A 56,039-nucleotide genomic window follows, 5' to 3' on the forward strand; every position below is an offset into this window, starting at 1 on the left:
CGTACCGGCCGCGTCGGCGAGCGCGTCGAAACCGACGGTCATCCCCACGCCCAGCCCACGCCCGCCCGGGGTACGCGGGTCGTGCCCGATCATCGTGGACTCGGTGATGATGGTCTCGGTGATGGTCTCCATGGCCATCCCGCTGATCACCGGGGTCGCCTCGTTGAGCAGCACGATGTCGAGATCGACGATCGCGACACCGGCCGTGCGCAGCGCGCGTTCGACCACGTCGGCCACGCCGTCGACATTGCGCGGGGTGCCCTTGACACCGGTGGTGGGAGCCAGGGCGGCCCCCAGGAACTGCACGGACCCGTCGGGTCCGATCGTCGCAGCGCTGGCCTCCGTCGTCGAGTTGCCGATGTCGACCCCGACCACGGTCACCATGGGACAGCCAGCGCCATCAGTTCGCCAAGGCTTGCGCGAACTGCGGCACCACCTCGACCGGCTTTGCCCCCTTGACGATCTGCTCGGTCTCCTTCAGGTGCAACAGCGCCGCCTTGGCCTGCCAACGCGGTCGGGCCATCTGGTCGTTGAGCGTCGGAACCGGCTCCGGCGATTCACCTTTGGCGTACTGTGCCGCATTTGATCCGACCTGACGGTAGGTCTCCAGCGTCATCAGCGGGCACTGCGGGAACAGCTCCAGGCTGGACAGCCGCGGCAGGTCCCGTTGATGGATCATCGTGGTGCCGCGCGACAGCAGGCCGATCGCGATCCCCGAACCGGACAGTTTCGCCGCGGTGTGCGCGACGACGGCGAGGTCACTGCTGTGCCGGATCCGCACCACGCGTGCCGACACTTCCTGCTCCTCGATACCGGCCAGGATCTGGCGGATCACGTCGGCATGCGACATGCCGGTGATGGTCTGGCTGAAGAAGTCGGCGAACGCCGGTGACACACCGATGAGCACCTCGTCGGTCCGGCTGCCTGGTGCGGCCGGCTTCTCATCGGCGAAAGTGAGTACTCTGTCCGCCATTTCAGTCCACCTCTACTTCCGGGTTCTCCGCGCTCGTGACGTGCCTGAGTCGTTTCATCTCTTCCCAGCGTGCCCCCGACGGTCGGTATCCGGTGCCGGGCCCGGCGTAGTCGTTGCGGTCGTTGACCGCGGACAGCGGCTGCAGCTCACGGGTCATGATGGCCGAGGTCTGCAGCAGATCGCCCGAGACACGTTGGCGCAGCACGGTCAGCAGGTTCTCGGCGATATCGCTGAAGCCGGTCGACTCCAGCGCCTTGACCAGGTCCAGGCCGGTCACGTTGCGGTCCATCACCTGCTGGGCGCCCTTGAGGTCTTCCAGCACGTCCCGCGGGATCAACTCGCGGCTGCCGTGTGCGTACACCGCCGCCTCGATCTCGGCATCGCTGATGGCCGGCAACTCCAGATAACGGAACACCGCCTGCAGCGCCTTGCCCGCCCGGTGGCGCGCGGCGAGGATGTCGGCCTCCTTCACGTGCTGCAGGCCACCGTCGATCTGCAGGTCGCGCTGGATGGTGTTGAAATCGTCGAAATCCTCGGCGTCCACGTTGGATCCGGCGAACATGTTGTCGTAGTTGGGTGTTGCCGAGTACCCCGAGGTGATGAAGTCGGTGCCGGGCATCAGCTGCGGCAGCAGGCGCGCGACACGGCGCATCGGCGAGTGCGAGAACGACTGGTCGTTTCCGGACGCGCACTCCAGGTCCACCGCCGAGGCGATCAGGTTCTCCGCCGCCACCGCGCGGATACCGGCCGGCACCGCGCCGGGCACGCCGATGCAGGAGATCGAACCGTTCTGCAGGCCCTGCACGCCGGCACCCTTGGTGACCAGGATGCACCGGATCTCCAGGTACAGCATGGAGCGGCCCTCGGCGTTGCCCATCTGCACCTCCGAGCCGGTGCCCGAGGTGAATCGCATCTTGATCCCGCGCGACGCGTAGGCCGCGGCCAGGAAGGCCTTCGAGTACGGGGTGTCATCACCGTCGACGAACACCGACTCGGTGCCGTAGACCGAGATGGTCTCGGCATAGGCGGTGATCCCGCGCATCCCCAGTTCGAGTTCGGTGGCCTCTTCCAGCGCGCACTGGGTCAGCCGCCCGCCGGTGCCCACCTGGCTGCCGATCTGCAGCGCCATGGCCACCAGCGGCGCATACCGCACCACGCCCAGGGTGGTCTCGACCTCGGAGAAGCCGCGCAGGGATGCCTCGGCGGCCTCGCAGGCCACCTGCAGTGGATTGTCCCGGGCGCTGGTGCAGTGCGCCTGGTTGGCCGGGGTGCGGCGGGCGCGCATCTTCTGCATGCCCATCATGATCTCGACGATGTTCATCGTCTTGACGACCTCGAGGAGCTTGGCCGGGGTCAGGCCCTTGGTCACGGCGATCACCTCATCGCGGGTGACCCGCGGATCCACCAGCATTGCCGCGATCTCCCCCGCGGGGATGGCCATGGACGCCTCGGTGCTCGCCACGTCGATGGCATGGTCGGCGATGAACTGGTCGAGGAAGTCGAAGTCCGCGCGCGCCCGTCCGTCCATCTCGACGATCACGCCGTCGCGCACCCGCACGCTGGGTTCGGGGTCGAAAGCACTGTCCATGGCGACCATGCCGACCTCGGGCCATTCCTGCACGAAGCCGTCGAGATTGACCGGACGCTCCTCGAGGACCCTGGTCCGCTCGGACTGCCGCTTTTCCGGGATCGAGGCCGGCTGCGGTGTTACTGCGGTCACCGAATCACTCCTATTCGTTGGTCGCGAGGATCTCGCGACGCTCGTAGACGTCAGCTGCTTCACGGACCAGGCCGGCGAGCAGGCCGGCGCCGTACTGGCCTTCCAGCTCCTCGGCGATCGCTTCGAGCTCGGCCTTCGTCGAGGCATTGGGGCGCAACGCGTTATAGATCTGCAAGACGCGCTCATCGCTGATGGCGGTCATCTCCGCCGCGCGGCGCAGGTTGCCACCGAGCTGGTTGCGGCCGACCTTCTCGGCGATCTGTGCCTGCAGCCGCAGCGTCTGCGGGGTGATCCGCAGGTCCGAGGCAGCCACCTCCCCCGCCATCACCGCCGCCATCGTGATCTCCGCGATCGGCTTGCCATTCGGGGTGAACAGCAGGTCCTGCCGATGGAGACTCAGCGGGTAGTCCACCGTTGGATCGAGGGTCGGTTCCGTCATGCACTGCTCCCGGGTGAGAGGTGGCCACACGTGCGGGCCATCCGACTTTTCGCTGGTGTGACGCGGGCGGACCGCGACCCGGCCATTGCGTCTCGCGTCACGTTGCATCAAGGTTGCAGAGGCAAACAACCTGCCCGTTCGGCGAGGATCCGCGGCATCGGCGCGTCCGCCTCGGGGCGGGCGGTTACGGTGCAACCACCATGACCGATACGCCCGCACCCGTGCACCGTGGCGAGTGCGCCCGGTATCTGGACGAGTTGAGCACGCTGGGCGGATACTTCGCGCTGCCCGCCCACCCGGACGCCCAATCACAGAGTCTTGCAGGACTTTTCGCCGACGATGTGGTCACCGACCACGTCGAGCGCACCCGCGACGCGATCGCCGCCTCGGTGGGCTGCCCTCCGGAGCGGATCTCGCTGCGGATGGCGGCATCGTCGTTGCAGCTCGGTGTGGCCGCCCGGTTGCTCTCCCCGGCCATCGGCGGGGCGCTCTGCTTGGGAGCCGTTCCGGTGCTGGACCAGCGGTCGCTGCGCTGGGTCCCCGGCGCGGGCCACGCACCGCAGTTCACCGTCCCCGCCCCGGTGTGGCAGGCCGTCGATGCGCAGACATCCGCGCAGGTCATCGCCGAGTCGGTGGTCCCGGTCCTCACCGAGTTGGGCGCCAGACTGAACGCCCTGCTGTCACTGTCGCCACGAATCACGTCGGGCAATCTGACGTCGGCCGCCAACGGCGCGGTGACGGTGCTCGCGTTGTCACGCCCGGAGCAGGAGGCTCCCGGCCGGGCGCTGGTGCGCGCCCTGGCGAGCACCGAGCCGCTGCGCGGCACGGGCGAATTCGTCGACGGGCGATTCCGCCGGCGCAGTTGCTGCCTGTACTACCAGGCCCCGCGGGCCGGGCTGTGCGGTGACTGTGTGCTGATTCCGGACGCCACACCCTGAACGTTGCAACGTCGTTGCAACGCTACGGGCGCTAACATTCGCCGCTCAGCAGCAGGACGGAGTTCGACCATGGGCTGGACACAGACCCGCGACGCACCGACCCGGCGTGAGCACGACGTTGACGGCGTCGACAATTCCCTCGAAAGCCTGGACATCACAGCATCTTTCACCGCCACCGCGCCGATGCGCACGGTGTTCGTGCTGAACGACGAGCTGCTCCGGCACGGCCTCATCCACGTCGTCACCCAAGGCGGCGGCATCAGGTTGGTGGGTGATCTTGCGCACGGGCCCGGCCTCGCCGAACGGCTGCGGGTCTGGCAACCCGAGCTGTTGTTCGTCGGCGCCGAGGCGGTGGCCCAGCTGGCGACGCTGCTGGCCGAGCTGGACCCGGCGCCGAAGATCCTGGCTGTCATAGACGGTGACGACCCGCGCGAGCGTGCCATGCCGCTGATCCGCGCCGGCGCCGACGCGGTCATCGACCGGCGGTCATCGGCGGCGGACCTGCAGGACACGGTCGCGCGGGTGATCGAGGGCCACCGGGCGCTCGACGCCCGCAGCGCCGAAACCCTGATCGCCGAACTTCGCGAGCAGGACCGGCCCGCGCAATCCGGCACGCTGACCCGGCGTGAGCGCGAGGTGCTCGGGCTGCTCATCGAGGGACTCGACAATCGCGGGATCGCCGGCGCCCTGTTCATTTCGCAGGCCACCGTGAAATTTCACGTGCACAACATCAAGAGCAAGTTCGGCGTCCACACAGTCGCGCGGCCCTGGTCGCCGCCGTGTTGGGTGGGCGCCGGAATGCCTGACGACGTGGCGGTGCGGCTGCCGGTGCGGGGCCGTGCGGTGACGGTCGTGGGCGCATCCGACCGGTCGCTGTCCATCGTGGGTGCGCTGATGACCGCCGGAGCGGCCGTCACGGTAATAGCACCCCGACCGGCCGCCTATCTGCAGGACCTCGCCGAGCGGACGCTGATAACCCTGCGGCAGCGCGAGTTTCGCACCTCCGACCTCGATGCCAGCGATCTGCTGTGGGCGTCCAGCGGCGATCCGGAGACCGACCGGGCCGTCGCCGCACAGGCGGCCGCGCGTGGCTTGTTCTGCATCGGCCCGGGCGAGGATTCCGATGTCGCGGTGTCGGACCGCTCTGCGCGGGCCGGCCGGGTCGTGCTCGTCGGGGGCGGCCCCGGTGATCCCGGCCTGCTCACCGTGGCCGGCCATGCGGCACTGCGCCGGGCCGATGTCATCGTCACCGACCGGCTCGCACCGGTCGGTGCGCTGAACGAGATCGCCCCCACCGCACAGATCGTCGACGTGTCCAAGATCCCGGGAGGACGGCGCACCGAGCAGAGTGCGATCAACGCCATGCTGATCGACTATGCCCGCGCCGGCCGCACCGTGGTGCGCCTCAAGGGCGGTGACGGTTTCGTCTTCGGCCGCGGCGGTGAGGAACTCGACGAATGCGTGCGGGCCGGTGTCGCGGTGGACGTGATCCCCGGGGTGAGTTCGGCGATCGCGGCGCCCGCCGCGGCGCGCATCCCGGTCACCCACCGTGGCCTCACCCAGGGCTTCACCGTGGTGTCGGGGCACGTCGCGCCCGAGGATCCCGAATGCACGGTGAACTACGCCGCGTTGGCCCGGGCGAACACCACCATCGTGCTCATGATGGCGGTCGCCAACCTCGATGCGATCACCCGTGCGCTGCTCGACGCGGGAATGAGCCCCGAGACGCCGGCCGCGGTCATCGCCGACGGCACCCTGCGCGGTCAACACGAGATTCGGGCGACCCTCGAGACGATCGGGGCCGCCGCCCGGGCCGCCGGGGTCAGACCGCCGGCCACCACCGTCATCGGCGCGGTGGCCGGCTTCGTCGCCGGTCTGATGTCCACACCCGTCGCAGCACAATTCGCCGGCTGATCCAGCCGGCGAATTGTGCGGCCGCGCTCAGACCGGGAGTGCCATGGCCACGCCCGCCGCGATCGCGGCACCGAGCAGCGGCGCCACCACGGGCACCCACGAGTAGCCCCAATCCGCATCGGCCTTGCCCCGAATCGGCAGCAGCGCATAGGCGATGCGCGGGCCCAGGTCGCGGGCCGGGTTGATGGCGTAGCCCGTCGGGCCGCCCAGCCCGAAGCCGATGGTGATGATGACGAAGGACACCGCCGCATAGCCGAGCGTGGTGTTGACCTCGGGATTGGTCAGGATCCAGAAGATCAGCACGAAGGTGGCGACGGTCTCGGTGACCACGTTCCACGGGAACGAACGCACAGCCGGTGAGGTGCAGAAGATTCCGCGGGTGCCGGAGTTGTCGTCATTGTTGTCGAATTGCAGCTTGAACGCCGCCCAGGCCAGCGAGGCGCCGACGAAGGCGCCCAGTATCTGGGCTGCCCAGTAGACCGGCACACTCGACCACGGCACGCCGCCCGACAGAGCGACCGCGAGGGTGACCGCCGGGTTGATATGCGCGCCGGATGGCGCGGCGATACTGGCGCCGGTGAACACCGCGAAGCCCCAGCCCAGCACGATGACGATCCAATCCCCGCCCCCGCCATGGGAGAACGAGTTCTTGAGCACCACGGCGCAGACCGAACCGCTGCCGAGCAGACACAGCACAGCAGTCCCGAGGAACTCCCATACGAAGATGTCGATGTTCGCCACGAAACCACCTATCTCATCGGCAAAAGACGTCGTGCACAATGCTTGTCGCGACGCTCAGCACAATCAGAGGTTCCGGTCGAACCTGTGCGACTTACTCGCCCAAGGCGATAGCGCCACCGATCGATAGTCGAGTCTTTGGCTAGGGTCTGCCGCGTGTCGGCGCGGGCGATCCAAACGCCCGCAGCACCGGGGTGCTTCAGATTATGATCGAGGAGCGGCGGTACGCGCCCACAAACGCCAAATTGGTTGTCAGAAATCCGATTCGAAAGGTCTCCCCATGAGTGCCATCAGCCTGAGCAGCGCCACCAAAGTGGTGGACGCCGCCATCGAGAAGGCCGGCCAGATCGGCCAGCCGATGAACATCGCGGTCGTCGACGACGGCGGCCACCTGGTGGCGTTCGCCCGAATGGACGGTGCCATCAAGGCGAGCATCGACATCTCGATTCGCAAGGCGCGCACGTCAATTCTGATGAATGCTCCTACCGCCGCGCTGATGTCACTCGCCCAACCGGGTGCCGAACTCTACGGCCTGGAGCAGACCAGCGGCGGTCTGGTCATCTTCGGCGGCGGTATCCCGTTGACCGTCGACGGGGTGGTGGTCGGTGCGATCGGTGTGAGCGCGGGCAGCGTCGACCAGGACGTCAGCGTCGCCGAAGCCGGTGTCGCGGCGCTCTGAGGTACCGCAAGCACGATTTCGGCCCCGCAGATCCCACTCTGCGGGGCCGAAATCGTCTCACCGGCAACGTGTCTGTCAGGACACGTCGACCCAGTCCAGGGTGCGCTGCACCGCTTTCTGCCAGCCCGCGTATCCGTCGCTGCGCTGCTCCGGAGACCAGTCCGGACTCCAGCGCTGCCCCTCCTGCCAGTTGGCGCGCAGGTCATCGGGGTTGGCCCAGAAGCCCACCGCCAACCCGGCCGCATACGCTGCACCCAGCGCGGTCGTCTCGGCGACAACCGGCTTGACCACGTCCACACCGAGCACATCGGCCTGGATCTGCATGCACAGACTGTTGGCGGTGATACCGCCATCGACCTTCAGAACCTCAAGGTGCACACCGGAATCGGCCTCCATCGCGTCCACCACATCACGGCTCTGGTAGCAGATCGCCTCCAGCGTCGCCCGTGCCACGTGGGCGTTGGTGTTGAACCGGCTCAGCCCGACGATCGCACCCCGGGCATCGGAACGCCAGTACGGCGCGAACAGCCCGGAGAACGCCGGCACGAAGTACACCCCGCCGTTGTCGGCAACCTGCCTGGCCAGCGACTCGCTCTGAGCCGCACCGCTGATGATGCCCAGCTGATCGCGCAGCCACTGTACGGCCGAACCGGTGACCGCGATCGAACCTTCCAGGGCGTAAACCGGTTTCGCATCCCCGAACTGGTAGCACACGGTGGTCAGCAGCCCGTTGGTCGATCGCACGATCTTCTCACCGGTGTTGAGAAGAAGGAAATTACCTGTGCCATAGGTGTTCTTGGCCTCGCCGGCCTTCAAGCACACCTGGCCCACCATCGCGGCCTGCTGATCACCGAGGATGCCCGTGACGGGCACCTCGCCGCCCATCGGACCGGTGCTCTGCGTCGTCCCATAGGGCTCGGGTGAGGACGAGGGCCGGATCTGCGGCAACATCCGGCGCGGAATCCCGAAGAACGACAACAGCTCATCGTCCCAGTCCAGGGTCTCCAGATCCATCAGCATGGTACGGCTGGCGTTGGTCACATCGGTGACGTGCACGCCGCCACGCGGGCCGCCGGTCAGATTCCAGACCACCCAGCTGTCGCTGTTGCCGAAGATCGCGTCGCCGTTCTCGGCGGCTTCGCGCACACCGTCGACGTTCTCCAGGATCCACTGGATCTTTCCACCGGAGAAGTAGGTGGCCGGCGGCAGACCGGCCTTGCGCCGGATCACATCACCGCGACCGTCACGGTCCAGCGCGGTGGCGATCCGGTCGGTGCGGGTGTCCTGCCAGACGATGGCGTTGTAGTACGGCCGGCCGGTGTGGCGGTTCCACACCAGGGTGGTCTCGCGCTGATTGGTGATCCCCAGCGCGGCAATGTCTTCGGGCTGGAGGTTGGTGTTGTTGAGCACCGAGGTCAGCACCGAGGCGGTGCGCTCCCAGATCTCCACCGGGTTGTGCTCGACCCAGCCTGGCTGCGGCATGATCTGTTCGTGCTCAAGCTGGTGGCGGCCCACCTCGGCACCGGCATGATCGAAGATCATGGCTCGGGTGCTGGTGGTGCCCTGATCGATCGCCGCGACGAAATCGGGCAACGCTGCTCCTAACGTCGAAAGGGGTAATACCGGGCCGGTCCTACGGTAGCTGGGCGGACCGCATCGATGTCGCGTGCGCCGGGACCACCCGGGCCAGCGAGATGAACCGCATACCTTCTGATTCCTCGAGGCTGAACCCGGTCCCGCGGCCGGGTTCCACGTCGATGACGAGTTGACTGTGTTCCCATGCCGGCATCTGCGGTCCCGACACCCACACCGGAACGCCGTAGCGCTGGCGCCCCGAGACGACGTCGAGCATGCCCAGCAGGACATCACTGTCCTCGATCGAGAATTCGCCGACGGGATGACACATGAGCATGGGGCTCACACCAAAGCCGCCGGACTGGCGAAACATCAACGCGCCGTTCCGGTTTTGAAGATGCACTACCAGCCCAGCGGCAGCCCGGGTGATCAACACCCGGGCTGCCGGGGAGTCCATCAGCTAGGCAATCTCTTCCTCGCCCAAGCGCTCATCAGAAGAACCCTTGTGCGTTGTTGCTGTAGCTGACCAGCAGGTTCTTGGTCTGCTGGTAGTGGTCGAGCATCATCTTGTGGTTCTCCCGGCCGATGCCGGACTGCTTGTAGCCACCGAACGCGGCGTGCGCCGGGTACTGGTGGTAGCAGTTCGTCCACACCCGGCCGGCCTTGATGTCACGGCCGGCACGGTATGCGGTGTTGCCGTTGCGCGACCACACCCCGGCGCCGAGGCCGTACAGGGTGTCGTTGGCGATCTTGATCGCGTCGTCGTAGTCGGTGAAGGAGGTCACCGCCACGACCGGGCCGAAGATCTCCTCCTGGAAGATCCGCATGGCGTTGTGCCCGGTGAAGATCGTCGGGGCCACGTAGAAGCCACCGTTCAGATCGCCGCCGAGCTGCGCACGCTCGCCGCCGGTGACCACCTGGGCGCCTTCGTTCTTGCCGATTTCGATGTAGGACAGGATCTTCTCCAGCTGATCGTTGGAGGCCTGCGCACCGATCATCGTCTCGGTGTCCAGCGGGTCACCCTGGCGCACGGCCTTGGTGCGGATCGCCGCCATCGCCAGGAACTCGTCGTAGATGTCGGCGTGGACCAGGCTGCGTGACGGGCAGGTGCACACCTCACCCTGGTTGAGGGCGAACATGGTGAACCCCTCCAATGCCTTGTCCTGGTAGGCGTCGTTGGCGGCCAACACGTCACTGAAGAAGATGTTGGGGCTCTTACCGCCGAGCTCCAGGGTCACCGGGATGAGGTTCTGTGACGCGTACTGCATGATCAACCGCCCGGTGGTGGTCTCCCCGGTGAAGGCGATCTTGGCGATCCGGTTGCTCGACGCCAGCGGCTTACCGGCCTCCACACCGAAGCCGTTGACCACGTTGAGCACACCGGCGGGCAGCAGGTCGCCGATCAGCGAGACCAGATACAGGATCGAGGCGGGTGTCTGCTCGGCGGGCTTGAGCACCACCGCGTTACCGGCCGCCAGCGCCGGTGCCAGCTTCCACACCGCCATCAGGATCGGGAAGTTCCACGGGATGATCTGTCCGACCACACCGAGCGGCTCGTGGAAGTGGTAGGCGACGGTGTCTTCGTCGACCTCCGACAGCGAGCCCTCCTGCGCACGGATGCAACCGGCGAAGTACCGGAAGTGGTCGACCGCGAGCGGGATGTCGGCGTTGAGCGTCTCGCGGATCGGTTTGCCGTTGTCCCACGATTCCGCCAGCGCGATGGATTCGAGGTTCTCCTCGATCCGGTCGGCGATCTTGTTCAGGATGACCGCGCGTTCGGCGGCCGAGGTCTTGCCCCAGGCCGGCGCGGCGGCGTGCGCGGCATCGAGTGCCTTCTCGATATCGGACTCATCGGACCGGGCGATCTCGCAGAACACCTGGCCGGTGACCGGGGTGGGGTTCTCGAAGTAGCGGCCGGCGCTCGGCGCCACCCACTGCCCGCCGATGAAGTTGTCGTAACGGGGTTGGAACGACATCAGGGCGCCTTCGGCGCCCGGACGTGCATAAACAGTCATGGCTTCTCCTGCGTTGTGACACCGTGGTGTGTCGGTCGTCACTAAATCTAGGTGCGCAGAGGTTGCATCACGGTTGCAACGCGACAATCCGATATGCCCCGCCGGCAGACCGGCTACCGCGGTCAGCCGAGTTCGGAATCGAGCCCGGCCAGGTGTCCGCGCGCGCCGGCCCGAGCCACCGGATCGGCCTCGGCGTGATCGTGCAGCAGGGTCCAACCCCGCCGGTCGTCACGGCCGTCGGGCAGTTCCAGCCAACGCCGCAGCAGACCGAGATCCGCACCGGCCAGGACCGCGCCGCGCAGGCTGGTCATCAGCTCGGTGCGCAGCCGCCCGATCGCCGGCGACACCGACTGCGGTAACAGCGCACCGGCGTACGCGGTGAGCGCCGCAGAGACATCTCCGGCCTGCAACGCGTCGAGGACATCGCCCATATCGCTGGCCACCGGGGTCAGCAGCCGGTAGGGCCGGGACGCGATGTAGCTGCCTCCGATCACCCGTCGTAGCCGGGACATCTCGGCCCGGATGGTCACCACGTCGAGATCCTTGTCATCGAGCAACATCGCCAGATGGTCGGCGCTGAGCCCCTCGGGATGACGGATCAACAGCACGAGGATGTCGGCGTGCCTGCCGGTCAGCGTGGTGGAACCGGAGTCCGTATGCCAGCGCGGGCGGTCGGCGCCCAGGACCGACAGCCGGGGGGCCGCGGCGGTCTTGGTGGCCACGGGGTCCTGCGCGGGCCCGGTCAGACGGAGCAGCGCGAGTTGGTTCTCCACGGCGACCGCGGTGGCGCGCACCAACGCCAGGGTCTCCGGCGCGGCCACTCTGGATCCGCCGGTGAGATCGATGGCCCCGAGCAGCACCCCGGTGGCGGGGTCGTGCACCGGGACCGCGGTGCAGTTCCACGGATGCACGATGCGCGAATAGTGCTCGGACCCGCGGATCTGCACCTCCCGGTCCAGGGCGAGCGCGGTCCCGGGTGCGTTGGTCCCGGCGATGTTCTCGCTCCAGTCGGTGCCCGGCACGAAGTTCATCGCCTCGGCCTTGCGGATGGCCAGCCGGTCTCCCTCGACCCAGAGCAGGGTGCCGTCGGCGGCGGTGATGGCGACGACGACGCCCGCGTCGGTGGCATCTTCGACGAGCAGACGGCGGATCAGCGGCAGCGTCGGCGCCAGCGGGTGGGACTTGCGCAGCTCGTCGAGGGCGTTGATGGCCTCCGCCGTGCGACCCATGCTGTCCGGGTCCACGCCGGTGGCCAGACTGCGCTGCCAGCTCTCGGCGACGACCCGGCGCAGCGGCACACTATCGAGATAGGACGCGTCGACCTCACCTGCGACGAAGAGGTCATGGACGGCGCGCACCTGCGCCGGCGGTACGCGGCCGCCGGTCGTCTTCGATATCGCCACCAAGTTCACACTCCCCGCGCACAGCCGACGAGCCGGCACCGGCGCATGGGACCAGGGTAGTTGACGGTGGACACTGTGAATCGAGTTCGTCCTTCTCCGATGCACGCCATGACTGTGCGGTCCCGCCGGTCTCTCCCCCGACACGGGACCGCACAGGGTCATCGGCGCCCGACCCGGGTCAGCGGCCCCAGGCGCTCGCGGCGCGCCGGTCGGTCGCCGAGACATCGTCGGCGCCGTCGCGGACGGCGTTGCCCAATCGGAACAGGATGTCGTTGAGCGCGGCCGCCGACTGGTCCCAGCGCAGCTGTTCGGCACGGTAGGCCTCGGCCGCCTCCGCCGTCCAGGTCTGGTCCAGCGGGGCGATCTGGGCCCGCAGCTCCTGGAGCGCGGCGTTGAAACGGGCCGACGTGGTGTGGATCTCCTGACGCACCGTGTATTCGATCTCGTCGAAGTTGTAGGTCAGCATCATGTCCATGGGACGGGGTCCTTATCTCTACAGTTGGTGGGTCACCGCGGCGATGCGGTGGGAGTGAGCGTCGGCGGCCTCGCGCAGCGTGTGCTCGTTGAACCGGATGGTCTCGGCGATGCGGTCCAGGGCGTTGTGCAATGCCAGCGATTCGGCGTTCCAGCGGTCGACGACCTCACGGAAACGCACCGCCGCCGCGCCGCCCCACACCGAAGCGGGCACGCTGCACATCCGCCCGATGAAGGTCCCGAGCATGGCCCGGACCTCGGCGTTGCGGGCATCGATCTGGCCGGCGACGGAGCCCATCAGCTCCAGGTCGGTGTTCAGTGCGGTCATCATCGTCCTCCCCGTGGAATGGCTGTTGTGAATAGGACGCAGCGGGCCCGGAAACGGTTCCGTTTGTGGCGGATTCGGGTCACAACGCCGCATGCGCCGACCGGATCGCCTCATCGCAGTGCGGCCGGATCACCACACCGGTGGCGGGTTGACGGCAGCCGATGGCGATGCGTACCCGCCCGTCGAGGAATACCGCCCAGACGATCTCGCGGTCCGTGCGCGTCTCGGTGTAGCCGAGCACGCTGCGTCCACCGCGGTTCTCGTCGGTGCGCAACTCGGTGAACACCCCCGGCGGCTGCACCTCCAGCGCGGCCGCCAGCATCTCGGCGGTGCGGGTCAGGTCCGGCCCGCCGACCGACTGTGTCAGCAGGATCGCGGCGGCATCCTGTCCCGGCGCGAACACCTCCACCCGTGGCGAACCCAGGCCGTCGGTGATCCGTCGCGCCACCCAGCCGGCGGGTACCCGCACCGTGACCCGGCCCTCGGTCAGCAGTGTCGTGGGGTGTGCTGCGGGCGGGGCGCCCCACGGCACCGCGACCAGCACGGCGAGCACGGCGAGGGCCAACGCGGTGCCCGCCGCCCACGCCCACATCTTCGTGCGCGGCGGTGCCGGCGGCGCTCGCCGCCTGCCGGCGAGCGCGGACGCCAGCGCGGCATCGTCGACGATCTGCACGTCCCGTCCGCGAAGCCGGCCCGCCAGGGCGGCGGCCACCTCGGCCGCCCCGGGAACCCCCGCCGGCGCGTCGATCAGCACCGGCCCGGTACCGAGGACACCGCGCGTGACGGCGCCGGCCACCTCGGCGGTGGCACCCAGCCTGGGTGTCGCCGACACCGGCGAGCCTGCCAACCGGCAGAGCACGAACTCGGGCGCGATCTCGATGATGCACCGGGCCGACGATGCCCACACCTCGTGTCGTCGCAGGATCACGAGGTGAGCGCAGTGCGGGGCCGCCGCGCGGCGCAGGCATTCCAAGCGGGCGTCGCTCCACCAGCCCGGGCACACCAGCAGCAGCCGGTGTGGCGGGTCGCCGGTGGCCGCGGCGATGATCTGTGTCCACAGTCCAGACACCGTGACCGGGCGCTCCTCGACGAGCACATGCCGGTCATCGATGGCATCGATGGCCGCACCGACCAACGCGTCGGGGACCGGGTGCGGGCCACGCACCGCACCGGGCCCGATGATCAGTACCGTCGCGTTCACGGCTCGGCGGTCCACGCGATCTGCACACGCTCGCCGCCGCGGCCCCCGGTGGTGAGGACGGCCCGCCCGGGTGGCAACCGAGTGGGCCGGGCGACGCCCAGCAGGGCACCCTCGTCCGGCGCTGCGCTCATCAGCAGCCCCGCACACCCGAGTTCGCGCATGGTGGTCGGCACCGAGTTGAACAATGCCCGCGCCGCTCCCCCGGCGCGCCGGGCGATCACCACGTGCAGACCGATATCGCGGGCGTGCGGCAGGAATTCCAGCAGCGGCGCGAGCGGGTCCGGGCCTGCTCCGCAGACCAGCTCGTAGTCGTCGACCATGACGTAGATCTCCGGTCCGGACCACCACGAACGGTCGCGCAACTGCTGCTGGGTGACGGAGGCTCCCGGCAATCTGGCGCGCAGCTGCTCGGCGACACCGGGCAGGTGTGCCTGCACCATCGCCGTCGACATCAGGTACCCGCCGAGGTGGTCGGCGTCGACCACGCCCAACAAGGTCCGCCGCAGGTCGACCAGATGGATCTGCACGCGGTCCGGTGTAGCGGCCCGGATCAGTTGGGTGCACAACGTCCGCAGCGCCGACGTCTTCCCACAACCGCTGTCCCCCAACACGATCAGATGTTGACTCTCGGTGAAATCCAGCACCGCCGGCCGCAGTTCGGACTCGCCGATACCGATGGTGACGTGCGTCGGCCCGGCGCCCGTGGCCGGCACCGTGGTGCGCTCCACCAGGGCAGGTAACAGCCGGACCGGGATCGCGCCGCGGCCCGAGTGGCGCGTGCGCAGGTCTGCGGCGATGGCATCGATGGCGTCCAGCGGTGGTGGCGCGATCGCCGAGACACGGCCGTCGCGGGTGACCCCGGCGCCGGGCGGACCGCCGATCAGATGGCGGGCCGCCTTGCGGTCCATCTCGGATTCCGCGGGTTCACCGAGCCGCAGCTCGATCCGGGTACCGAGCTGGTCCTTGACGGCGGGACGCAGTTCGGCCCAGCGCGACGCGGTGAGCACGATGTGGATTCCCAGGGCGAGGCCGTGCGCGGTCATCGCGGTGATCGCGTGTTCCACCTCGTCGTCGACCTGTCGGAGCTCACCCCACCCGTCCACCACCAGGAACACCTCGCCGTAACCGTCGGGTGCCCCGTTGCGCCCGCCGGCTTCCCGGCGGCGCGCGAGCGCTTCCAGCTGCGCCACGGTCCGCCGTATCAGCTCGATGTCCCCGCGCCCCGCGACCACCCCGGTGTGCGGGAGGTGCTGCAGCGCGGCCAGCATGCCGCCGCCGAAGTCCAGGCAGTAGAACTGGATATCGGTGGGGCTGTGCGTGGCGGCCAGCCCCAGCAGCAAGGTGCACAGTGTGCTGGACTTGCCCGACCGTGTCGCACCGACCACGGCGACGTGACCACCGGCGCCGTTCAGGTCGACGGTGAGCGGGTCACGACGCTGGGCGAAGGCGTTGTCCACCAGCCCGATCGGCGCGGTCAGTCGGGCGTCATCGTGCCGGGACAACAGGTCTGACCAGTCCGGGGCGGCCGGCAGCGGGGGTAGCCACAGCCGGTGCGCGGGTGTGCCGTGGCCGGCAATCCGGTCCAGCACGGTGTCCAGCACCGTGGCGGTGGCCTCGGCACCCGAAGGTGCTTGTGCGGCAACGCCGTCCGGTGTCGAGGTGAATCGGTGGGGGCGCAGGTCCACGCTGTTCGCGCGGACGTCCGGCCCGCAGACGTAGCTCGTGCGCAGCCGCACCAGCCGTCCATCGGCGGTCTTGAGGTACGCGGCCCCCGGCGCGGCAGGCAGTTCGTAGGCGTCCGACACTCCGAGCACGGATCGGGATTCGCTGGCCGAGAACGTCTTCAGGCATACCCGGTAGGACAGATGAGTCTCCAGACCCCGCAACCTACCCTCGTCCAGACGCTGGCTGGCCAGCAGCAGGTGCATTCCCAGCGACCTGCCGAGGCGCCCGATCGTCACGAAGAGTTCCGCGAACTCCGGACGCTGGCTGAGCAGCTCGGAGAACTCGTCGACGACGATGAACAGCACCGGCAGCGCGGCCAGATCGGCGCCCGCCGAGCGGGCCCGACGGTACTGCGCGACGCTCCCGAAATTTCCTGCCGTCCGCAGGATCTGCTGCCGGCGGTTCATTTCGCCGGAGAGCGCCTCGTGCATCCGGTTGACCAGGTAGGCCTCATCGTCGAGGTTGGTGATGACCGCCGACACGTGGGCGAGCCGCTCGAAGCCCAGAAACGTGGCGCCACCCTTGAAATCGATGAGGGCCAGATTGAGATCGTCGGGCGCATGCGTGGCCACCAGGCCGAGAATCAGCGTCCGCAGGACCTCCGATTTGCCCGATCCGGTGGCCCCGATGCACAGCCCGTGCGGACCCATACCGTGTTCGGCGGCCTCCTTGAGGTCCAGTTCCACCGGGTCGCCCCGATTGTCCGGACCGTCGCCGACGCCGATCGGAACCCGCAGCCGCTGCGAGTCCGCGCGCCGCTGCCATCCCCGCACCGGGTCCCACTCGCGGGTGTCCGCGATACCGATCAGATCCGTCCAGCTGGTACCGCCGGTGTCGGGGCCGCTACCGGCGCGCCACCGGGACAGCCGGCGTGCGCACATCCGTGCCTGCGCAGCCGACAGGCCGTCCACCCGGTCGAGGTCGGCGAGGTCGACCATGGTGTCTGCGTGACCGGTGAGGTCGAGCACGGCGATGCCGGGGCCCTTCGGCCGGGGCCCAACCCCGTCGGCGATCACCACCGTGTACGCGGACCCGCCGGCGCCGGGTCGCGGTACATGATGCGGCAGCCATTTCAGCCAGTCCCATTGCGGGCCGGCAGGACCCGTCACACACACCGCACCGGGGCCGTGCCACATCGCCAGCTGGCACACGATGGCGCGAACCAGTGCGGCCACGGCGGCCGGTTCGCCGGCGAAGCCGATATGCCCGGCGATGTCGACCGTGACGGGCAGGCCTGCCACCACCGCGCGGGACGCGACCAACCCGTCCAGCGCCGCGGTGGTCACCGGGTCGGCCTCGGGCACCGGGTCGGCGACCGCGACCACCAACTCGGCCGCCGGCGGCACCGGGCCCAGGCCCAGCCGGACATGGCAGAAGTCGGGATCCGACGGTGTGCGCTCCCACATCCGTCCGCCGCCGGCCAGAGTCCACAGCAGCACCGGATCCGGGTGCCTGCAGTGCTGCCGAACATGTTGCGTGCGTGCGGCTTCCTCGGTTTGGGCGGCGACACCGTCCAGGTAGCGCAGGTAGTCGCGGCGGCCGGCGTTCAGCTCGGCGGTCCGCCCACGGCTGGTGTGGGCGAGCGTGCCGAGCACCGACGCCGCCATCAGCACCGGGAAGACCAGGTACATCGGGTTGCGTGCCGCCGTGACCCCCGGCCCCGATGTCAGGTACAGCACCGCCATACCGCCGACCGCGACGAGCGTCAGCACCGGCAGCAGGCGCGTCAGCGGCCCGGGCGGCTCGGCCACCGGCACGGGCGGTGGCCGCCGTACATGTATCTGCGCGCCCGGCACGGCCGAGAGCCGCGGACGTCTGTCGCTCGGTGATTCCATTGTTGTTTCGACGCAGCGGGCGCCCGCCAGGTTCCCCCGAATTTTGGTGCGGGGCAGATCCCCGCCACCCGGCTACCCTGATCTCAGGACGCTGTCAGGGGGTCGGCGATGGATGATCCGTTGTGCCGTATATCGATTCAGAATGCCGTGCGACCGGAGGTGGTCGATGTCGCGCTGCCCCGGCACGCCGAAGTGGGTCTGCTGCTGCCCGATATCGTCGATCTCGTCATCGGTAACGGGGCACCGGCACCGGCACCGGCGCCGGCGCCGGCGGGCTGGCGGTTGGACCGCCTGCTCGGCGGCCCCTGCGATGAGTCGATGACGCTGCACGAGAGCGGGATATCCGACGGTGACGTCATGGTGCTGTCCCCGGTGGGCACCCCGGCACCGGGCCCGTTGCACGACGATCCGTTCCGCACCGTCCGTGACGCCGAGGGGCCCGATCCGGCCGGCGACACCTCGGCCGCGCGGTGGGCATGCACCGGCCTGATCGCGGTGGCCGCTCTCGGCTACTCGGGTGCCCACGGCGGCCTGCCATGGCTGGCGGCGGGCACCGCGGTGCTCAGTGCGGCGATCTGCATCCTGGTGGCGTGGCGCCGGCCCGAGGTAGGTGTGACAGTGGACGGGTTGTGCGTCGGATTCGTCAGCGTGGCAGGCTTTCTCGCGGTGCCCGGGGATGCTTGGGCTCCGGGGGTGGCACTCGGGGCGGCCGCGGGCTGCGCGGCCTCGGTCTGGCTGCTGCGCGCGGCGGGCGGTGATGTGTGGCTGCTCACCGCCACGGCGACCGCCGCCGCGCTGGTCACCGCGGCCACCGCGGTCGCGCTGGTGCTGCCGGTGGATCTGGCCGCGGCCGGCGCGCTCCTCGGCGTGCTGGCCCTGGCCGTGCTTGGAGCTGCCGGTCGGCTCGCCGTCGCCCTCACCGGCCTGCGGCCCCCGCTACCGGGCGAGGGGTCCGCGGAGGGTGCCGCGCCGATATCCGCGGCGGCCGCGGTCGACGGTCGGACGCTGTGCACCGGCCTGGTCACCGGGGCCGGCGCCGCCGTCACGGTGGGGGTCGCAGCGTTGGTCTTCGATGGCGCGGACGGCCCGTCCTGGCCGCGCCGACTCATGCTGGCTGCGGTACTTGCGGCACTTCTGCTGCTGCGCATCCGGTTCTACGCCGATCCTCGGTGTCGCACGGCGCTGGGCTGGTGTGGCCTCGTTGCGGCCTCGGCGGCACTCGCACTGGCGACCGTGTCGGCCCCGCGGTATGCCGGGCCGGTGGTCGTGCTGACCGTTGCCCTGGCTGCCTGGTCCGGCGCTCGCCGCGGCGAGCGGGTGCTGTGGGTTCGCGGCGCCGACACCGCGGAGTGTGTGCTGCTGGCTGCCGTGGTGCCACTGGCGGGTTGGGTGTGCGGTCTCTACGAACTGGTGCGATCGTCGAGTATCGGATGATCGCCGGCCGGGCGGTGCCGGTGCTCGCGGCCGTGGTGCTGGGCGCGGCGCCGGTGGCCGCGGCGGCACCGGCGCTGGCGATCGGCCCGCCACCGGTCGACAGCCGGATGCTGCCGCCGGCAGGGCCGGCCGCGCCTGGTCAGGCCACCGAGCAGATCGCGTCCTGTGTCGCCGCCCCGCCTGCGGACGCCGGCACCCAGGTGGCGCGGCCCGACCTGGGTGCCGCGTGGATCCGGTCGCGCGGCGCGGGTCAGACCGTGGCGGTCATCGATACCGGCGTGGCCCGGCACCGGCTGCTACCGCGCCTGGTTCCGGGTGGTGATTTTGTCGCCGACGGGGACGGCACCGCCGACTGCGACGGCCACGGCACGATCGTCGCCGGGATCATCGGTGCGGCTCCCGACCCGGGCAGCGGGTTCAGCGGTATCGCCCCCGACGCCGCCGTTCTCGCGATCCGCCAGTCCAGCATGAAGTTCCGCGTCTCCGCCGCGGCCGGCGGAGACGGCGTCGGCGATGTCGATTCGCTTGCGGCGGCGATCCGGACGGCCGCCGACCAGGGCGCCACCGTCATCAACATCTCGTCGGTGGCCTGCCTCGCGGTCACCGATCGCCTCGATGACCGGGCGCTGGGCGCCGCGGTGGCCTACGCGGTGGACGACCGCAATGTCGTGGTGGTGGCCGCGGCGGGCAACGTCGGTGGACAGGGCACCTGCCCGAAACAGAACACGTTTCCCGGCGCGGCGGCCGAACCCGACTGGGACGGGGTCGAGGTGGTGGCGAGCCCGAGTTGGTATGACGATTACGTGCTGACCGTGGGGTCGGTGGATGCCGACGGCGCACCGTCGGCGTTCAGCTTGGCGGGACCGTGGGTGGACGTCGCCGCACCCGGCGAATCGGTGGTGTCGCTGAGCACCATCGGCGAGGGCCTGGTGGATGTCATGCCGGGAGCCGCTGCAGCACAGCCGATTTCCGGGACGAGCTACGCGGCTCCGGTGGTGTCGGGTGTTGCGGCGCTGATTCGCGCCGCGGCGCCGCAGTTGACGGCTCGGCAGGTGATGCACCGTATCGAGAGCACCGCGCAGCATCCGCCGTCGGGCTGGAACCCGTCGGTGGGACACGGTGTGGTCGACGTGCTTGCCGCCATCCGCGGCATCGCCGGCCCCGCGGAGCCCTCCCCGCCGCACCCGTTGCCACCGGCCGCTGTCGCGGTGCCGGATTCCGGTGCACGGCGGTTCGCGTTGCTCGGCGTGGCGGCATGCACCGCCCTGGCGGTCGGGTCGGCGCTGGTGCCGGGCCACCGGTCACCCCGGCGCGTCGATGCTGTCCCGCACGAGGGTGGCACGGGCGGCGCTGAGTTCGGGGCCGCGCGGTAGCAGTGCGATCAGCGGCCACGGCGCGACTCCCGGTGTCTGCGGTAATCCCAGCGCGCGTGCGGCCTCCGGGCCGGCGATACCGAACGCCACCCCGGACCCGGTGATCAGGTGTCGCGGTCCGGTCGACACACCCTGGCCGGCGACGCCTGCCGCCCGGACGTAGAGACTGTGCCCGTCCGGGACCGCCACGGCATCGATCGCCGGGCCGGCGCCGTCGCCCTGGGCCAGCTCGAGCACCCGCCCCGACACCGGCGTGGCCTCCGGTGCCAGCACGGCGGTGTGGGGTGCCGCTCCGGTCCGCTGCCATTGCCAGCGCGTGCACAGCACACCGTCGAAATCCGCTCCGGCGACGGCCGCATCGGTCAGGTCGGTCACCGGCACCGTGTCCAGCACCGGCACCGAGGCGATCCGGTCCGCGGGCACCTCGGGGATCTCCCTGCCGCCGTGTGTATCGGCGAAGCGGATCAGATCCGCCGCGATCTGGCCGACCCGTTGCACGCCGTCGGCGAGCACCAGATAGTGGTCGGCCTCGCCGGCCCGCGGCACCCGCAGCACCTCCCCCACCCGCAAGTCCGTCAACCCGGGCGGCCCCGGGTCTCCGGCACCGGGCACCTGGGGTGCGACTATCGGCGTCGACTCTGGGAGCGGATCCAGCAGCGCCGCAGAGACTTTCAGTGGAACCATGCCGTCCAGGTGCAGTGCCCGGACGGCCGCGCGGTCCCGCAGATCCACTGCCGCCCGGCGCCCGGCGTGCACCAGGTAGACACCCGGTGTCCGTTCCTGCCCGGCGGTGACGAGCACCGGCGGAGCGTCGGGCAGCCGCACGGGTGGACCGATGATCATCGTCGTGGTGGCATCCCCACCCGCACCGCTGTCATCGCACACCGTCCAGGCGTGCTGGTCGGGTGCCAGCGGTGCCGCGATATCGCCCGGTGCGCCGGCAATGCCCATCAGCGGGCCGTGGTCGGCATCGGCGACCGCGTCGGCGCTGACCAACCGGGGCACCGCCGGCGTTCCGGCGATCAGCCGTGCCGACGCCAGGTTCGGCACCGGGTGCAAGGTGTCACCGACCCGCACGTACATCGCGCCGGAGTCGCGCACCATGACCACCGGGTCGGCGCCCAGGCTGCCGTGCGGTCGCAACAGCGCCAGCACCGCGCACACCGCCACCGCGATCGCGGCCAGCACCACACCGGCGGCCATGGCCGTCGTGTGGTTGCGGATCGGGTCGTCGAGCATGCGGGTGTCCCGGCACGCCAACGCGTATTCCATTCTGCGCATCAGGAAGCGGTGGCCGCTGACCTGAAGGCGTGTCACCGAACGCCGAACCATGTGTCCCCCGGTTTCGACCCTAACCGGCGCACACCGTGGGCGAGAGCACCAGTTTCGGGCGTTACCCCTCCTTGCCGCGGCGTTCCCGATAGGCCGCCACGTGTTGTCGGTTTCCACAGTTGCCGGTGTCGCAGAAGATCTTCGAGCGGTTACGCGACACATCGAAGAGCACGGCGTCACAATCCGGCGCGGCACACACCTTGAGCCGGCGCAGCTCGCCGCCGCGGATCAGATCGGCCAGCGCCATGGCCATCTCGGCGCCCATCCTGCGCGCCAGCGGGTCGTGGATCGAGGCCAGGTGCAGATGCCACTCGGGCATCTCGGCGTGCCGGGTCAACCAGGGCGAGGCCTTGGTGTCCGACAGCAGGGCGTTCACCTGGCCGACCGCGCGCTCCTCGTCGTCGGCGGCCGCCCAGAGCCGGCCGATCCGCTCCCGCAGCCGGTGCACCTCGGCGAGTTCGGCGAAGTCCCGGTCGCGGCGGCCGGTCCAGCCGAATTCGGCCAGGTAGTCGTCGAGCCCCGCGATATCGCCCAGATCGTCGCGGTCCGCGGCACGTCTGTCGCTGTTGACCAACACGCAGGCGGCCCGCAGTGTGAGCTCCGTGTCATGAGTGAAAATCATTTGACGCGTGACTCCCGTCGGCGATAGTGTCATGAGCAACATTCATTTTACTCATTACACCTTGGGGAGCGTCATGACGGTGACCGACGCGCGGTCGACGAATCGGTTCCGGCTGGGACTGGCGTTCGCGATCGCGTCCGCCCTCGCGTTCGGCCTGTCCGGCCCGCTGGCCAAATCACTCATGGAGGCGGGCTGGACTCCCACCGCAGCGGTCACCGCGCGGCTGGCCGGCGGAGCGCTCGCCATGGCGGTGTTCGCCACCCTCGCCAGACCCGGTTGGAGCGGCGAAGCGTGGGCACACCGCCGCACGATCCTCGCCTACGGCGTGATCCCGGTCGCCGGCGCACAGTTCTGCTACTACAACGCCGTCTCACACCTCTCGGTCGGCGTGGCGTTGCTGCTCGAGTACACCGCCCCCATCCTGGTGGTGGGCTGGCTGTGGGCACAGACCCGGCGCCGGCCGAGCACACTCACGCTGGTCGGCGTCGCGACCGCGATCACCGGGATCACCCTGGTGCTCGACGTGTTCGCCGGTGCGCACATCAACTCGGCCGGGGTGCTGTGGGGACTGGCCGCCGCGGTCTGCGCGGCGTGCTATTTCATGATGTCGGAGAAGGCGAGCTCCGACGGCACCGGACTGAGTCCCATCACGCTGGCCGCGGCCGGTCTGATCGTCGGCGCCGTCACCGTCGCGGCACTCGGCGCCTCCGGTCTCATGCCGATGCGGTTCGGCACCGAGAACGCCGTCCTGGCCGGACTCACGGTGCCCTGGTTCGTCCCCGTCATCGGACTCGCGCTCATCCCGACCGCCCTCGCCTACACCCTGGGCATCATGGGCGTTTCGCGGCTGCGCCCGCGGTTCGCCTCGCTGGTCGGCCTGTCCGAGGTGCTGTTCGCGGTGCTCGCCGCGTGGGCGCTGCTCGGTGAATCCATCACCGTCACCCAGACCGTCGGCGGTGCAGTGGTGCTGCTCGGTCTGGCCCTGGCGCGCCAGGGCGACCGCACCGAGCAGGTGGCCCGGGCCGAGTGGCCCGATGTCCCGCCCGTGACCGCGCAGCCCGAACAACCGATTAGCCGTAGCTAACCATCGAATGTGAAGATGGTGATCGTGAAGCTGCGCACGATGGCGGCCCGGTCGGCCGCCCTGGGATCCGCACTGGTATCCGCACTCGTCGTTCTGGCCGGCCCCGCGCCGGTCGCGAGCGCCGAACCGTGCTCGGACGTCGAACTCGTCTTCGCCCGCGGCACCAGCGAGCCGCCCGGCATCGGCCGTGTCGGCCAGGCCCTGGCCGACACGCTGCGCCCGCAGCTCGGGGGGCGCACGCTGAGCACCTACGGGGTGAACTACCCCGCCACCTACGACTTCTTCACCGCAGCGGACGGCGCGTACGACGCCGCCGGTCGCATCGCCTACCTGGCGCAGAATTGCCCGGCGACGCGGGTGGTGCTCGGCGGGTACTCCCAGGGCGCGGCGATCGTGAGCATGCTCGTCGGGCTGCCGCCGGTCGGCGAACGGATCGGCGAGTTCGGCTCGGCGCCCCCACTGCCGAGTAATCTGGCCGGGAACGTCGCGGCCATGGCGGTGTTCGGCAACCCCGGCGCCAAGTTCAGCAATCCGGTGTCGGTGGCGCCGCCGCCGTACAGCGGACGCGGTATCGATCTGTGCGCCGACGGTGATCCGATCTGTTCGCGCGGACGCAACCCGTTCGCGCACACCCGCTACGAATCGTCGGGATTCATCCCCCAGGCGGCCGGCTTCATCGCAGGGCGTGTCTGACTCGGGACTTGTTTAGCCCCGCTCCGCGTTATGCTGTGGCGTGCGCATCGATCTTGTTCGAGGTTGCTCCGTCCTTGCCGCCACCGTTGCCGCGGTCGGCGCGTCGATCCTGGCCCCGGCATCGCCCGCGCGGGCCGAAGGATGCCCCGATATCGAAGTCGTCTTCGCCCGCGGGACGAATGAGGATCCCGGCCTGGGCCGCATCGGCAACGCTTTCATCAACGCGCTGCGCGGCAAGGTGGGCGGACGTTCGGTGGGTACCTACGCGGTGAACTATCCGGCGAGCTTCGACTTCCTCGCGGCCGCCGGCGGCGCCAATGACGCGAGTGGCCACGTCCAGTGGATGATGGCCAACTGCCCGGACACCCGACTGGTGCTGGGCGGCTACTCCCAGGGCGCCGCGGTCATCGACGTCATCGCCGCGGTGCCGGTACCCGGCATCGGCTTCAACGCCCCGCTGCCGCCCAATACGCCCGAGCACGTCGCCGCGCTGGCGGTGTTCGGCAACCCCTCGGCAAAGGTCGGTCTGCCGCTGACCGTCAGCCCGGTGTGGGGTGCCCGGTCCATCGATCTGTGCAACTTCGGTGACCCGGTGTGCAGCGGTGGCGATGACGTGGCCGCCCACCGGGCCTACAACGGCGGACCTGCCGAACAAGCCGCCGGATTCGTGGCGGGTCTGCTGTAGAGCGCGTCCCGGTACACTGCATCAGGTGTCCATCCGAACGCTCCCAGCAAAGCGCCGCGCGCGTAAGTTCGTCGCCTCCGTCGCCTCGGTAGCGGCCATCGCCGCCGGGTTGCTGGCCGGCACGACGACGGGCCCGGCGGCGCAGCAACCCACCGCGTCGGCCGAGCCATGCGCACCGGTGGAGTTGATCTTCGCCCGCGGCCGCAACGAACAGCCCGGCGTCGGCCGGATCGGCAACGCGTTGGTGGGTGCCCTCAACGCGCGGCTTCCGCAGCCCGTCGGGGTGTACGCCGTGAACTACCCGGCGAACACCGAGATCGCCGCGGGCGCCAACGACATCAGCAACCGGATCCAGTACATGGCGGGCGCCTGCCCGGACACCCGCCTGATCGTCGGGGGTTATTCGCTGGGCTCGGTGGCGGCCGCGCTGGCATTGTCGGCCAACCAGACGGGCCTCGGCTTCAACCGCCCGCTACCGCCGGGCATGGACAGCCACATCGCCGCGGTCGTATTGGTCGGCAACTTCTCCAAGCAGGTGCCCGGCCACCAGATCGCCGGCCAGTACCTGGACCGCACCATCGACATCTGCAACGCCGAGGATCCGGTCTGTTCGGGCGGGCTGCCCAACGACCTCAACGATCTGCAGCGCGTCTGGGGTGACCACCTGCAGGACGGCTACATCAGCTCCGGGCTCATCGAGCAGGCCGCCGATTTCGCCGCGGCCCGGGTGCGGTAGACGGCTCACTTCGCAACGCAGACGTCAATTCCGGCCGCTACACTCGGTGCGGTGATCTTGACGTCGAGAGGTCCGGTCCGTCGCTTCACCGTTCTGGCGGCGGCACTGATCGTGGTGCTGGCCACCCTCGGTGTGCCGACGCTCAGCACGCCAGGCATGCTGCCGGTGGCCGGCGCAGTCTCGTGCCCCGACGCCGAGCTCATCTTCGCGCGTGGCCGGATGGAATCACCCGGGGCCGGCCAGATCGGGAACGCGCTCGCCAGCGCGCTGCGTTCCAAGTCGGGCAAGAACGTGGCGCTGTACGCGGTGAAATACCCCGCGGACACCCAGATCGACATCGGCGCCAACGATATGAGCGCACGCGTGCAGTACATGGCGGCCAATTGCCCGAACACCCGGTTGGTGCTGGGCGGCTACTCGCTCGGGGCGGCCGTCAGCGATGTGGTGCTGGCGGTGCCGTTCGCCGCGTTCGGCTTCAAGAACCCGCTCCCGCCCGGCGCCGACCAGAAGATCGCCGCGGTGGCGTTGTTCGGCAACGGGATTGCCTGGGTCGGCCCCATCGCGAACTTCAATCCGCTCTATCAGGAGCGCACCATCGAGCTGTGCCACGGCGATGACCCGATCTGCAACCCCACCGATCCGGAGAACTGGGAATCCTATTGGGCCGACCACCTGGCGCCGGCGTATATCAAGGCGGGCATGGTGAATCAGGCCGCCGACTTCGTCGCGCCACGGATCTGAGGCCCGCCGGCCGGTGAGTGTCAGAGGGTGCGCATGTCGCGGGTGACGGTGATGCGCGCGGCCAGCTGATCATCGGCCGGATAGTCCACCCCGACCAGCGTCAGCCCCCGCGCCGGTGCGGCCGCGAAATCGCTGGAGCGCTTCGCCGCACCGAGCAGCGACGCACACCAGGACGGATCCCGCCGTCCCTCCCCCACGGCCAGCAGTGCCCCCACCACCGAGCGCACCATCGACCAGCAGAACGCGTCGGCGCTGACGTGGGCGGTGACCAGGTCGCCGTCGCGCGTCCAGTCCAGGCGCTGCATCTCGCGGATCGTGGTGGCGCCGTCGCGGTGCTTGCAGAAGGCGGCGAAGTCGTGCAGGCCGATCAGGTGCCGCGAGGCATCGACCATGGCGTCCAGGTCGAGCGGGCGTGCCCACGGGGTGACGAATCGGGCTTGCTGCGGGGTGGCGCCGTACGGCGCTGTGGCGAGCCGGTATTCGTAATGCCTGCGCAGCGCGGAGAAACGCGCGTCGAAACCGGCCGGAGCGCGCACGATGCCGAGCACCCGGACATCTTCGGGTACGAATCGCGCGAGTCGCCTTGTCAGCGGCAGGAATTCGGGCTCTCCCGCCGGCCGCGCGCTGCGCGGGTAGGCGTGCCCGAGCGCGTCAGCGGGCACGTCGAGGTGCGCCACCTGGCCGGTGGCGTGCACACCGGCATCGGTGCGGCCGGCGGCTCGCAGGATCACCGGGGTGCGAAAGACCGTCGACAGGGCATCCTCGAGGACACCGGCGACGGTGCGCTGCCCTTCCTGGGCGGCCCAGCCCGCGAACTCGGTGCCGTCGTAGGCGATGTCGAGGCGCAGACGAACCGGGGCGAGCGGAGCGACGGGAGAACGAACAAGCCCGCCACCGGCGTCGGTGGCGGGCTCGTTCACAGCGTCACTACTTGGCGTCGTCGGCCTTGTCCTCAGCCTCGGTGGCCTCCTCGGTGACGGCCTCTTCGGCCGGAACCTCGGTGGTCTCCTCGGTCACAGCCTCGTCGGCCGTCGGGCCTGCGGCGGCCTCGGGCTCGACAGCGGCCTGCGGAGCGGCGGCAGCCGCGACCTTCTGCGAGGCGTCCGCACGACGTGCGCGGTTGGCCTCGGAGGTCACGGTCTTCTCCCGGACCAGTTCGATGACGGCCATCGGGGCGTTGTCGCCCTTACGTGCCTCCACCTTGATGATCCGGGTGTAGCCACCCTCACGATCGGCGAAGAAGGGACCGATCTCGGCGAACAGGGTGTGCACCACATCCTTGTCGCGGATCTTCTTCATCACCTCACGCCGGTTGTGCAGCGAGCCCTTCTTGGCATGGGTGATCAGCTTCTCCGCGTACGGACGCAACGCCCGTGCTTTCGGCTCGGTCGTCTTGATGCGGCCGTGCTCGAAGAGCGAGGTGGCCAGGTTGGCCAGCAGCGCGGCCTGGTGCGAGGACGACCCGCCGAGGCGAGGACCCTTGGTGGGCTTGGGCATTGCGACTATCTCCTAATGTGGCCGATCCCCGTATCAGGTAGGACCGGGACGGTTTCTGCTGGGTTTAGAGCTGTTCGGTTTCGCGCCTAGAGCTGTTCGGTTTCGCGCCTAGAGCTGTTCGGTTTCGGCGAAGTCCTGGTCGGTGTCCAGGTCATAGCCGGCGTCACCGGTCCAGGTGCCGGTGGCGACGTCGTAGCCGGCAACCTCGGACGGATCGAAGGTGGCGGGTGAGTCCTTGAGCGAGAGACCCAGCTGGTGCAGCTTGATCTTCACCTCGTCGATGGACTTCTGGCCGAAGTTACGGATGTCGAGCAGATCGGACTCGGTGCGCGACACCAGTTCGCCGACGGTGTGCACGCCCTCGCGCTTGAGGCAGTTGTACGAGCGCACCGTCAGGTCCAGGTCGTCGATCGGCAGCGCGAAGCTGGCGATGTGGTCGGCCTCGGCCGGCGACGGCCCGATCTCGATGCCCTCGGCCTCCACGTTGAGTTCCCGTGCCAGACCGAAGAGTTCGACCAGGGTCTTACCCGCCGACGCCAGGGCGTCGCGCGGGGTGATCGAGTTCTTGGTCTCGACGTCGAGGATCAGCTTGTCGAAGTCGGTGCGCTGCTCGACGCGGGTGGCCTCCACCTTGTAGGTCACCTTCAGCACGGGGCTGTAGATGGAATCGACCGGGATACGGCCGATCTCGGCACCGGAGGCCTTGTTCTGCACGGCGGGCACATAGCCGCGGCCACGCTCGACGACGAGCTCGACCTCGAGCTTGCCCTTGTCGTTCAGGGCCGCGATGTGCAGATCCGGGTTGTGCACCGTCACACCGGCCGGCGGCACGATGTCACCGGCGGTGACCGCACCCGGGCCCTGCTTACGCAGGTACATGGTGACCGGCTCGTCCTCTTCCGAGGACACGACCAGACCCTTGAGGTTCAGGATGATGTCGGTGACGTCTTCCTTCACCCCGGGGACGGTGGTGAATTCGTGCAGCACACCGTCGATGCGGATGCTGGTGACCGCCGCGCCCGGGATGGACGACAGCAGCGTGCGCCGCAGCGAGTTGCCGAGGGTGTAACCGAAGCCGGGCTCCAGCGGTTCGATGGTGAACCGGGACCGGTTCTCGGCCAACGTCTCTTCGGACAGGGTGGGGCGCTGTGAAATCAGCATGTTTTTCTATCTCCTTCTCGACACCCGCTATTTGATGCCGTCTGGGTGTCCCAGGCCGCCTGACAGTGGGCGGCCCGGGACGTCTAACCGTTTACTTCGAGTAGAACTCGACGATGAGCTGCTCGGTGAGCGGCACCTGGATCTGTGCCCGCTCGGGCAGCTGGTGAACCAGGATGCGCTGACGCTCGCCGACGACCTGCAGCCAACCCGGGATCGGGCGCTCGCCCGCGGCCTGCCGCGCGGCTTCGAACGGCAGGGTGTTGATCGACTTGTCCTTGACATCGATGATGTCGTACTGCGAGACGCGGTAGCTGGGGATGTCGACCTTCACACCGTTGACGGTGAAGTGGCCGTGGCTGACCAGCTGGCGAGCCATCCGGCGGGTACGCGCCAGGCCGGCGCGGTACACGACGTTGTCCAGGCGGCTTTCCAGGATGCGCAGCAGGTTCTCGCCGGTCTTACCCGCCTGGCGATTGGCCTCTTCGTAGTACTTGCGGAACTGCTTCTCCATGACGCCGTAGGTGAAGCGAGCCTTCTGCTTCTCCTGCAGCTGGGTGCGGTATTCGCTTTCCTTGATCCGCGCGCGACCGTGCTGGCCGGGCGGGTAGGGGCGCTTTTCGAACGACTGATCGCCGCCGACGAGGTCGACGCCGAGGCGACGCGACTTGCGGGTCGCGGGGCCGGTATAACGAGCCATTTTCTAGATCCTCCCTAGACCCGGCGCCGCTTGGGCGGACGGCAGCCGTTGTGCGGCTGCGGAGTGACATCGGAGATCGCACCGACCTCGAGGCCTGCGGCCTGAAGCGAGCGGATCGCGGTCTCGCGGCCCGAACCCGGGCCCTTCACGAAGACATCGACCTTCTTGACACCGTGCTCCTGCGCCTTGCGGGCAGCGTTCTCGGCGGCGAGCTGCGCGGCGAACGGGGTCGACTTGCGCGAACCCTTGAAGCCGACGTGACCCGACGAGGCCCAGGCGATGACGTTGCCCTGGGGATCGGTGATCGAGACGATGGTGTTGTTGAAGGTGCTCTTGATGTGAGCAGCGCCGTGCGGGACGTTCTTCTTTTCCCTGCGGCGGGTCTTCTGACCCTTCTTGGCGGCGGTGCCGCCCTTCTTTGCCTGTGCCATCCGGGGTTACCTGGCCTTCTTCTTGCCGGCGATGGTGCGCTTCGGGCCCTTGCGGGTGCGCGCGTTGGTCTTGGTGCGCTGTCCACGCACGGGCAGGCCACGACGGTGGCGCAGTCCCTGGTAGCAACCGATCTCGATCTTGCGACGGATGTCGGCCTGAACCTCGCGGCGCAGGTCGCCCTCGACCTTGAGGTTGCCTTCGATGTAGTCACGCAGCTGGCTCACCTGATCGTCGGTGAGGTCCTTGGTGCGCAGGTCCCGGCTGATGCCGGTGCCTTCCAGGATTTCCTGGGAGCGGGTACGGCCGATGCCGTAGATGTAGGTCAGCGCGATCTCCATGCGCTTGTCACGCGGGAGATCGACGCCCATGAGACGTGCCATCAGGCAGTGATTCTTTCTCTATGCGGAGGTCTGTTCCCAGTCCGTTCCCCGTCTTGGCGGGGCCCGGCCTCCGTGCCGGGCGTGTAGTGAGCAGCGAATCCGCTCACTGGTACTGGGAGGTCTGCATTCAGTTGTGGGTGGTGCTGCGTGCTTGGACGCTGCGTGCTTGGACTGGGACTAACCCTGCCGCTGCTTGTGCCGCGGATCCGAGCAGATCACCATGACCCGCCCATGCCGGCGGATCACCCTGCACTTGTCGCAGATCGGCTTGACGCTCGGGTTCACCTTCACGGCTTCGCGATCCTTCTAGGTCAGTTGCGGCGGACACATCGATGCCCGCCACAGGTAGTGGTTGTTGCAGTTGAGGGGCGTTTTACTTGTACCGGTACACGATGCGGCCCCGGGACAGGTCGTAGGGCGAAAGCTCCACCACGACGCGGTCCTCGGGCAGGATGCGGATGTAGTGCTGCCGCATCTTGCCGCTGATGTGGGCCAGAACCTTGTGTCCGTTCTCCAGCTCAATGCGGAACATCGCATTGGGCAGAGGTTCGACGACACGGCCCTCGACCTCGATGGCACCGTCTTTCTTGGCCATACTGTGTTAGCGATCCTTGCCTTCGTTTTCGTATCTTGTGCGCCCTCGGCTTGGCGCAGTCCGGGCCACCGACTGAGAACGTGGGCCGGATCACCGAAATCGTCACGATTCCAAGACAGGCACGCAAAGAGTCGGCGCGCAAGCCGCGCCGTTGGTCCATGCTACCCGCTGGAACGTCGTCCCCAAAATCAGCGAACGCCCAGCTCCACCGCTCGACGCCGGGCAGGCCGGCGAGCAAGACCGCAGGTCCCCGCCAACCAGGGACTTCCGACTCTGACGGTGGCACGCGAATGCGGCGATAGTGCAGGGATGGAGCGCCTGACCGCACTGGATGCCGGATTCCTCGACGCCGAAGACGCTGACCGTCACGTCAGTCTGGCCGTCGGCGCCGTGGCCATCATCGACGGGCCTGCCCCCGCTCACGATGAGGTGCTCGCCGTGATCGGAGAACGCATCCTGGCCACCCCGCGGCTGCGTCAGGTGGTGCGCAGGCATCCGCTGGACCTGTCCGCACCGAGGTGGGCGGATGACCCGGCACTGGATCTGGCCCATCACATCCGTCGGGCGGCGCTGCCCCACCCGGGGACCGACGCGGAGTTGTTCCGGTTCACCGCGGAGGCGATGGAATCGCGCCTGGACCGGGAACGCCCGCTGTGGCAGTGCTGGGTCATCGAGGGACTCGCCGACGACCGATGGGCGCTTCTGATGAAGATGCACCACTGCATCGCCGACGGTATCTCGACGATGCACATGCTCACCGGTCTCTGCGATGCGGGCGTGGGCGCGACCTACGTCGAAGCGATCCGCGCGACCGCGGACGAGGGCGGCGGCGCGCAGGCCGCCGCGACCCGCACGCTCAACCCCGTCGACTGGGTGCGCTCGGCGTGGAACACGGCTTCGGCGCTCACCACGGGCACGGTGAAGACGATCACCGGCGCGATCGAGATCGTGGACAGCCTGCTGCGCACCGGACCGGCATCCCCACTGAACGGACCGGTGACGACTATGCGCCGCTACAGCGCGGTGCGGGTTCCGCTGGCCGGTGCGCTCTCGGTCTGCGAGGCATTCGGGGTGACCCTCAACGACGTGGCGCTGGCGGCGATCACCGACAGTTTCCGGGCTGCCCTGCTGCGGCGCGGGGAACAGCCGCGACACGACTCGTTGAGGACGCTGGTGCCGGTCTCGGTGCGAGCGGATGACGCCGCCGATCAGACCGGCAACCGGGTCTCGGTCATGCTCCCCTACCTGCCCGTGGACGAGCCCGACCGGGTCGAGCAGCTCCGGTCGGTGCACCGACGGATGGCCCGGGTGAAATCCGGCGGCCAGTCCCAGGCGGGCAGCACCGTGGTCTCGGCACTCAAGCTGGTGCCGTTCGCGCTGGCGTCGCGGACCATTCGCGCCCTGACCGCGCTGCCGCAGCGCGGCGTCGTCACGCTCGCGACGAACATCCCCGGACCGCGGGACCGCCTGAGCATGATGGGACGAGAGGTGGTCGGGATGCTCCCGGTCCCCCCGGTGGCGCTGCGGCTTCGGGCCGGCGTGGCCATCCTGACCTATGCCGACGACCTGGTTTTCGGTGTCACCGCCGACTTCGACGCCCTGCCCGATGTCGACGAACTGGCCGCCGGCATCGGCAAGGCGATGACATGCCTGGCCGCAGCCGCGCGTCACCCGCACCCCGGCCGGCCCGGCCTGGTGTTGATCCCCCCGACCGATGACGCTGACACCCCGACGCCCCACCTCGATCGCGTGCAGGGTTGATACTGCGCTGGCAGGATCGAAGCGAACCGCCGATGCCGAAATGAGGACGACACGATGACCGATGCCCCCGCCTTCGGGAAAATTGTTGTCGGAGTGGATGATTCGACATCGTGCCAACGCGCCCTGGAGTGGGCGGCCGCCGAAGCGGTGCGACGCCACGCGCCACTGCACATCCTGTACGCCTCCACGCTGCCGGTCGCGGCCTGGCCCGTGCCGCCGATACCGGCGGGATACATGGAATATCAGGCGGAACTCGCATCGGACGTCCTCGACAAGGCCACCGCGACCGCCGAAGCGATCATCGGCAACGCCGTCGGTGTGTCAACCGACTTTCTCGTCGCGACCCCGACGGCCGCCCTCGTCGAGGCCTCCGGGTCGGCGGGCATGGTCGTCGTCGGATCGCGGGGGCGCGGAGCGCTGGCGCGCACCATCCTCGGCAGTGTGAGCACGGGTGTGGTGCACCGCGCCGAATGCCCGGTCGCGGTGATTCACGACGAGGACCCACCGCCTGACCCGGCTGCGCCGGTCCTGTTGGGGTTCGACGGATCCGCCGCCTCGGATGCGGCCGTCGCGCTGGCCTTCGAGGAAGCCTCGTCACGGAAGGTCAAACTGGTCGCCCTGCACGCGTGGTGGTCCCCCGGCGCCTTCGAGATGCCGGGATTCGACTGGGAGACCATCCGCCCCGAAGTCGACCGCGAGGTCGCCCAACAACTGTCCGGCTGGCAGCAGCGCTATCACGACGTGCCGGTCGAACGCCTGGTGGTGCCGGACAGGCCCGCGCAGCGACTGGTCGAGCAATCACGATCGGCCCAGCTCGTCGTCATGGGCCGACGCGGGTTCGGCGCGGTGGCAAGCACCTTGCTCGGGTCCGTGAGCGGTGCGGTGGTGCAGGCCGCACGGGTACCGCTGATCGTCGCCGGCCCACGTTGACGGGGTCGCGCGGCGTCCGGAAGCCGATCTGAATCACGCCATGGACCTTCACCCGTTTCCCACCATCGCCCTGATTCTCGCCCTCGCCACCGCCTCCGGCCTGGTGGCCAACAAGCTGCGACAGCCGCTGATCGTCGCGTTCATCCTGGTGGGCGTCGCGGTCGGGCCGGTCGGCGCCGGCTGGGTTTCGGCCGACACCACGATGGAACTGCTGGCCCGGCTGGGGCTCGCGATCCTGCTGTTCCTGGTCGGTTTGCGCCTCGATCTGCACATGATCCGCAGCACCGGACCGGTGGCAGTGGTGACCGGTCTGGGCCAGGTCGCCTGCACCGCCGTGCTGGGTTATCTGATCGCGCTCGCCCTGAATCTGAGCGGGATCTCCGCGCTGTATGTCGCGGCGGCGCTGACCTTCTCGTCGACGATCATCATCGTCAAGCTGCTCTCCGACAAGCGTGAACTGGACCAGCTGCACGGACGGATCACGCTCGGCATCCTCATCGTGCAGGACATCGTGGTCGTGCTGGTGATGATCGCGTTGACGGCGTACGGCCAGGGTTCCTCCGGGGGCCTGGGCGCCGGCATCGCGGTGGTGGCGCTCAAAGGCGTTGGCCTGCTGGCAGGGATCTGGGCGCTGACCCGCTGGGTGATGCCCTGGCTGATGCCGCACGTCGCCCGCTCCCAGGAATTGCTGGTCCTTTTCGGCGTCGCGTACGCGGTGTCGGTGGCCGCGTTCAGCGAATGGCTGGGGTTCAGCTCCGAAGTCGGCGCGTTCCTTGCCGGCGTATCGCTGGCCAGCACCCAGTTCCGGGACGCCCTGGGCGCACGGTTGGTCAGTCTGCGTGACTTCCTGCTGCTGTTCTTCTTCCTCAATCTGGGTGCTGGACTGGACTTCAGCGAGGCAGCGGGCCAGCTCGTCGCCGCGTTGATCCTGTCGGTATTCGTCCTGATCGCCAAGCCGATGATCGTGATCGCGATCATGACACTCATGCGGTACCCGGTCCGGGTCGGCTTTGCGGTCGGTCTACCGCTGGCGCAGATCTCGGAGTTCTCCCTGATCCTTGCGTCACTGGGGGTGACCCTGGGGCACATCAGCGGAGCGACCCTCAGCCTGATCACCGTGGTCGGCCTCGTCACCATCGCGGCGTCGACCTACCTGACCACATACTCCGATCCGATCTTCGAGCGATGCAGCCGGTGGCTGGCCGTACTGGAGCGCACGCACCCACGGGAATCGGAGGCGGCCGAGAACACCGATGACTTCGATGTGGTCCTGTTCGGTCTCGGACGGTTCGGAAGTCATCTCGCCGAACGCCTGTCCGGCGCGGGCCACCGCGTGTTGGGCGTCGACTTCGACATCCACGGGGTCCGGACGCATCGCCGTAAGGGTGTGGCGATGGCCTTCGGCAGCGCGGAGGATCTCGATCTTCTCCAGGCCCTCCCACTGGAGCGCGCCAAATACGTCGTCAGTGCCATCCCGGTACTCCAGACGAACCTCGCTCTGTTGCACGGGCTTCGACAGCACGGCTTCGACGGCATCATCGCCTTGACCGCCCACACCCGCCACGATGCCGAGCAGCTTCGTGCCGCCGGGGTCGACGTCGTCCTGGAGCCGTTCGCCTCGGCGGCGCACACGACGTCAGAGACCCTGCATGATCAGCTCGCCGCCGAGCAGCAAAAGCACCACGACGACGCCGACGGTTGAGCGGGCCCGTCCGCTCAGTGCGGACGGACCACGGTCACCGGCACGTCGACCGACTGCGCCACGGTGGAACTGACCGAACCCAGCAGCATCCCGGAGAACCCGCCCCGGCCGTGGCTACCCACGACCACGAGCTGCGCGGAGCGCGATCGCTCGACCAGCCGTCGGCTGGGCTCGTCGAACTCGATGTGACGCCGCACCGGTACATCCGGGAACTGCTCTTGCCAGCCCGCGAGACGCTCGGCGAGGATCTCCGCCGCCTGTTGTTCGATGTCCGACCAGCTTCCGCCGCGCGGCTCCCGTCCGGCGCGGTCGTGCCAGACGTGCAGTGCTTCCAGTTCCACACCCCGCCGGGACGCCTCCTCGAAGGCGAAGGCGGTGGCCGCCTCCGACGCCGGGGAGCCGTCGACTCCCACCAACACCGGCGCGGCGACATCCGGCAGGACACCCATCTGGCTGTGCACAACGGTGACGGGGCAGTGTGCGTGGCGGATCAGCCCCGCACTGACCGAACCGAGTTTCAACCGGGGAAAACCGCCCGTCCCCCGACTGCCGACCACCACCATCCGGGCGGTTTCGGACGCCTCGATCAGGGCACCGAGTGCGCTGTCTCGAATCACCTCGGTGCGCACGTCGGGGGGATTCGCCGCCCCGTCGCCCGCCAGCGCCGCCGCCCGCGCGTGATTCAGGGTGTCTTCGGCATTCTGCCGTTCGCATTCCGCGGCGAGTTCGTCGGTGGGAGCCAGCGGCCAGGTCACGATCGGCGGCCGGACGGCATAGACCAGATCGACGGGTACGCCGGACATCTGGGCCTCGGCCGCGGCCCACCGCACCGCCACGCCGGCCTGTTGGGAACCGTCGACGCCGACGACGATCGCACCGCCGGTCTGCTGATCGTTCATCAGGTTCTCCTGTCCGACAACGACTGCGACTGTGGCTGTGCGGATCAACCCAACACGGGATCTTCGACCGCCGCCGGCTGCGCCGGTGCGCCGACGAACGGGAACCGTCTGCCGGTCACGCCGCGCGGGCGGATCCGGACGAAATGCTCCTTGTCCGAACCCGTCCACGGCACCAACGCGGCACGCTCGGCCTCGGAGATCTCTTCGTCGCTGCGCAGCAGGCGCGCCACCCCCGCGACGATCACGCTCCAACCATGCTCCCGGTCGTACCCGTCGGCCTCGAAGAGCACGCTGTTGTTGATCGCCGAACTCACCAGTTTCGTCCCCGACGCGGTCCTGAACAGGATCGTGCGTTCCTGCACCGCGAAATTCACCGGGAAGATCCCCGGGTTACCGTCGACGCTGGTCACCAACCGTCCGAGCGAGGTGCCGGACAACAGATCCCAACACTGCGGGACGGACAGGATCGACATCTGGCGGGTCTCATCGGTCATGCGTCGACGGTATGCGGCCCGTACCGTCCCGGGCTGTGGCACAAAGTCCTCGAATGCAGGTACCAAGGGCACCGGAGACACTCCCGTCGGATCACCGGTGGGTCCCTAACCGGCGGGGGTGAGTACCGCAAGGTTGCCGTCATAGCGCCGGTACAACACGCTGGCACGTCCTTCGGCCGCGTCGATGTAGAACAAGAACGGCAGCCTCATCAAGCCCATGCGTTCGACAGCGGCCTCCTGCCGCAAGCAGGGCACCCGGTGCGGGCTCACCGTGACGTCCCGTTCACACGGCGCCAGCGTGTCGGCCAGCGCCGGGTCCACCAGGGCCAGCCGGAGACCGGTCGGGCCACTTCGGTATACCACTGCGGCTGCGCCCGTGGTGATTTCGTTGAAAAGATGGAAATCGTAGTCGAGCAGCTCCATCTCGCTGATCGCCTCGTCGACGGTGCACGGCGCCATCGCGAAGGTCTTGCGACGGCTGATCGACGGAGTCCCATCAGCGCCCAGCTCCCGGACCTGCCGGGCCGGCACTGTCCCGCTGCGCCAGGGCGGCGCCGCATCCGGGCCACGGTGCGGCTCCCCGAGTTCGACGGCCCGTTGGATCCCGCGGCTGAGCCGGGATTCCAGTTGGTCGATCGCTTCGTGCACGCTCTCGGCCTCGACCTGGGCCCGTACCGGGCGACCCCGGACCGTCAGATTGGCCTGCGCGATCACGCTGTCGGTGACGGCGGGATCGTGCCGGCGAGTCAGTCGCACCCGTACCTGCGACAGCGGATGCCGCGTGACACGGGTGAGCGCGCCGATCTTGGTGCGCGCGTAGTCGTCGGCGCCGTGGAACCCACCGCGCATCGTGACAGCGACATCGGCGGGAGATCCGGCCGGATCGGCGGTGCTGTTGTGGGCGTTGCGCATCTCGGCGTTGCTCATATCTCTGGGTACCCCGTCGGGGCCCCCACCGGTTAGAGCCGAAAGTCATCGGTGAACCGGGCTGTCGGGCGGATGCAATCTTGCTGTCCAACGGCCCGGGTCGACGGGACTTCGGCCACTAGGAGTGAGCCACTCACCGCTGCTGAGATTGCGCTGGGAACAGCATCGCCGTTGGGGCCGGAAGGGAAGCGATCATGCACAGCAGGGTGATCATGCACGACAGCGTGGTAGTGGATCCTCCCGGCCATCGCGGCGCGAGGTTTCGGGCCCTCGCCATGACCATCGGCAAACAACGGCCCGTCCTGGCCGACGTCCTGGCCGCGTTCGGCATCGGTGCCGTCTACCTGGCCCATGTGCGGCCGTGGATGTACACCTGGGGAGCGCGCACCGACGAGATACACGCCGCGCTGCCCGGCGACGAGATGGTCGCCGACGGAGCCGCGCGCACCACCCGGGCGGTGACGATCAACGCTGCCCCGCAGGACATCTGGCCCTGGTTGGTGCAGATCGGCGAGGACCGGGGCGGGTTCTACAGCTACTACCTGCTGGAGCGGGCGGTCGGAGCCGACGTGCACAACGCCGACGTCATCCATCCCGAGTGGCAGCAGCTGGCGGTCGGAGACACCATCTGGCTGGCCCGCAGGTACGGTCCCGCCGCCCGGCAGCTGGTTGCCGCGGTGCAGCCGTTCTCGCACCTGGTGCTGGTGTCCGCACCCGACTTCGAGCGGCTGCAGCGCGGGCAGCGGGCCGCCGGCGCCTGGTCGTTCGTCCTCCTGCGCGACGGCGCAGGGTCACGCCTGCTGGCCCGCGGCAGTGGCGGTGCGGTCGGTCATGTCTGGTTCGATCTACCGCACTTCGTGATGGAACAGAAGATGCTGCGCGGTATTGCCCGCCGGGTCCACCGGCAGCGGCGACGGCCGGTGGCGCCACCGGTGGACCAACGGAACGTGATCCCCGCGCGCGAACGTCGGCGGACCGGGCAACCAGGGCAGACCCCGGCAACCGCGGGCTGACCCTGATATCCGCTGGACCAGCGGCGCATACTTGTATGCGATGCCCGGATCCGAGAACCAACCCCGTTTACCCGCAATCCTGACGGTCGATGACGACCCGGCCGTCTCCCGTGCGGTCGCCCGCGATCTGCGCCGCCACTACGGCGAGCGCTACCGCATCATCCGCGCCGAATCCGGCGCGGATGCCATCAATGCACTCAAGGAACTGAAGCTGCGCGGCGACACCGTCGCCGTCTTCGTCGCCGACTACCGGATGCCCGGGATGAGCGGTATCGAGTTCCTCGAACGCGCGATGGACTTCTTCCCGCTGGCGCGCCGGGTGCTGTTGACGGCGTACGCCGACACCCACGCCGCCATCGACGCCATCAACGTCGTCGACCTGGACCACTACCTGCTCAAGCCCTGGGACCCCCCGCAGGAGAAGTTGTACCCGGTGATCGACGGGCTGCTGGAGGAATGGCGGGCCGTCGGTGACCGCGCCATGCCGTACACGAAGGTGATCGGGCACCGCTACAGCGACCGGTCCTGGGAGGTCCGGCAGTTTCTGGCGCGCAACGAGTACTCGTTCCGCTCGGTCAACGCCGAGGAACCCAAGGGGCAACAACTGCTGGAGGCCGCCGGCCTGGACGGCACCCGGCTGCCGGTGGTGATCACCGAAAAGGGCGAGACGCTCGTCGAGCCGACCGATGGCGAACTGGCCACCCTGCTCGGCCTGTCGACCAGTCCGTCTCTTCAGATGTATGACCTCGCCGTGATCGGCGGCGGGCCGGCCGGGCTGGCTGCCGCCGTGTACGGCGCCTCCGAGGGCCTCAAGACGGTGCTGATCGAGAAGTCCTCGACCGGCGGGCAGGCCGGGCGCAGTTCGAAGATCGAGAACTACCTCGGGTTCCCGACCGGCATCTCGGGTGCGGAGCTGACCACCTCGGCACGCCGTCAGGCCGAGAAGTTCGGCGCGGAGGTCATCACCACGCAGGAGGCGGGACGGCTCGAGGTCAACGGCATCGGGGCGGCCCACTCGCTGCGCCTCAACGAGGAGCAGACCATCGGTGCCCGCGCGGTGATCCTGGCGACCGGCGTCGAGTACCGCCAGCTGGAGATCACCGGGTGCTGGGAGAACCCCGCCGATCCGGGATGCAACTACATCGGCCGCGGCGTCTACTACGGGGCCTCGGTGTCCGACAACACCGAATGCGCCGGCGAACAGGTCTACATCGTCGGCGGCGCCAACTCGGCGGGCCAGGCCGCGATGTACATGTCGGAGACGGCCAAGACGGTGACCATGCTGATCCGCGGCCCGTCGCTGGAGGCCGGCATGTCGCAGTACCTGGTGGACCGGATCACCAAGACGGCCAACATCCACGTCCGGACCTGCACCGAGGTCGTCGACACCGTGGCGACCGACGACAGGCTGTCCGGGCTGGTGCTGCTCGACAAGCGCACCGGCGAACGGGAAACCGTCGTCAGCGACCGGATGTGTTGTTTCATCGGCGCCACCCCGCGCACGGATTGGCTGGAGGAAGCGGGAATAGCCCGCGACGATCACGGCTTCATCCTGTCGGGGCCTGATCTCCGCGACAAGGTCGGCTGGACGCTGGACCGTCCACCGCACCACCTGGAAACCAGTGTCCCCGGCGTGTTCGTCGCCGGTGACGTGCGATCGGAATCCGCCAAACGGGTGGCCGCCGCGGTCGGTGAGGGCTCGATGGCAGTGATGTTGGTGCACAGGTATCTGGCGGAAGCCTGAGAGGACGACAGCGATGGGCTCCCAGCACGGTGAAGAGTGTGTGCGCGATGAGCTGCGCACCCTGTTCCTCTTCGAGCACCTCTCCGACGAACAGCTGGACATCCTCTGCGAGGCCGGCCATATCGAGACGTTCCCGGCGGGACCGATCGTCGTCGAGGGTGAACGAGCGACCTGTTTCTACGTCTTGATCGACGGCGAGCTGGTCATGTCGAAGCGCTCCGGCGGCGTCGACATCCAGACCAACCGCACCTCCCAGCGCGGCGTGTACTTCGGTGCGTGGTCGGCCTACATCCCCGGCGAGGAGCAGCTCTACCAGGCGTCGGTGCGGCTGGTCGCCGACTCGCGGATCTTCGTGCTGCAGGCCGACACCTTCGCCGAGTTCATGCGCACACAGTTCCCGATGGCGGTGCATCTGATGGAGGGACAGCTGGTCGGCGGACGCCGGCAGAGCCAGATCATCGGTCAGCGCGAAAAGCTGCTGGCCTTGGGCACCATCACCGCCGGACTCACCCACCAACTCAACAACCCGGCCGCGGCCACCGCGCGCGCCGTCGCCGATCTGCGCGAGGGCGTCGGGCACATGCGCCACAAGCTGGCCATGGTGGCCGAGGCGAAGTTCACTCCCGAAGCGCTGCGCGTCCTGGTGAACATGCAGGATCAGGTCGCCGAGCAGGTGGCCAAGAACAAGGGCGTGGAGCTGTCCGCGCTGGAGACCTCCGACCGCGAGGACGAACTCGGTGACTGGCTGGAGGATCACAACATCATCGGGGCCTGGGATTACGCGCCGACGTTCGTGGAGGCCGGCCTGGACACCGACTGGCTGGAACGTGTCGCGGCGGTCATCGAGGATTCCGATTCCACCGCCTCGCTGCAGGGCGCGATCGGCTGGCTGAAGTACACCATCGACAACGAACTGCGGATGAACGAGATCGCCGAGGCCAGCAAGCGGATCTCCGCCCTGCTCGCGGGCGCCAAACAGTATTCGCAGATGGACCGCGGCAGCTACGGCAGTGCCGATGTGCACGAGTTGCTGCGCAGCACCATCATGATGTTCGGCGACAAGATCGGCGGGCCCGGCAAGGGTAAGCCGGTGTCGATCGTCAAGGATCTGGACAAGACGCTACCCGAATTGCAGTGCTACCCCGGTGATCTCAACCAGGTGTGGACCAATATCATCGACAATGCGATCCAGGCGATGGACGGGCACGGCACGCTGACCATCCGGACCGCTCGGGAGAACGAGCAGATGATCCGGGTGGAGATCTGTGATGACGGCCCGGGCATCCCCGAAGACGTCATCGAGCGCATCTTCACCCCGTTCTTCACCACCAAGCCGTTCGGGGAGGGCACCGGTCTGGGCCTGGACCTGGCCTGGCGCATCGTGGTCGAAAAGCACGGCGGCAACATCTCGGTGCAGAGCAGGCCCGGCGATACCCGGTTCGCCGTCTGCCTCCCCCTGGTGGCGCCGGCTCCGCTGACGCCGACACCGGGTCAACTCTCGGCGGCCGGCACCGAATGATCCGAATCGGTCTGCGCGGATCGGAATAGCCACCTTCGCCGCAGCGGTTGACCCGACCATGGGTAAACCAGACTTGGGCAGGTTCGGCGTTTTCGGTCACTACAGCCAGTGGCAGCAGCTCTCGGGTGCGCAACTGCGCGATATCGAGGGTCTCGGGTACGGCGCGATCTGGGCGGGTGGTTCGCCGCCGGCCGAGCTCGAGTGGGTCGATCCGATCCTGGCCGCCACGGATTCCTTGCAGCTCGCGACCGGCATCGTCAACATCTGGACCGCCGCCGCCGGACCGACCGCGGACTCCTTCCACCGCATCGACAAGGAGTACCCCGGCCGGTTCCTGCTCGGCATCGGCGTGGGCCACCCGGAGGCGCACACCGAGTACCGCAAGCCCTACGACGCGCTCAACGATTACCTCGACGAACTCGATCGGCACGGGGTGCCCAAGGACCGCATCGTGGTGGCCGCGCTCGGGCCGCAGGTGCTCAAGCTCTCGGCCCGCCGCAGCGCGGGAGCGCACCCGTACCTCACCACCCCCGAACACACCCGGGCCGCCCGCGAGCTCATCGGCGCCGACGCCTTCCTCGCCCCGGAACACAAGGTGGTGCCGACCACCGATGCCGCCAAGGCCCGTGAGGTCGGCCGCAAGGCCCTGGAGATCTACCTCAACCTCGCCAACTACCTCAACAACTGGCGCCGGCTGGGCTTCACCGACGCCGATCTCGTCAAGCCCGGCGGCGATGCGCTGGTCGACGCCGTGGTCGCCTACGGCAGCACCGATGCGATCGCCGCGCGACTGCAACAACATCTCACCGCAGGCGCCGACCACGTTCCGGTTCAGGTGTTGACGGGTACTGACAAGCTGGTGCCTGCGCTCGCAGAACTTGCCGGCCCGCTCGGCCTGCAGTAACGAGACTCGGAATTAAGGACGATTCATGACCGACGCTGTCACGCTCAAACCCGACCTCGGCCGCTTCGGCGTCTGGACCTTCGGCGTCCCCCAACCCGACCAAGTCGCCGAGATCGAGAAGCTCGGCTACGGCGCGGTGTGGATCGGCGGATCGCCGAAGGGCAATCTGGAATACGTCGAACCGCTGCTGGAGGCCACCGAGAACCTTCAGCTGGCCACCGGCATCGTCAACGTGTGGACCGCCGAGGCCGACGAGGTCGCGCAGGCCTACCACCGGGTGGAGAAGGCCTTTCCGGGCCGGTTCCTGCTCGGGATCGGCATCGGGCACCCTGAACACACCGAGGAGTACCGCAAGCCCTACGACGTGTTGGTCGAATACCTGGATGCGCTCGACGCGCAGAAGGTGCCGACCAGCCGCCGGGTCGTCGCCGCGCTCGGGCCCAAGGTGCTCGAGCTGGCGGCCGCCCGCAGCGCCGGCGCGCATCCGTACCTGACCACCCCCGAGCACACCGGCCAGGCGCGCAACCTCATCGGTAACACCGTCTTCCTGGCACCCGAGCACAAGGTGGTGCTCGGTACCGATGCGGAGGAGGCCCGCGAGGTCGGCCGCGGCGCCGTGGACTTCTACCTGAATCTGAGCAACTACCTGAACAACTGGCGCCGGCTCGGTTTCACCGAGGACGATATCGCCAAGCCGGGCAGCGACCGGCTGATCGATGCGGTGGTGGCGCACGGCGACGCCACCGCGATTGCGGCGCGGCTGCACCAGCATCTGGAGGCCGGCGCCGATCACGTGGCCATCCAGGTGCTCGGCGGCTGGGACAAGCTCATCCCCACCCTCGCCGAACTGGCGGGTCCGCTGGGCCTGCAGCGGTAGCCCGATAGGGTTCACCCATGCGCTTGCTGGTCACCGGTGGCGCCGGGTTCATCGGCGCGAACTTCGTGCATCTGACGCTGCGTGAATTCCCGGACACCGAGGTGACGGTGCTCGATGCGCTCACCTACGCCGGGAGCCGCGAATCGCTGTCCGAAGTGGCCGACCGGATCCGGCTCGTCGAGGGTGATATCACCGACGGCGCACTCGTCGACGAGCTGATCGCCGGCACGGACGCGGTCGTGCACTTCGCCGCCGAGACCCACGTCGACAACGGCCTCGCCGACCCGGCACCGTTCGTGCACACCAATGTGGTCGGCACCTTCACGGTGCTGGAGGCGGTGCGCCGGCACGGGGTGCGGTTGCATCACGTGTCGACCGACGAGGTGTACGGCGACCTCGAACTCGGTGACCCGGCACGGTTCACCGAGTCCACGCCGTACAACCCGTCGAGCCCGTACTCGTCGACGAAGGCATCGGCCGATCTGCTGGTGCGTGCCTGGGTGCGCTCCTACGGCGTGCGCGCCACGATCTCGAACTGCTCCAACAATTACGGGCCGTACCAACACGTGGAGAAGTTCATCCCGCGCCAGATCACCAACCTGCTGACCGGGCGACGGGCCAAGCTGTACGGCAGCGGGGCCAACGTGCGGGACTGGATCCACGTCGACGATCACAACGCGGCGGTCTGGCGGATCCTGCGCGACGGTGCGATCGGAGCCACCTACCTGATCGGTGCCGACGGTGAACGCGACAACCTGTCGGTGCTGCGCACGCTGCTCACCCTGCTCGACCGCGACCCCGACGATTTCGACCATGTCCCCGACCGCGCCGGCCATGATCTGCGCTATGCGATCGACGCGTCGAGGCTGCGCGACGAACTGGGCTGGAGACCGCAGCACACCGATTTCGAGGCGGGCCTGCGGGCCACCGTGGACTGGTACCGATCCAATGAATCATGGTGGGGCCCTCTGAAAGCCGACGTCGAGGCGCGCTACGCGGAGCGCGGTCGGTGAGCGCCAGGGAGCTGGCGGTCCCCGGCGCCTGGGAGATCACGCCGAGGGTGCACGCCGATGCGCGGGGGGTGTTCTTCGAGTGGTTCACCGACCCGGGGTTCACCGCGATGACCGGACACCACTTCGACATGGCCCAGGCCAACTGCTCGGTGTCGGCGGCCGGGGTGCTGCGCGGCGTGCACTTCTCGGAATTGCCGCCAAGTCAGGCCAAATACGTGACGTGTCCGCGCGGGGCGGTGTACGACGTGGTGCTCGACATCCGGGTGGGTTCCCCCACGTTCGGGCGTTGGGATGCGGTGCGCCTCGACGATCGCAACCACAAGTCGGTCTACCTGTCCGAGGGGCTGGGCCATGCCTTCCTTGCCCTGGAAGACGATTCGACGGTGATGTACCTGTGCTCGGCCGGTTACGCGCCGCAGCGCGAGCACACCATCCGGGCCACCACCCTGGGCATCGACTGGCCCACCGAGCATCCGCTGATCCTGTCCGAGCGGGACACCGCCGCACCCACGCTGGACGAGGTGGCCGCCGCCGGGTTGTTGCCGACGTGGGCGGACACCCGTGCGTTCGTCGAGCGGTTGCGCACCCGACTGCGGTGACCGTCACGTGTGCTTGGCCATGAAACGGCGCAACAGCGGCACGGCGACCGCCACGTTGTAGATCCCGCCGACAAGCAGATAGGGCCACCACGTGCCGTGCGCGCAGGCGACCCAGAACGCCTTGGCCGCCCAGTACGGCGGCAGCACACCGAAGGCGAGGTTCCACGCCGAGTCGATGAACCACGGCAGGCACGGTAACCCGGCGATCAGCATGCCCAACGCCCGCACCATCGCAATGCCCTGAATCTTGTTGCCCGCGAACGAAACGATCAGCAGCAGCGTCACCACCGCCGACAGTCCGGCGACGAGCCCGATCGGCAGCAACACCGGGATCACACCGGGTTCGGCGAGGCCGCTCAGCGAAATAGTCGCCACGACATAGACCACCGTCACCAGCAGGACCGTCGCCGCGCGGTACAGCAGGAACGTCCACAACCGCACCGGTGTCACCCGCAGTGCGGTCAGGGTGCCGGCGTCCACTTCGTCGAGCACCAGGAAGGCCGCCAGTCCCCCGGCGATGATGATGCTGGTGAGCAGCAGAAAAGCGGTGAGCACCAACGGGTAGTAGGGCACCAGGTCGAAGGCGTACCGCTCGGCCAGCATCTCGGTGGCCATCGGGGTCAGCACCGCGACGGCGGTGGTCCAGATCACCGGCGCAACCACCAGCATCACCAGCAGCGGGTCCCGGTAGGTACCGCGAATGTCGTTGCGGGCGAATGCGGCAAGAGCACGAGCGGAAGACGCCGTCACGGCGCACCCGACTTCGAGGTGACGTAGCGGTCGAAGAGCACCCGGGCGGCCTTGCCCAACACCGCCAGACACAGCACGGGATAGGCGACCGCATAGACCCACTGCCACCCGGCCGGATCCACCTGGTCAAACGCAACCCCGGACAACAGCATCGGCCCTTGGACCGGAAACAGGTACAGCACGGGGTGGGGCCACAGACCCGAGTAGTGGATCACCGGCGGCACCAGCATGATCGACAGCGGGATGGTGGCGGCCAGAAACCAGTCGGTGACCGACGCGAACGGCAGCGAGGTGATGAAGCCGACAAGGAGCATCAGCAACGTGCCGAGCACCACCGCGAGTACCAACGGGACCGGCCGGTAGTCCAACCCGTGCGCGACCGTCACGACTATCACGGCCACCAACAGCGAGATAGCGGTCAAGACAGCAAGTTTCGCCGTCAGATACTCCCAGAACCGCAGCGGCGTCGACAGCAGCGCCCCCAGTGTGCGTTCCTGCTTGTCGAAGAAGACCGACCCGCCGATGAAGAAGAACCCGATGATGGCGATATCGCCGGCCAGCACATAGGGCTCGGCGACCGGACGCACGTGGTGTGGCATCGGCAGCAGCACCGCCAGCCAGATGAGCCCGGAGAAGACGGCGGCGTGCAGAAACTTCTGCCGCCATTGCAGCAACAGTTCCAGTCGGGTCGCCGACACCAGTCGGTTCATGACAGCCGCCGACCGGTCACCTCGACGAACACGTCGTCCAGGCTGGCTTCCCGACTGTGGATGGTCTCGATGTGGCAGTCCCGCAATACGGCGTGGAACTTCGGGTCGTCGGCCAAACCGTCCAACTCGAAGTCGGCTGTTTCGCGCATTCCGCCCGACCGGTACTGCACCCGGACCCGGCGCTGGCTGCGTGCGATCTTGAGCTCCGCCGGCGCGTCGAGCGCCGCGATCCTGCCGTCGACGACGAACGCCACCCGGTCGCAGAGCTCGTCGGCCGTCGCCATGTCGTGGGTGGTGAGAAAGACCGTCCGTCCGCGCAGCTTCAGGTCCACGATGATGTCCTTGACCTTGCGCGCGTTGACCGGGTCCAGGCCGGAGGTCGGCTCGTCGAGGAACAGCAGCTCGGGCTCGTTGATCAGTGCTCGGGCGAAGGTCAGCCGCATCTGCATTCCCTTGGAGTACGCGCCGACCCGGATCTGTGCGGCATCGGCGAGATCGACCGAATCGAGCAGTTCCATCGGGTCGGCGGTGGGACCGTCGTACAAGGACGCGAAGAACCGGAGGTTCTCCAGTCCGGTGAGCTTGTGATAGTGGTTGGGCAGCTCGAAGGACACGCCGACGCGTTGGTAGTAGTCCGGCCCCCACTCCAGAGGGTCCTTGCCCCACACGGTGGCCTGGCCGCCGTGGTCCCGGAGCAGCCCGATGAGCAGCTTCTGGGTGGTCGATTTTCCGGCGCCGCTCGGGCCGAGCAACCCGAAGATCTCACCTCTGCCGACGGTGAAGTCCATCCCGCGGATCGCCGGTCGGGCCGCCTTGGGGTAGCTGAACGTCAGGTCGTGGACGCGTATGACGTCCGGGGGGTGCCCTGTTTCGGTTCGCATCGGTGCGCAGTCGTCCCTCGGTCGGGTGCACCGCCGGTGTCCGGCGGTGCACAGCTGAATACCAATTCCGACCAGACTTCCCGGAGCACCGGCGACAACAGTACTAAACTTTCAGTAATAATTGAAGCCTATTGGTTGCGAGGAGAATTCCGGTGCCGGCAGCGCCCGATCCACAGCTTTCCGCCGAACAGCTCGCCATGGTGTTGGCCGGCCTCGGGCTGCAACGCATGACCGCGCGGGTGCTCGCCACATTGCTGTTCACCGAACAGCCCAGCATGACCATGTCCGAGCTCGGCGACGTCCTGCACGCGAGCGCGGGATCCATCTCCGGGGCACTCAAGATGCTCACGTCGGTGGGCCTGGCCGAACGGGTGCCCGCGCCGGCCAGTCGGCGCGATCATTTCCGGCTCCGCGACGATGCCTGGGCCACCTTGTTCACCAGTCAGAATGCGACTCTCGCCGCGATGCAGTCCGCCGCCGAGGCCGGTATCGCCGCCACCGGCGAGGACAGCCCGGCGCATCGGCGCCTCGGCCAGATGCGCGACTTCTACGCCTTCCTCACAGACGAGATCCCGGCGCTGCTGGATCGGTGGTATCAGCAGCGCGACACCTAGCCGACACCGCGGCGCTTACTCCTCTCGCTCCGCCGGGGCCGGCAGCAGACCCACTTGGCGGTACACCTGCCGCAGGTACCGGCGCATCTCGTCGGTGTCGGGTGGATTCGGCTGCAGCACGCGGTAGGTGATCGCGCCGACGATCATGTCGATGGCGACGTCGAGGTCCGCATCAGGGTCGACGGTCCCTGCCGCGCGGGCCCGCTCGAGCAGGCGGGTGGCCATGTGCCGACGCGGCACGATGTAGCGCTCCCAATAGCGGGCCATCAACTCCGGGTGGCTGACCGCCGACCCGAAAATCCGGGCGACCAAGGCCCGGTACTGGTGGGTGGACGTGGCGACGGCCGCGCTCTCGATGGCCGCTTCGACCACCGCGTACGGTGACTGCACCTCGACGACATCCGGTGCCGCCCGTCCGACGTCCTCGGCCACCAGGGTCTCGATCGCGGCGGCGAGCAGGTCTTCCTTGCCCGACCAGCGCCGATAGATCGTCGGTTTGCCCACTCCCGCTCGCTTGGCGATCTGCTCGATGCTCACACCCTCGACCCCCTTGTCGATGAACAGCGCCAGAGCGGCCTGCAGGATCGCGCGGTCGGCAGCGGCATCACGCGGTCGCCCCCGGCCGGTGCGTTCGTTCATCGTGACTTTCCGGTCGCCAAAGACGTTGCGAGCCAACGATCCAGTTCGGTCACGGCGGTGTGCGCGCCGCGCCAGGCCAGGTGCGCATCGGGGCGGATCAGCATCATCTCGTCGCCCTGGTAGGTCAGCAGGCCGACATAGCCGCCGAGCCGGCGCTGCACGACAGCGACATTCTCACCGGGCGATACGTGGGCGGGCAGCAGTAGTGCCCATCGCCCGCCGAGCTCGCCGTGCAGCCGCGTGTGGGTGCCGTCCGGGCGCGTGCAGGCCAGATCCGCGATCCGGTCTCCCCGACGTGGCTTGGACCCGCGCGCACCGAGCGGACCCTTGCGATAGCTCACCCACAACTGGGACGCGGTGTAGGTCATCCAGCGCTGCACGACGGGCAGACCGAATACCCGCGGGGCGACCCGGTCGCGCAGGAACCGTCCGATCGGATTGCTCGCGATGTTGACTCGCGTCACCGTGCTGGTACCGCGTAAGACCTGCGCGGCCAACGGTCTCCGTTCGGCCTCGTAGGTGTCGATCAGGGCGTCGGACGCCAGCCGGCGCACGACCAGTGCCAGCTTGAACGCCAGATTCTCGGCGTCGCCGATACCGGTGAGCATCCCTTGCCCGCCGAACGGGGAGTGCGCGTGCGCGGCGTCGCCGGCGATCAGGATCCGGCCCCACCGGTAGCGCTCGGCGAGCCGGCGGTGCACGGTGAACACGCTCAGCCATTGCGGATCGCGGACCCGGACGTCGCGACCGGTCCGCGCGGGCAGAATCGTCGCGATCCGCTCCAGGATGTCGCGGTCACCGGGCACCTCCTGCTGCCCGGGGTCATAGGCGAAGACCCGCCACAGGTCATCGGCCCCGGACGGGTCGGGCATCGGCATCACACCGATCAGACCGTCGGGATGTATCCAGCCCGACGTGCCCCCTCGGTCGACATCCCAGTCCAAGCGCACATCCGCCAGCAGGAATCGCTCGCTGAGTTTGACCCCGGGAAAGTCGATGGCCGCCGAACGCCGCGTCACACTGGACGTGCCGTCACATCCCACCACCCATTGCGCCCGGATCGTCTTGCCATCATCGAGCTCGGCCAGTGCGCCGTGCTCCTCGTGGCGCACGCCGATCACGACTGTTGCCCATTGCGGAGTCACGCCGAGCTCGGCCAGCCTGCACCGCAGCGCCGCCTCGACCCTCGCCTGGGACACCACCATCGGAGGCGCGGCGGTACCCATCCCTGGATCACCGAATTCAACTGTCATCAAGGGTTTTCCACCGAGATAGCTGGTGATTCGCATGGCCCGCAAAGACTCCTGTGGCAGGGCCCCGAGCGCACCGATACGGCCGAGCACCTCCGATCCGCGGGCGTGCAGGAAGTTCGCCCGCGACGTCGTCGCCGGACCGTCGGCGCGATCGACGATCCGCACCGACAGGCCGTGCAGACGCAGTGCGCACGCCAGCGTGAGGCCCGTCGGGCCGGCACCCACGACCACCACGTCGACGTCGGTCGGAGTCGAGTTCACCCGCAATATCGTAACGGTACCGTTTCGTAATGAAAAGACCTCTTGCCAACGCGGCGGCGCAATTACTAGGATATGCAAGTATCTCGGCCCTGCGCCGAGCCTCGAACTCTGCTCACCCTTTCGGACGGATGCCATGACCACACAGATCCCGCACTTCATCGACGGCGAGCGCAGCACCCTCGCCTCCACCCGCACCGCCGATGTGCTCAACCCCAGCACCGGCCAGGTCCAGGCCCAGGTGCTGCTGGCCTCGAAGTCCGACGTCGACGCCGCGGTCGCCTCCGCCGTCGCGGCCCAGAAGGTGTGGGCCGCCTACAACCCGCAGCGGCGGGCCCGCGTCTTCATGCGCTTCGTCGACCTGGTCAACCAGAACGCCGATGAGCTGGCCCAGCTACTGTCCATCGAACACGGCAAGACCGTCGCCGACTCGCTCGGGGACATCCAGCGCGGTATCGAGGTCATCGAGTTCGCGATCGGCATCCCGCACCTGCTCAAGGGCGAGTTCACCGAGGGCGCGGGCACCGGTATCGATGTGTACTCGATCCGTCAGCCGCTCGGCGTCGTCGCCGGCATCACCCCGTTCAACTTCCCCGCGATGATCCCGCTGTGGAAGGCCGGACCGGCACTGGCATGCGGAAATGCGTTCATCCTCAAGCCTTCCGAGCGCGACCCCTCGGTGCCGCTGCGCCTGGCCGAGCTGTTCATCGAGGCCGGCCTGCCCCCGGGTGTCTTCCAGGTGGTCCAGGGCGACAAGGAGGCCGTCGACGCCATCCTGACCCATCCCGACATCCAGGCCGTCGGGTTCGTCGGGTCCTCCGATATCGCGCAGTACATCTACTCCACCGCGGCCGCGCACGGGAAGCGCAGCCAGTGCTTCGGTGGCGCCAAGAACCACATGATCATCATGCCCGACGCCGACCTGGACCAGGCCGTCGATGCGCTGATCGGCGCCGGCTACGGCAGCGCCGGCGAGCGGTGCATGGCGATCAGCGTCGCCGTCCCCGTCGGCGAAGAGACGGCAAACCGACTGCGCAACAAGCTCGTTGAGCGCGTGAAGCAGCTGCGCGTCGGCCACAGCCTGGACCCCAAGGCCGACTACGGGCCGCTGGTCACCGGCGCAGCGCTGGAGCGGGTCCGCGACTACATCGGCCAGGGTGTGGAGGCCGGCGCTGAATTGGTGGTCGACGGCCGGGAACGCGCCACCGACGAACTGACCTTCGATGACCAGAGCTTGGAGAAGGGCTACTTCATCGGGCCGACCCTCTTCGATCACGTCACTCCCGAGATGTCCATCTACACCGACGAGATCTTCGGTCCGGTGCTGTGCATCGTGCGTGCCGAGGATTACGAAGCGGCGCTGGAGCTGCCCACCAAGCACGAGTACGGCAACGGCGTGGCGATCTTCACCCGTGACGGTGACGCGGCCCGCGACTTCGTGTCCCGGGTGCAGGTCGGCATGGTCGGGGTGAACGTACCGATCCCGGTTCCGGTGGCGTATCACACCTTCGGCGGCTGGAAGCGGTCCGGCTTCGGCGATCTCAACCAGCACGGGCCCGCGTCGATCCAGTTCTACACCAAGGTCAAGACCGTCACCGAGCGGTGGCCCTCGGGCATCAAGGATGGCGCCGAATTCGTCATCCCCACCATGAAGTAGGCGCCGATGTTCGAGCTGGATGACGACGAGCGCGTCATCACCGAAACCGCAGCCGCCTTCGCCGAGAAACGCATCGCGCCGTTCGCACTGGTTTGGGATGAGTCCCACCACTTCCCGACCGATGTGTTGCGGGCGGCCGCCGAGCTGGGGATGGCCGGCATCTACTGCGCCGAGGATGCCGGCGGGAGCGGGCTCCGGCGACTGGACGCGGTGCGCATCTTCGAAGCGCTCGCCACCGCCGACCCCACGATCGCGGCGTTCCTGTCCATCCACAACATGTGTGCGTGGATGGTGGACAGCTTCGGCACCGACGAACAACGCAAGACCCTGGTGCCCCGGCTCGCGTCGATGGAGTCCATCGCCAGCTACTGCCTGACCGAGCCCGGAGCGGGATCCGATGCCGCGGCGTTGCGCACCAAGGCCGTTCGGGACGGCGACCATTACGTGCTGGACGGGGTGAAACAGTTCATCTCGGGCGCGGGCGTCTCGGACGTCTATGTGGTGATGGCCCGCACCGGCGCCGACGGACCACGCGGCATCTCGGCTTTCGTCGTCGAAAAAGACACGCCTGGGGTGAGTTTCGGCACCGACGAACAGAAGATGGGCTGGAACGCCCAGCCCACCGCCCAGGTCGTGTTCGAGGGCGCCCGGGTGCCCGCCGATGCCCTGCTGGGTGGCACCGAGGGCACCGGGTTCGGTATCGCGATGAACGGCCTCAACGGTGGGCGCATCAACATCGCGGCATGCTCACTGGGTGGTGCGCAGGCGGCCTACGACAAGACGGTGGCGTATCTGGCCGACCGGCAGGCCTTCGGCGGCGCCCTGCTCGACGAGCCGACCATCCGGTTCGCGCTCGCCGATATGGCGACCGGACTGGAAACATCGCGAAACATGTTGTGGCGGGCGGCCTCCGCGCTGGACAGTAACCACCCGGACAAGGTGACGCTGTGCGCGATGGCCAAGCGCTATGTCACCGACACCTGCTATCAGGTCGCCGACCAGGCGCTGCAGCTGCACGGCGGCTACGGCTACCTCAAGGAGTACGGGCTGGAGAAGATCGTCCGCGATCTCCGGGTGCATCGCATCCTCGAGGGCACCAACGAAATCATGCGCGTGGTCATCGGCCGGGCGGAAGCCGCCCGCGCCAGGGCCGCCGGCTAACGAGAGGCAGGGCACAAAGATGAGCACCGTCGCTTTTCTGGGACTGGGAAACATGGGTGGTCCGATGGCCGCCAACCTACTGGCGGCCGGCCATGCCGTGCAGGGCTTCGACCCCGTCGCCGCGGCGAAGGACGCCGCCAAGGCCCACGGCGCCAGCGTTTTCGACAGCGGCGCCGAGGCCGTGGCCGGGGCCGATGTGGTGATCACCATGTTGCCCAACGGCGCGCTGGTGAAGAGCTGCTATGCGGAGATCCTGCCCAAGGCCGCCGAAGGTGCGCTGTTCATCGACAGTTCCACCATCTCGGTCGATGACGCCCGCGAGTTGCACACGCTGGCCGCCGAGCATGGCTTCGCCCAGCTCGACGCGCCGGTGTCCGGCGGTGTCAAGGGCGCGGTGGCCGGCACGCTGGCGTTCATGGTCGGCGGCGACGCCGAGGCCGTCGAGCGCGGCCGCCCCGTGCTGGAAGCGATGGCGGGCAAGATCATTCACTGCGGCGCCTCGGGCGCGGGACAGGCCGCCAAGGTGTGCAACAACATGGTGCTGGCGGTGCAGCAGATCGCCGTCGGCGAGGCCTTCGTACTCGCCGAGAAGCTCGGGCTCGACAAACAGTCGCTGTTCGACGTGATCACCGGCGCCACCGGCAACTGCTGGTCGGTGCACACGAACTGCCCGGTGCCCGGGCCCGTTCCCACGTCACCGGCCAACCATGATTTCAAGCCGGGTTTCGCGACCGCGCTGATGAACAAGGACCTCGGTTTGGCGATGGACGCCGTCGGGTCGACGGGTTCGGCAGCACCGCTGGGCAGCCATGCGGCCGAGATCTACGCCGAATTCGCCAAGGGTCACGCCGACAAGGACTTCAGCGCGGTCATCGAGTACCTGCGCAACGGCTGCTAGGCCGCCGCGCCATTCGGCGCTACGCGGCGGACGGGTTGTGCTGGTCCCACCAGCGTGCGTGTAACCGGCGACAGTTCGCCAGTCGCAATGCGTCCCCGGTGCCGCCGTACCCGGCCCGCACCGCGGCGGCCGTCTGGGCGCCGCGCTGGCCCGCGTCGGCGGCGATGAGCACCGTGGCCAGACCGGCGGCGTTGGCGGCACGCAGCCCCGCGGGCGAACCGGCGACCGCCAGCGCGTCGTGCGGCGCGACTCCGAGTTCGGCGAGAGCATGCCCGAACAGCCGGGGCGCACTGTCGGAACCGACGTCGTCGGCGGTCACCACGGATTCCACCAGACCGTCACCCACGAGCTGGCGCACCAGCGGCTCGGCCCAGCTGCGCCGCCCGGTGGTGACGACGCTGACCGGGATGTGCGCGATGAACGCATCCATCACCAGGTCGACCAGGCCTGGGCGCGGGGCGAGACCGGCGTCGAGGATCATCTCCTCGAACATCATCTCCTTGGCGGCGCAGATCTCGTCGACGAGCAGGCTGACCAGCACATCGCATTCCGTGCCGACACAGCGTTTGCGCAGTTCGGCGGCGACGCGCTGACGTTCGTCGGGTAGCGCCATCAGCTGCTGGTAACGCCCGACGCTCCACTGCAGGTCGAGCCCCAGGGACGCGAACGCGGCGTTGTAGACCACGCGATGCCCGTCGAGGTCCAGATCCGACAGCGCATCCAGGTCGAACACCACCGCGCGCAGCGGGTAACCTGCCGGGCCGTCGGGCTCGTCGCCGTACCACCAGAACTGACCGGCCACGGGCCATGCTTTTTCCTCGTGCAGGGGCATGGCATCACAGTGGCTCACATCACACCCCGGCCGCTTCCCCCAAAAGGGGGATTGGCCATGCCAGGTTGGCCCGCGAATGGGGTGGGCCGCCCGTCCGCCCCTCTACAGTGATGCCATGGCGCCCTCCAGCCCGCTGCGCCTTGTGCTGGTCGACGACCATGAAATGGTCATCGAGGGCCTCAAGGCCATGCTGATGACCTTCGATGACCGCGTGCGGGTCGTCGGGCAGGCCATCGGCGCCGAACAGGCCATCGACGTAGTGCAGGATCTACAGCCCGACATCGTGCTGTGCGATGTTCGGATGCAGGGTTCCAGCGGGCTGGATCTCTGTCTGGCCCTGCGCGAACACGACCCGAACCGCAAGGTCGTGATGCTGTCGGTCTACGACGACGAGCAGTACCTCTTCCAGGCGCTGCGGGTCGGGGCGTCGGGCTATCTGCTCAAGAGCATCAGCAGCGACGAACTGGTGCGCCAACTGGAGTTCGTGCACCGCGGTCAGACCGCGATCGATCCGGGAATGGCCGCACGCGCCGCCGATACCGCCGCGCGCTTGCAGCGCGACGAATTCTGGCCGGGGGTCCGGCA

57 protein-coding genes (2 of these 57 running past the window's edge) are annotated in these 56,039 nt (G+C 68.5%); 25 read left to right on the forward strand and 32 right to left on the reverse strand.

The genetic code is table 11. From position 1 onward, the window contains the following. The 4 genes in view from A7U43_RS24700 to A7U43_RS24715 are tightly spaced (at most 16 nt apart) and all read right to left on the reverse strand, a layout consistent with a single transcriptional unit that may run on beyond the window. Positions 1-384 carry the 5' end (the start) of a diol dehydratase reactivase subunit alpha gene (locus tag A7U43_RS24700; protein ID WP_068000229.1) on the reverse strand. Its footprint begins 1,482 nt before the window's first position, so the window shows 384 of its 1,866 coding nt (coding positions 1-384); it begins with the start codon at positions 382-384; its stop codon lies beyond the left edge, outside the window. 16 nt (positions 385-400) lie between these two features. Continuing rightward, positions 401-973, reverse strand: coding sequence for a propanediol/glycerol family dehydratase medium subunit (locus tag A7U43_RS24705; RefSeq protein ID WP_068000231.1), 573 nt, complete (start codon positions 971-973; stop codon positions 401-403). A 1-nt stretch (position 974) separates the two neighbouring features. Next, a complete protein-coding gene (locus tag A7U43_RS24710; protein ID WP_231963455.1) occupies positions 975-2,693 on the reverse strand; it encodes a propanediol/glycerol family dehydratase large subunit in 1,719 nt (572 codons plus the stop codon). Positions 2,694-2,703: 10 nt separating this feature from the next. Further along, on the reverse strand, positions 2,704-3,132 hold the full coding sequence (locus tag A7U43_RS24715) for a diol dehydratase small subunit (protein WP_068000234.1): 429 nt from the start codon (positions 3,130-3,132) through the stop codon (positions 2,704-2,706). A gap of 200 nt (positions 3,133-3,332) precedes the next feature. On the opposite strand from A7U43_RS24715, the gene A7U43_RS24720 reads away from it, so the two are divergent. Together A7U43_RS24720 and cobA are read left to right on the forward strand one after the other, a co-directional pair. Next, positions 3,333-4,070, forward strand: a complete 738-nt coding sequence (locus A7U43_RS24720; protein WP_068000236.1) for a (2Fe-2S)-binding protein — start codon at positions 3,333-3,335, stop codon at positions 4,068-4,070. A gap of 69 nt (positions 4,071-4,139) precedes the next feature. After that, positions 4,140-5,984, forward strand: coding sequence for a uroporphyrinogen-III C-methyltransferase (gene cobA / locus A7U43_RS29305; protein WP_082902299.1), 1,845 nt, complete (start codon positions 4,140-4,142; stop codon positions 5,982-5,984). Between the two features lie 27 nt (positions 5,985-6,011). Here cobA and A7U43_RS24730 read toward each other — a convergent pair whose 3' ends face one another. After that, positions 6,012-6,725, reverse strand: coding sequence for an MIP/aquaporin family protein (locus A7U43_RS24730; protein ID WP_068000238.1), 714 nt, complete (start codon positions 6,723-6,725; stop codon positions 6,012-6,014). 277 nt (positions 6,726-7,002) lie between these two features. On the opposite strand from A7U43_RS24730, the gene A7U43_RS24735 reads away from it, so the two are divergent. Next, a complete protein-coding gene (locus A7U43_RS24735; RefSeq protein ID WP_068000241.1) occupies positions 7,003-7,401 on the forward strand; it encodes a GlcG/HbpS family heme-binding protein in 399 nt (132 codons plus the stop codon). 75 nt (positions 7,402-7,476) lie between these two features. Here the strand turns inward: A7U43_RS24735 and glpK are convergent, their stop codons facing one another. The 8 genes from glpK to eccCa form a co-directional block, all read right to left on the reverse strand. Beyond that, a complete protein-coding gene (gene glpK / locus A7U43_RS24740; RefSeq protein ID WP_231963722.1) occupies positions 7,477-8,943 on the reverse strand; it encodes a glycerol kinase GlpK in 1,467 nt (488 codons plus the stop codon). A gap of 91 nt (positions 8,944-9,034) precedes the next feature. Next, positions 9,035-9,322, reverse strand: coding sequence for a DUF779 domain-containing protein (locus A7U43_RS24745; RefSeq protein ID WP_231963456.1), 288 nt, complete (start codon positions 9,320-9,322; stop codon positions 9,035-9,037). A gap of 145 nt (positions 9,323-9,467) precedes the next feature. Continuing rightward, on the reverse strand, positions 9,468-10,991 hold the full coding sequence (adh, locus tag A7U43_RS24750) for an aldehyde dehydrogenase (RefSeq protein WP_068000247.1): 1,524 nt from the start codon (positions 10,989-10,991) through the stop codon (positions 9,468-9,470). A gap of 122 nt (positions 10,992-11,113) precedes the next feature. Continuing rightward, complete coding sequence (locus A7U43_RS24755; RefSeq protein WP_068003702.1) at positions 11,114-12,394, reverse strand: GAF domain-containing protein; 1,281 nt, start codon at positions 12,392-12,394, stop codon at positions 11,114-11,116. A gap of 178 nt (positions 12,395-12,572) precedes the next feature. Then, positions 12,573-12,869 carry a WXG100 family type VII secretion target gene (locus A7U43_RS24760; RefSeq protein ID WP_068000249.1) on the reverse strand — a complete coding sequence of 99 codons (297 nt, stop codon included), beginning with the start codon at positions 12,867-12,869 and terminating at the stop codon, positions 12,573-12,575. A gap of 18 nt (positions 12,870-12,887) precedes the next feature. After that, complete coding sequence (locus tag A7U43_RS24765; RefSeq protein WP_411289597.1) at positions 12,888-13,196, reverse strand: WXG100 family type VII secretion target; 309 nt, start codon at positions 13,194-13,196, stop codon at positions 12,888-12,890. 79 nt (positions 13,197-13,275) lie between these two features. Further along, positions 13,276-14,412: a type VII secretion-associated protein gene (locus A7U43_RS24770; RefSeq protein WP_082902301.1), complete on the reverse strand. Its 1,137-nt coding sequence runs from the start codon at positions 14,410-14,412 to the stop codon at positions 13,276-13,278. Further along, entirely contained in the window at positions 14,394-17,957 is a 3,564-nt protein-coding gene (gene eccCa / locus A7U43_RS24775) for a type VII secretion protein EccCa (protein ID WP_082902302.1), read from the reverse strand. The genes A7U43_RS24770 and eccCa overlap by 19 nt, the downstream gene beginning before the upstream one ends. A 108-nt stretch (positions 17,958-18,065) precedes the next feature. Here eccCa and eccD point away from each other — a divergent pair, with 108 nt between their 5' ends. Further along, entirely contained in the window at positions 18,066-19,391 is a 1,326-nt protein-coding gene (eccD, locus tag A7U43_RS24780) for a type VII secretion integral membrane protein EccD (protein WP_082902303.1), read from the forward strand. Beyond that, a complete protein-coding gene (mycP, locus tag A7U43_RS24785) occupies positions 19,388-20,764 on the forward strand; it encodes a type VII secretion-associated serine protease mycosin (RefSeq protein WP_068000254.1) in 1,377 nt (458 codons plus the stop codon). Before eccD ends, mycP begins: the two co-directional genes overlap by 4 nt. On the opposite strand, the gene eccB is transcribed toward mycP, so the two are convergent. Then, positions 20,693-22,081 carry a type VII secretion protein EccB gene (gene eccB, locus A7U43_RS24790; RefSeq protein ID WP_231963458.1) on the reverse strand — a complete coding sequence of 463 codons (1,389 nt, stop codon included), beginning with the start codon at positions 22,079-22,081 and terminating at the stop codon, positions 20,693-20,695. The genes mycP and eccB overlap by 72 nt on opposite strands. 76 nt (positions 22,082-22,157) lie before the next feature. Next, positions 22,158-22,718 (reverse strand): CGNR zinc finger domain-containing protein, encoded by a 561-nt coding sequence (locus A7U43_RS24795; protein ID WP_068000259.1) that lies wholly within the window; start codon positions 22,716-22,718, stop codon positions 22,158-22,160. Positions 22,719-22,791: 73 nt separating this feature from the next. Here A7U43_RS24795 and A7U43_RS24800 point away from each other — a divergent pair, with 73 nt between their 5' ends. Genes A7U43_RS24800 through A7U43_RS24820 form a run of 5 tightly spaced genes read left to right on the forward strand, consistent with a single transcriptional unit; the run spans position 22,792 to position 26,657 of the window. Continuing rightward, positions 22,792-23,802, forward strand: a complete 1,011-nt coding sequence (locus A7U43_RS24800) for an EamA family transporter (RefSeq protein WP_068000261.1) — start codon at positions 22,792-22,794, stop codon at positions 23,800-23,802. Positions 23,803-23,817: 15 nt separating this feature from the next. Continuing rightward, complete coding sequence (locus tag A7U43_RS24805) at positions 23,818-24,495, forward strand: cutinase family protein (RefSeq protein ID WP_068003707.1); 678 nt, start codon at positions 23,818-23,820, stop codon at positions 24,493-24,495. Between the two features lie 40 nt (positions 24,496-24,535). Next, positions 24,536-25,180, forward strand: coding sequence for a cutinase family protein (locus A7U43_RS24810; protein ID WP_068000262.1), 645 nt, complete (start codon positions 24,536-24,538; stop codon positions 25,178-25,180). A 25-nt stretch (positions 25,181-25,205) separates the two neighbouring features. Further along, a complete protein-coding gene (locus A7U43_RS24815) occupies positions 25,206-25,916 on the forward strand; it encodes a cutinase family protein (protein WP_082902304.1) in 711 nt (236 codons plus the stop codon). 51 nt (positions 25,917-25,967) lie between these two features. Continuing rightward, a complete protein-coding gene (locus tag A7U43_RS24820; RefSeq protein ID WP_418287659.1) occupies positions 25,968-26,657 on the forward strand; it encodes a cutinase family protein in 690 nt (229 codons plus the stop codon). A 20-nt stretch (positions 26,658-26,677) separates the two neighbouring features. Here A7U43_RS24820 and truA read toward each other — a convergent pair whose 3' ends face one another. The 8 genes from truA to infA form a co-directional block, all read right to left on the reverse strand. Then, positions 26,678-27,577 carry a tRNA pseudouridine(38-40) synthase TruA gene (gene truA / locus A7U43_RS24825; protein WP_068000263.1) on the reverse strand — a complete coding sequence of 300 codons (900 nt, stop codon included), beginning with the start codon at positions 27,575-27,577 and terminating at the stop codon, positions 26,678-26,680. 7 nt (positions 27,578-27,584) lie between these two features. Continuing rightward, complete coding sequence (rplQ, locus tag A7U43_RS24830) at positions 27,585-28,154, reverse strand: 50S ribosomal protein L17 (RefSeq protein ID WP_068000264.1); 570 nt, start codon at positions 28,152-28,154, stop codon at positions 27,585-27,587. Between the two features lie 108 nt (positions 28,155-28,262). After that, positions 28,263-29,315 (reverse strand): DNA-directed RNA polymerase subunit alpha, encoded by a 1,053-nt coding sequence (locus A7U43_RS24835; protein WP_068000265.1) that lies wholly within the window; start codon positions 29,313-29,315, stop codon positions 28,263-28,265. Positions 29,316-29,406: 91 nt separating this feature from the next. Beyond that, on the reverse strand, positions 29,407-30,012 hold the full coding sequence (gene rpsD / locus A7U43_RS24840) for a 30S ribosomal protein S4 (RefSeq protein WP_068000266.1): 606 nt from the start codon (positions 30,010-30,012) through the stop codon (positions 29,407-29,409). A 14-nt stretch (positions 30,013-30,026) separates the two neighbouring features. Continuing rightward, positions 30,027-30,443: a 30S ribosomal protein S11 gene (gene rpsK / locus A7U43_RS24845; protein ID WP_019512358.1), complete on the reverse strand. Its 417-nt coding sequence runs from the start codon at positions 30,441-30,443 to the stop codon at positions 30,027-30,029. Positions 30,444-30,449: 6 nt separating this feature from the next. After that, positions 30,450-30,824 carry a 30S ribosomal protein S13 gene (gene rpsM, locus A7U43_RS24850; RefSeq protein ID WP_068000268.1) on the reverse strand — a complete coding sequence of 125 codons (375 nt, stop codon included), beginning with the start codon at positions 30,822-30,824 and terminating at the stop codon, positions 30,450-30,452. A gap of 177 nt (positions 30,825-31,001) precedes the next feature. Beyond that, a complete protein-coding gene (gene rpmJ / locus A7U43_RS24855) occupies positions 31,002-31,115 on the reverse strand; it encodes a 50S ribosomal protein L36 (protein ID WP_003879483.1) in 114 nt (37 codons plus the stop codon). Positions 31,116-31,197: 82 nt separating this feature from the next. Beyond that, positions 31,198-31,419, reverse strand: coding sequence for a translation initiation factor IF-1 (infA, locus tag A7U43_RS24860; RefSeq protein ID WP_003418601.1), 222 nt, complete (start codon positions 31,417-31,419; stop codon positions 31,198-31,200). Positions 31,420-31,728: 309 nt separating this feature from the next. Here infA and A7U43_RS24865 point away from each other — a divergent pair, with 309 nt between their 5' ends. The 3 genes from A7U43_RS24865 to A7U43_RS24875 are packed head-to-tail and all read left to right on the forward strand — an operon-like array spanning position 31,729 to position 35,812. After that, positions 31,729-33,180: a WS/DGAT/MGAT family O-acyltransferase gene (locus tag A7U43_RS24865; RefSeq protein ID WP_068000270.1), complete on the forward strand. Its 1,452-nt coding sequence runs from the start codon at positions 31,729-31,731 to the stop codon at positions 33,178-33,180. Positions 33,181-33,234: 54 nt separating this feature from the next. Next, a complete protein-coding gene (locus tag A7U43_RS24870; RefSeq protein ID WP_068000271.1) occupies positions 33,235-34,110 on the forward strand; it encodes a universal stress protein in 876 nt (291 codons plus the stop codon). 40 nt (positions 34,111-34,150) lie between these two features. Next, on the forward strand, positions 34,151-35,812 hold the full coding sequence (locus A7U43_RS24875; RefSeq protein ID WP_068000272.1) for a cation:proton antiporter: 1,662 nt from the start codon (positions 34,151-34,153) through the stop codon (positions 35,810-35,812). A gap of 14 nt (positions 35,813-35,826) precedes the next feature. Here the strand turns inward: A7U43_RS24875 and A7U43_RS24880 are convergent, their stop codons facing one another. The 3 genes from A7U43_RS24880 to A7U43_RS24890 all read right to left on the reverse strand — a co-directional run bounded on the left by A7U43_RS24880 (position 35,827) and on the right by A7U43_RS24890 (position 38,117). After that, complete coding sequence (locus tag A7U43_RS24880) at positions 35,827-36,711, reverse strand: universal stress protein (RefSeq protein ID WP_068000273.1); 885 nt, start codon at positions 36,709-36,711, stop codon at positions 35,827-35,829. 44 nt (positions 36,712-36,755) lie between these two features. Beyond that, the gene (locus A7U43_RS24885; protein WP_068000278.1) at positions 36,756-37,205 is read right to left on the reverse strand and encodes a pyridoxamine 5'-phosphate oxidase family protein; all 450 of its coding nucleotides are present in this window, start codon (positions 37,203-37,205) and stop codon (positions 36,756-36,758) included. A gap of 105 nt (positions 37,206-37,310) precedes the next feature. Further along, positions 37,311-38,117 (reverse strand): ribosome hibernation promotion factor, encoded by an 807-nt coding sequence (locus A7U43_RS24890; protein ID WP_068003729.1) that lies wholly within the window; start codon positions 38,115-38,117, stop codon positions 37,311-37,313. A 296-nt stretch (positions 38,118-38,413) separates the two neighbouring features. Here A7U43_RS24890 and A7U43_RS24895 point away from each other — a divergent pair, with 296 nt between their 5' ends. Genes A7U43_RS24895 through A7U43_RS24925 form a run of 7 tightly spaced genes read left to right on the forward strand, consistent with a single transcriptional unit; the run spans position 38,414 to position 45,801 of the window. Further along, a complete protein-coding gene (locus A7U43_RS24895) occupies positions 38,414-39,145 on the forward strand; it encodes a hypothetical protein (protein ID WP_231963728.1) in 732 nt (243 codons plus the stop codon). 40 nt (positions 39,146-39,185) lie between these two features. Beyond that, complete coding sequence (locus tag A7U43_RS24900) at positions 39,186-40,889, forward strand: NAD(P)/FAD-dependent oxidoreductase (RefSeq protein WP_068000281.1); 1,704 nt, start codon at positions 39,186-39,188, stop codon at positions 40,887-40,889. Positions 40,890-40,902: 13 nt separating this feature from the next. Continuing rightward, positions 40,903-42,408, forward strand: a complete 1,506-nt coding sequence (locus A7U43_RS24905) for an ATP-binding protein (RefSeq protein WP_068000284.1) — start codon at positions 40,903-40,905, stop codon at positions 42,406-42,408. A gap of 58 nt (positions 42,409-42,466) precedes the next feature. Continuing rightward, on the forward strand, positions 42,467-43,312 hold the full coding sequence (locus A7U43_RS24910; RefSeq protein ID WP_068000286.1) for an LLM class F420-dependent oxidoreductase: 846 nt from the start codon (positions 42,467-42,469) through the stop codon (positions 43,310-43,312). 25 nt (positions 43,313-43,337) lie between these two features. Next, positions 43,338-44,189, forward strand: a complete 852-nt coding sequence (locus A7U43_RS24915; RefSeq protein ID WP_068000288.1) for an LLM class F420-dependent oxidoreductase — start codon at positions 43,338-43,340, stop codon at positions 44,187-44,189. A 17-nt stretch (positions 44,190-44,206) separates the two neighbouring features. Continuing rightward, positions 44,207-45,202: a dTDP-glucose 4,6-dehydratase gene (rfbB, locus tag A7U43_RS24920; protein WP_068000290.1), complete on the forward strand. Its 996-nt coding sequence runs from the start codon at positions 44,207-44,209 to the stop codon at positions 45,200-45,202. Further along, positions 45,199-45,801, forward strand: a complete 603-nt coding sequence (locus tag A7U43_RS24925) for a dTDP-4-dehydrorhamnose 3,5-epimerase family protein (RefSeq protein ID WP_068000291.1) — start codon at positions 45,199-45,201, stop codon at positions 45,799-45,801. Before rfbB ends, A7U43_RS24925 begins: the two co-directional genes overlap by 4 nt. Positions 45,802-45,804: 3 nt before the next feature. On the opposite strand, the gene A7U43_RS24930 is transcribed toward A7U43_RS24925, so the two are convergent. From A7U43_RS24930 to A7U43_RS24940, 3 genes are read right to left on the reverse strand one after another with little or no spacing between them, the layout of a single operon-like run. Beyond that, positions 45,805-46,551: a fluoroquinolone transporter permease gene (locus tag A7U43_RS24930; RefSeq protein ID WP_068000293.1), complete on the reverse strand. Its 747-nt coding sequence runs from the start codon at positions 46,549-46,551 to the stop codon at positions 45,805-45,807. Further along, positions 46,548-47,261 carry a fluoroquinolone export ABC transporter permease subunit gene (locus A7U43_RS24935; RefSeq protein ID WP_068000296.1) on the reverse strand — a complete coding sequence of 238 codons (714 nt, stop codon included), beginning with the start codon at positions 47,259-47,261 and terminating at the stop codon, positions 46,548-46,550. The genes A7U43_RS24930 and A7U43_RS24935 overlap by 4 nt, the downstream gene beginning before the upstream one ends. After that, positions 47,258-48,142 carry an ABC transporter ATP-binding protein gene (locus A7U43_RS24940; RefSeq protein WP_068000298.1) on the reverse strand — a complete coding sequence of 295 codons (885 nt, stop codon included), beginning with the start codon at positions 48,140-48,142 and terminating at the stop codon, positions 47,258-47,260. The genes A7U43_RS24935 and A7U43_RS24940 overlap by 4 nt, the downstream gene beginning before the upstream one ends. Positions 48,143-48,339: 197 nt before the next feature. On the opposite strand from A7U43_RS24940, the gene A7U43_RS24945 reads away from it, so the two are divergent. Continuing rightward, on the forward strand, positions 48,340-48,756 hold the full coding sequence (locus tag A7U43_RS24945) for a GbsR/MarR family transcriptional regulator (protein ID WP_068003731.1): 417 nt from the start codon (positions 48,340-48,342) through the stop codon (positions 48,754-48,756). A gap of 15 nt (positions 48,757-48,771) precedes the next feature. Here A7U43_RS24945 and A7U43_RS24950 read toward each other — a convergent pair whose 3' ends face one another. Then, positions 48,772-49,395 (reverse strand): TetR/AcrR family transcriptional regulator, encoded by a 624-nt coding sequence (locus A7U43_RS24950; protein WP_068000300.1) that lies wholly within the window; start codon positions 49,393-49,395, stop codon positions 48,772-48,774. Then, positions 49,392-50,909, reverse strand: a complete 1,518-nt coding sequence (locus tag A7U43_RS24955; protein ID WP_068000306.1) for an FAD-dependent oxidoreductase — start codon at positions 50,907-50,909, stop codon at positions 49,392-49,394. The genes A7U43_RS24950 and A7U43_RS24955 overlap by 4 nt, the downstream gene beginning before the upstream one ends. Before the next feature lie 133 nt (positions 50,910-51,042). Here A7U43_RS24955 and A7U43_RS24960 point away from each other — a divergent pair, with 133 nt between their 5' ends. The 3 genes from A7U43_RS24960 to mmsB are packed head-to-tail and all read left to right on the forward strand — an operon-like array spanning position 51,043 to position 54,622. After that, positions 51,043-52,563: a CoA-acylating methylmalonate-semialdehyde dehydrogenase gene (locus tag A7U43_RS24960; RefSeq protein ID WP_068000309.1), complete on the forward strand. Its 1,521-nt coding sequence runs from the start codon at positions 51,043-51,045 to the stop codon at positions 52,561-52,563. 6 nt (positions 52,564-52,569) lie between these two features. Beyond that, positions 52,570-53,724, forward strand: coding sequence for an acyl-CoA dehydrogenase family protein (locus tag A7U43_RS24965; RefSeq protein WP_068000313.1), 1,155 nt, complete (start codon positions 52,570-52,572; stop codon positions 53,722-53,724). Between the two features lie 19 nt (positions 53,725-53,743). Beyond that, positions 53,744-54,622 carry a 3-hydroxyisobutyrate dehydrogenase gene (gene mmsB / locus A7U43_RS24970; protein WP_082902306.1) on the forward strand — a complete coding sequence of 293 codons (879 nt, stop codon included), beginning with the start codon at positions 53,744-53,746 and terminating at the stop codon, positions 54,620-54,622. Positions 54,623-54,641: 19 nt separating this feature from the next. Here mmsB and A7U43_RS24975 read toward each other — a convergent pair whose 3' ends face one another. After that, positions 54,642-55,454 carry an HAD family hydrolase gene (locus A7U43_RS24975; RefSeq protein WP_068000316.1) on the reverse strand — a complete coding sequence of 271 codons (813 nt, stop codon included), beginning with the start codon at positions 55,452-55,454 and terminating at the stop codon, positions 54,642-54,644. A gap of 115 nt (positions 55,455-55,569) precedes the next feature. Here A7U43_RS24975 and A7U43_RS24980 point away from each other — a divergent pair, with 115 nt between their 5' ends. Further along, on the forward strand, positions 55,570-56,039 hold the 5' portion of the coding sequence (locus A7U43_RS24980) for a response regulator (protein WP_068000319.1). 193 nt of this gene lie beyond the right edge of the window; 470 of the gene's 663 nt are visible here — the first part of the coding sequence; it begins with the start codon at positions 55,570-55,572; the stop codon falls past the right edge of the window.

Source organism: Mycobacterium adipatum (genome assembly GCF_001644575.1).
Taxonomy (GTDB): Bacteria; Actinomycetota; Actinomycetes; order Mycobacteriales; family Mycobacteriaceae; genus Mycobacterium; species Mycobacterium adipatum.

What these genes read in the sequence shown, in the direction of transcription:
- A7U43_RS24705 (WP_068000231.1), bottom strand. Translation starts at nt 973, where the DNA reads ATGGCGGACAGAGTACTCACTTTCGCCGATGAGAAGCCGGCCGCACCA.
- A7U43_RS24715 (WP_068000234.1), bottom strand. Translation starts at nt 3,132, where the DNA reads ATGACGGAACCGACCCTCGATCCAACGGTGGACTACCCGCTGAGTCTC.
- A7U43_RS24720 (WP_068000236.1), top strand. Translation starts at nt 3,333, where the DNA reads ATGACCGATACGCCCGCACCCGTGCACCGTGGCGAGTGCGCCCGGTAT.
- cobA (WP_082902299.1), top strand. Translation starts at nt 4,140, where the DNA reads ATGGGCTGGACACAGACCCGCGACGCACCGACCCGGCGTGAGCACGAC.
- A7U43_RS24735 (WP_068000241.1), top strand. Translation starts at nt 7,003, where the DNA reads ATGAGTGCCATCAGCCTGAGCAGCGCCACCAAAGTGGTGGACGCCGCC.
- glpK (WP_231963722.1), bottom strand. Translation starts at nt 8,943, where the DNA reads ATGATCTTCGATCATGCCGGTGCCGAGGTGGGCCGCCACCAGCTTGAG.
- adh (WP_068000247.1), bottom strand. Translation starts at nt 10,991, where the DNA reads ATGACTGTTTATGCACGTCCGGGCGCCGAAGGCGCCCTGATGTCGTTC.
- A7U43_RS24760 (WP_068000249.1), bottom strand. Translation starts at nt 12,869, where the DNA reads ATGGACATGATGCTGACCTACAACTTCGACGAGATCGAATACACGGTG.
- A7U43_RS24765 (WP_411289597.1), bottom strand. Translation starts at nt 13,196, where the DNA reads ATGACCGCACTGAACACCGACCTGGAGCTGATGGGCTCCGTCGCCGGC.
- eccCa (WP_082902302.1), bottom strand. Translation starts at nt 17,957, where the DNA reads ATGGAATCACCGAGCGACAGACGTCCGCGGCTCTCGGCCGTGCCGGGC.
- eccD (WP_082902303.1), top strand. Translation starts at nt 18,066, where the DNA reads ATGGATGATCCGTTGTGCCGTATATCGATTCAGAATGCCGTGCGACCG.
- mycP (WP_068000254.1), top strand. Translation starts at nt 19,388, where the DNA reads ATGATCGCCGGCCGGGCGGTGCCGGTGCTCGCGGCCGTGGTGCTGGGC.
- A7U43_RS24795 (WP_068000259.1), bottom strand. Translation starts at nt 22,718, where the DNA reads ATGATTTTCACTCATGACACGGAGCTCACACTGCGGGCCGCCTGCGTG.
- A7U43_RS24800 (WP_068000261.1), top strand. Translation starts at nt 22,792, where the DNA reads ATGACGGTGACCGACGCGCGGTCGACGAATCGGTTCCGGCTGGGACTG.
- A7U43_RS24805 (WP_068003707.1), top strand. Translation starts at nt 23,818, where the DNA reads ATGGTGATCGTGAAGCTGCGCACGATGGCGGCCCGGTCGGCCGCCCTG.
- rplQ (WP_068000264.1), bottom strand. Translation starts at nt 28,154, where the DNA reads ATGCCCAAGCCCACCAAGGGTCCTCGCCTCGGCGGGTCGTCCTCGCAC.
- A7U43_RS24835 (WP_068000265.1), bottom strand. Translation starts at nt 29,315, where the DNA reads ATGCTGATTTCACAGCGCCCCACCCTGTCCGAAGAGACGTTGGCCGAG.
- rpsD (WP_068000266.1), bottom strand. Translation starts at nt 30,012, where the DNA reads ATGGCTCGTTATACCGGCCCCGCGACCCGCAAGTCGCGTCGCCTCGGC.
- rpsK (WP_019512358.1), bottom strand. Translation starts at nt 30,443, where the DNA reads ATGGCACAGGCAAAGAAGGGCGGCACCGCCGCCAAGAAGGGTCAGAAG.
- rpsM (WP_068000268.1), bottom strand. Translation starts at nt 30,824, where the DNA reads ATGGCACGTCTCATGGGCGTCGATCTCCCGCGTGACAAGCGCATGGAG.
- infA (WP_003418601.1), bottom strand. Translation starts at nt 31,419, where the DNA reads ATGGCCAAGAAAGACGGTGCCATCGAGGTCGAGGGCCGTGTCGTCGAA.
- A7U43_RS24865 (WP_068000270.1), top strand. Translation starts at nt 31,729, where the DNA reads ATGGAGCGCCTGACCGCACTGGATGCCGGATTCCTCGACGCCGAAGAC.
- A7U43_RS24870 (WP_068000271.1), top strand. Translation starts at nt 33,235, where the DNA reads ATGACCGATGCCCCCGCCTTCGGGAAAATTGTTGTCGGAGTGGATGAT.
- A7U43_RS24875 (WP_068000272.1), top strand. Translation starts at nt 34,151, where the DNA reads ATGGACCTTCACCCGTTTCCCACCATCGCCCTGATTCTCGCCCTCGCC.
- A7U43_RS24880 (WP_068000273.1), bottom strand. Translation starts at nt 36,711, where the DNA reads ATGAACGATCAGCAGACCGGCGGTGCGATCGTCGTCGGCGTCGACGGT.
- A7U43_RS24885 (WP_068000278.1), bottom strand. Translation starts at nt 37,205, where the DNA reads ATGACCGATGAGACCCGCCAGATGTCGATCCTGTCCGTCCCGCAGTGT.
- A7U43_RS24890 (WP_068003729.1), bottom strand. Translation starts at nt 38,117, where the DNA reads ATGCGCAACGCCCACAACAGCACCGCCGATCCGGCCGGATCTCCCGCC.
- A7U43_RS24900 (WP_068000281.1), top strand. Translation starts at nt 39,186, where the DNA reads ATGCCCGGATCCGAGAACCAACCCCGTTTACCCGCAATCCTGACGGTC.
- A7U43_RS24905 (WP_068000284.1), top strand. Translation starts at nt 40,903, where the DNA reads ATGGGCTCCCAGCACGGTGAAGAGTGTGTGCGCGATGAGCTGCGCACC.
- A7U43_RS24910 (WP_068000286.1), top strand. Translation starts at nt 42,467, where the DNA reads ATGGGTAAACCAGACTTGGGCAGGTTCGGCGTTTTCGGTCACTACAGC.
- A7U43_RS24915 (WP_068000288.1), top strand. Translation starts at nt 43,338, where the DNA reads ATGACCGACGCTGTCACGCTCAAACCCGACCTCGGCCGCTTCGGCGTC.
- rfbB (WP_068000290.1), top strand. Translation starts at nt 44,207, where the DNA reads ATGCGCTTGCTGGTCACCGGTGGCGCCGGGTTCATCGGCGCGAACTTC.
- A7U43_RS24935 (WP_068000296.1), bottom strand. Translation starts at nt 47,261, where the DNA reads ATGAACCGACTGGTGTCGGCGACCCGACTGGAACTGTTGCTGCAATGG.
- A7U43_RS24940 (WP_068000298.1), bottom strand. Translation starts at nt 48,142, where the DNA reads ATGCGAACCGAAACAGGGCACCCCCCGGACGTCATACGCGTCCACGAC.
- A7U43_RS24945 (WP_068003731.1), top strand. Translation starts at nt 48,340, where the DNA reads ATGGTGTTGGCCGGCCTCGGGCTGCAACGCATGACCGCGCGGGTGCTC.
- A7U43_RS24950 (WP_068000300.1), bottom strand. Translation starts at nt 49,395, where the DNA reads ATGAACGAACGCACCGGCCGGGGGCGACCGCGTGATGCCGCTGCCGAC.
- A7U43_RS24960 (WP_068000309.1), top strand. Translation starts at nt 51,043, where the DNA reads ATGACCACACAGATCCCGCACTTCATCGACGGCGAGCGCAGCACCCTC.
- A7U43_RS24965 (WP_068000313.1), top strand. Translation starts at nt 52,570, where the DNA reads ATGTTCGAGCTGGATGACGACGAGCGCGTCATCACCGAAACCGCAGCC.
- mmsB (WP_082902306.1), top strand. Translation starts at nt 53,744, where the DNA reads ATGAGCACCGTCGCTTTTCTGGGACTGGGAAACATGGGTGGTCCGATG.
- A7U43_RS24975 (WP_068000316.1), bottom strand. Translation starts at nt 55,454, where the DNA reads ATGCCCCTGCACGAGGAAAAAGCATGGCCCGTGGCCGGTCAGTTCTGG.